We start from the raw sequence: 46,909 nt of genomic DNA, 5'->3' as shown, positions 1-46,909 counted from the left end.
GGAGCGGCGGCGGCGCTCAGAGGCCGAAATAGGCCTCGTGCACGGCGTCGCTCGCCTCCAGCTCGGCGCGCGTGCCGGAAAGCCGCACCCGCCCGCCATCGATCAGGTAGCCCCGATCGGCCAGCGGCAGGAAAGCGACGTTCTGTTCGGCGATCAGCAGCGTCATCCCGCCGGTGATCGCGGTCTTCAGAACATCGACCACCTGCTTGACGAAGACCGGCGCAAGGCCGGACGAGGGCTCGTCCATCAGCAGCAGTTTCGGCTCGGAGACCAGCACCTTGGCGATGCCGAGCATCTTGCGCTGCCCGCCCGACAAGCTGGAGGCGAGATCGCGCCGCTTGCCGGCGAGCGCGGGAAACAGTTCGTAGAGCCGGCCGCTGCGCCGCCGCACCTCGGCGGCCGAGAGGAAATAGCCGCCGAGGCGGATATTCTCCTCGATGGTCAGGCCGGGAAACACGCCGAGTTCGGACATGAAGGCGATGCCGCGGCGGATGCGCTGGTCCGGCGGCAGCGCGCCGACCGGCTCGCCATCGAACGTGATCGTCCCGCCGGTGCAGGGCAGCAGCCCGATGATCGTGCGCAGCAGCGTGGTCTTGCCGGCGCTGTTGGCGCCAAGCAGGATCACCGTCTCGCCCGCGTCCACCGCGAGGTCGATGCCCCAGAGAACCTGCATCGGGCCATATCCGGACTCGACGCCCTTGAGTGCGAGAAGGGTCATGCCGTCAGCCTCCGATGAACGCGGCAACCACGTCCGGGTCCTGCGATGCCGCCTTGAGCGAGCCCTCGAACAGCATCCGCCCCGCGCCCAGCACGATCACCCGGTCGGTGATGCGGTTGAGGAAATCGAGCAGATGCTCGACGACGATGAGCGCGATGCCCTGCGCGGCGAGCGATTTCAGCAGCTCGGCGATGCCCCCGAGTTCCGCCGGATTGAGCCCGGCGCCGATCTCGTCGATCAGCAGCAGCCGCGGATTGGTCGCCAGCGCGCGGCCGAGATCGAGCATCTTCTGCTGGTTGACGGTCAGCGCCCCGGCGATCGCGTCGGCCTGGTCGGCGAGCCCGATGCCGGCGAGAATCTCGTCGATATCAACCGCGCCGCGCCCGGCGAAGGTCGCGGCAACCTCGATATTCTCGCGCACCCGCATCGCCCGAAAACATTTCGGCACCTGGAAGCTGCGGTTGATGCCGAGCCGGGCGATGCGAAACAGCTTCAGGCGCTGGATTTCCCGCCCCTCGAACAGGATGCGCCCGGCATCGGCCTGGTGCACGCCGGAGATGACGTTGATCGTCGTCGTCTTGCCCGAGCCGTTGGGCCCGACGAGCCCGACAATCTCGCCCGCGGACACCGAGAAACTCTGCCGGTCGAGCACGGTGAGCCCGCCGAAGCGCTTGCTCACCCCTTCCAGCCGCAGCAGCGGTTCAGAGGACATCGACATTTCTCCGGATCAGCAGCGACATCAGGCCATTGGGCAGGAACAGCACCAGCAGCACGATCAGCAGCCCGTAGAGCAGCTCGAAATATTGCGGCGCCGAAACGCCGATCACCGCGTAGAACGCATAGAGCAAGGCAGCGCCGAGCAGCGGCCCGATCACCGTACCAACCCCGCCGAACAGGGCGAAGACGATGGCGAAGACCGAAATCTGCAACGTGAACACCGCATCGGGATAGAAGACCGAAAGGTTCCACGCATAGGCGCCGCCGGCCAGCCCGGCGATGCCGGCAGAAGCCAGCCACACGATGAGGCGCTCGCGCACGATATCCACACCCGCGAGCCCCGCGCTGATCGGGTCCTGATGCATCGCCCGCAGCCCGAGCCCGAAGCGCGAACGCCGGAAATACGCGGCAAGCCCGGTGGCGAGCAGCAGCACCGCCAACATCGTCGCATAGCTCGCCGTCGGCGCGTAGACCTGCTCGATCTTCACGCCATAAGGCCCGCCGGTCACATGCTTCAGCGCCTCGTTCGCCACCACGTAATAGATGATCTGCGAGGCGGCGAGATTGGCGATCGAGAAATATGCGCCCGAGAGCCGCAGCAGCGGCCCGAGAATGAGCCCGACCACGACCGCCGCCAGCCCGCCACCGAGCACACAGACCAGCACCGGCATTCCGGTGAACGTCACCAGCAGCGAGGTGGCGTAGGCGCCGGTGCCGAAGAAGCCGACATAGCCGAACGGCAGATACCCGGTGAACCCGTAAAGCAGGTTCAGCCCCTGGGCGAGCGCCATGAAGGTCATCATGGTGAACAGCACGGACTGGTTGCCATAGACATGCGGCAGCACCAGAAACATGGCGGCGAGAATGGCCAGCACCGCGGCCGGATAACGCACAGTATTGTCCTGCTTACGCACTGCGCACCGCCTTGCCGAGCAGGCCGGAGGGCCGGATCAGCACGATGACGAGCAGCAGCGCATAGGGCACGAGATTCGACCACGAGGCGTAATAGGTCTGCATCAGCATCGTTCCCACGCCGAACACGAGGCCGCCGACCACTGTGCCGAGCGGATTGCCGAGCGAGCCGATGATGATGATGGCGAACGACGTCGTGGTCAGGCTGTCGCCGATCGAGGGCGACACCGAGCCGACCATGTAGGGCACGAACACGCCGGCGATCCCGGCCAGCGACAGGCCGATCATGAAGGCGATCGCCGAAACCCGGTCGACATCGATGCCGGTGGCGCGCGCCTCGTCGCGGTCGGCCATGATCGCGCGCGTCGCGAAGCCGAGCCGCGTGCGGGTGAAATAGAGCCAGAGCCCGCCGATGCAGAGAATGCTCACCGCCGCCGCGACCCACCAGCTATCCGGAAATTCCTGGCCGAACACGCCGATATTCCCCGACCCCAGCGCCTCGCCGGGCAACGAGCGCTGGTCCGCGCCGAAAATGAAGAGCATCACCGCCTCGATCATCTGGGCGATGCCGAAGAACAAGATGAACGACAGCATCTCCGGGTCCTGGCTGCGCTGCAACCGCGGCACCACGCCGTAATACAGCGGATACCCGATCAGAATTCCGCCCAGAACCGCCAGCGGAATGCCGAAGATCGGGTTGAGGTGAAGCTCGTGCACCAGCAGCCACGCGCCGAACCCGCCCAGCATGATGAACTGGCCATGGGCGAGGTTGATCATCCGCATCACGCCGAAGACGAGATTGAGACCGATGCCGACGAGGCTGAAGAAGATGCCGTAGAGAATGCCGCCGATCAGCGCGTATTCGAGAAGTGCCAACGGCGCGCCCTTTCTTGCAGGGAAGGTGGAAACCAGTGGTCCGGATAGACGAAAGATCCCGGCCCGTCACGGGCCGGGATCCGGCGTTTCATACCGGGCCGCTCAGTGGCGCGGCGCGGGGTAGACCATCGTGCCGGTCGCCTTGTCCTGCGGATAGACCACGACGATCTTGTTGCTCTTGCCGGAGGGAACGAGCTGCGCGACCGGCAGCAGCTCGCCGAGCTGGGCGCCGTTCGCGTTGATCTTGAACTTGCCGAGCACCGTCGTCGTCTTGCCGGACATGTCCATCAGCGCCTGATGGAACGCGAGCTGCGAGAATTTCGGCGCGGTGCCGAGCATGTCCTGCATGATCAGGCCGGTGTTGTAGCCGGCGGCGTCGAGGAAATTCGGCGCGTTATGCGTCGCCGCGGTGAAATCCTTCACGAAGGTCGCGGTGTTCGGGCCATAGGTGGTCTTGGCGAAGCTCACCAGCGGCGGCGTCGGATAGGTGTAGGTGTAGGCGAGGGTTTTCGCGCCGACATTCTTCGTCATCAGGGCGAGAAGCTGGCCGGGGAAAATGGTGAACGTCATCTTGAAATGCAGGCCGCTGCCGGCCAGCGTGTGCAGGAAGGCGATGTCGTTCGGCGGATAGCCGAACTCGATCACCGCGTCCGGCCGGTGCGCCGCGATCGTGTGCAGCAGCACGGTGTAGTTGGACTCGCTGGTCGGCACGCCGTGATAATAAACCGGCGTGACGCCGCCCTGCTTCAGCGTCGCCTTCAGGGTTTCGGCCTGCGACGCGTCGAAATCGTTCGAATCGTAGATGACGGCGATGCGCTTGATCTTGTGATCGAGCAGGAAATGGCCGAGCGGCAGCGGCCACACCGTGGAGGCGGGAATGCTGACATCGGCGAGATAATCGGTCTTCTTGGTGAAGAAGTTCGCCCCCGAGCCGGTCGGGTCGATCAGCAGCATGTGGTGCTCGGCGGCCAGCGGAATCGCGACCGAGGTCAGCACCGAGCCGAAATCGGCGACCAGCAGGTTCACATGGTCCTGGGTGATGAGCTGGTTGTAGAGCGTCGTCGCGGTCGAGGTCGAGCTCTGGTCGTCATAGGCGACGATCTTGACCGGAATCTTCTTGTTGAACGCCTTGACGAAGACGCCGCCGGACTTGTTCACGGTATCCGCCCAGTATTCGAGCCCGTGATACTGCCCCTCGGACGCCACCGCGAAAGACCCGCTGCTCGCATAGAGGGTGCCGATCTTCAGAACCGACGGCGCCGTCGCCGCGGCGGCCTGGCCGATGCCGGCCAGCGCCAGGCCCGAGGCGAGAATTCCCGCCGCGCAAGCACCCAAGGCGCGTTTGAATTGTGCCCGCATGATTACTTTCCTTAATGAAAAAGCCAGTCAAGGCCAGTTGTAAAAAACGAGGCGTCGTTATTACCATAGCGGCGGCGCGGTCAATACTCATGATTCGTAAATATGCCGTGAGCGCGAACGCCCCGCGCGCGGCAATGCGGATCGCCACCCGCTCGGCAATTGCAACGATCTCCGCGCGCGGCCGCCTGAGCGGCCCGTATTATTTATTGTCCTCGAAATGTATCCCGATCTTCAACGCGCCCGTGTCGATCCGGCCTGCAGACGGCCGGCCGATGCGCGCGCCGCCCTCGTTACGCAGGCGGGAGATGAGCCCTACCCGGTCAATTAGTCTATATTTTAATCATATGATGATTTTATACTCTATTACTGACCAAAAACAACCCTGACCCAGTCTTATTCTGCATATTTTTTGTTATTTGCCCGTTGTTGCACCAGATCGAATGGCCTATTTTTTCTCCATTCAGGCCGGATCTGGCAATTCCGTCATCCGGCCCGCCCTTTTCAAATGGAGACCGCGCATGATCCGAATGAAAACGCTGCTTCGTGCCGTTGGGGCGCTTGCGGGTGTCGGGCTCGCAGGCCTGGCCACTGCACATGCGGCCTCCCCCGCCTTGCCGCCGAACATCGCGAAATCGGGCACCCTGCGCATCTGCAGCGCCGTCAACCTGCCGCCCATGGAGTTCATGAACGCCGCGACGCGGCCGACCGGCCTCGACATCGATCTCGGCGATGCCATCGCGAAGCGTCTCGGCGTCAAGACCGACTGGATCAACATGCCCTTCGCCGGGTTGATCCCCGCCCTGCTCGCCTCGCATTGCGACATCATCATGTCGCAGCTCTTCATCAAGCCGGGCCGGCTGAAGGTGATCGACGAAATCCCCTACATGGTCTCGCACGAAGCCGTTCTGGTGAAACCGGGCGCGAAGCCGGTTCCCTCGCTCGAAAACCTCTCCGGCAAGAAGGTCGCCACCGTCACCGGCACCACCGCAACGGTGCTGCTGAACGCCGCGAACGCCAAACTGCACGCGGCCGGCAAGCCGCCGATCGACATCGTGATGTTCCCCGAAAACACCCAGGCATTGCAGCAGCTCCAGTTCGGCCAGGTCGCGGCCTATGGCGTCGCCTATGAAACCGCGCGCTACTACATCCACAAGGCGCCCGGGCAATTCGCGATGGGTGGCCCGCCCTACTACACGATCGCCACCGGCATCGGCATCCGCAAGAACGAGGCAGTCCTCAACAAGGCGATCGGCTCAACCCTCGCCGGCATGATGAAGGATGGCAGCTACGCGGCGCTCTTTCGCAAATGGTCTCTCGGCATCGACATGCTGAAGCCCGGTTGAGCACGGAGCATCGAGGTGCATTTCGACTGGGCCTATTTCTGGCATCAGCTGCTGGAGCCGAACGGCGCGTTCCTGCAGGGGCTCTGGCTGACGATCATGATCAGCATCGGCGGGCAGGCGATCGGGCTTGCGATCGGCCTGCCCGCCGCCCTCGCCCGGCGCTCCACCACCCGCGCCCTGCAATGGCCGGCGCGCGCCTACATTTTCCTGATGCGCGGCACGCCCTTGCTGGTGCAGATCGTCTTCATCTACACGGGCCTCGCCGCCGCCGGCATTCTCCGCTTCCACGACCTCCATCTCGGCGGAATGATCCTCGCCGGCAACGTGCAGGCCGGCATCCTCGCGCTCGGCCTGAACGAGGGCGCCTACATGGCCGAGATCTTCCGCGCCGGCATCGACGCGATCGATCGCGGCCAGACCGAAGCCGCGAAATCCCTCGGCATGGTGCCCCGGCAAATCCTGCGTCATGTGGTGCTGCCCCAGGCCCTGCGCGTGGTTCTGCTGCCGATCGGCAACCAGTTCAACATCATGCTGAAGAACTCGACGCTCGTCAGCGTGATCGGCGTCTCCGAAATGCTGCTCGTCACCGAGACGATCAATTCGGCCACGTTCCGCACCTTCGAGCTTTATTCGGTGCTCGCCCTCTACTTCCTCGCGCTGACGACGATCTGGGGCCTGGTGATGGCCGCGATCGAGCGCCGGATGGACCATGCGCCCGGCGACGACGCGGTGGAAACCATCCCTCACCCCCTGCCGGAGTCCGCCTGATGCAGCCCCTCCTGATCGAAGCCGAAGACGTCGAAAAGCGGTTCGGCAATACGAAAGTGCTCGATCGCGTCAGCTTCGGCGTCCGCCGCGGCGAGACCGTGGTGCTGATCGGCTCCTCCGGCTCGGGCAAGACCACCCTGCTCCGCTGCATCAACCATCTGGAAACGATCGACAACGGCCGCATCGTGGTCAATGGCGGGCTCATCGGCTTTCGCGAGCAGAATGGAAAACTGGTCGAAGACCGCGAGATCAACATCGCGCGCCAGCGGCGGGATGTCGGCATGGTGTTCCAGCGCTTCAACCTGTTCGCGAACCTCAACGTGATCGACAACATCACCCTCGCACCGGTGAAGGTGCGCGGCCGGCCCCGCGCCGAGGCGGTGGCGCAGGCCGAGGCGCTGCTCGCGCGCGTCGGCCTCGCGCACAAGGCAAGGGCGATGCCCGCCTCGCTCTCCGGCGGCCAGCAGCAGCGCGTCGCCATCGCCCGCGCGCTGGCGATGCAGCCGGCGGTCATGCTCTTCGACGAACCCACCTCCGCGCTCGACCCCGAAATGGTGGGCGAGGTGCTCGCGGTGATGCGCGACCTCGCGCAGGACGGCATGACGATGATGATCGTCACGCACGAAATGGGCTTTGCCCGCAACGTGGCCGACCGGATCATCGTGATGGATCGCGGCCGCATCGTCGAGGACGGCCCGCCTGCCGCCCTGTTCGAACAGCCCGCGCACCCGAAGACGCGCGCGCTGCTCGTGGGGCGGCCCGCATGACCCCGGGCGGCGTCAGTCCGTCCAGTTGGGTTTTGCCGGCAGATTCTCGGGCCGATACGCCGGCACGCACGCCATGCGCTCGGCCACCGAGCGGTGGATCAGCCCGTCCGCGGGGATCAGCCGGGGTTCGCCCAGCGGCAGGTAGACGCCGAGAAACGCCGGCCGTCCCGGCCACTCCCGCCATTTCACGCGTTTCGGAATGATTTCCAGCACCCACCAGAAACCCTTGAGCGAGCTGTGCAGCTTCGCCTCCGGCGACGGCGCGGCGTAGACAAGCCGCCCGCCCGCCCGCCCCTCGCCACGCGCGAGTTCGTCGATCAGGGCGGCATCCATCCTCAACCCGGCCGCCCGCGCCTGCCCGATCATCCACAATAGCGGGTATTTCGACAGCCCGCTCTGCGGCTCCGGATAGCCGCCGCCGATATCCCCATGCACGCCGGCGAACCATACCTGCCGGATGTCCTGCGCCGTCCAGCCGCCATCGCCGCAACGTCCCGGCTTGAAACGCTGCGGCTCGCACCAGGGCAGCAGCCGGAACATCCGCCTGCGCTCATCGATCGAGATCGCCTGGCGGAACATCTCGACACCCGGGTCCGTCCGCGTGAAGCGCAGCGTCTGAAAATCCGGCAGCAGCCGGTCGCGGCGCGGCACGATCACCGACGACACCGTATCCCAGACCCCGATGAACCTGATCGTGACCCGCCGGCCGCCGGCAACGCGCCCGAACGCCCATGCCGCCGGCAGACCGGTCGCGACCTCCGCCTCCGGCGCGGCCGCGCGCAGCGCCGCCCGATCGGCAACCCGCCGGCTCCTGTGGCTGTCGCGACTCGCCTTCTTGTAGGCGGTGAAGGCGTAGCCGGCGAGGTTGAGCTGCGCTGCCGGCAGCAGCCCGATCACGTAGATGAACGCGGCAAGCACCCGCACCTCGTAGGCGCCACGGCTGAAGCCGAAGAGCCAGATCGCGTCGCCCTCCTCATATTGCGTGCACAGAAACCGGTACGCGGCGAGCACCTTCTCGTCGAGGCCATAGCCCGCAACCACGCCGAGGAATTCCGTCACGTCGGATTTCAGCCGCTGCCACGTGTCGAAATCGCCGACGGTGCCGACACCGGGGCTGTAGCGGACGAGTTGGCCCCGATCCTTCTCAAGAACCCGGAAGAGCTTCAGTACATTCGTCTGCGTCGATTCGATGCGGTCGCCGGTCCCATCGCAGCAAATGACGATATTTTTCGACATGACATGTTCCCCGCGCGTCCAGCGCCCGCATTTCAAAGGGCAGCGCCCGCAGCAGCCGGTCTGCGCTCATTTCCCGGCCCTGTGTTTTCGCCACGCGCCGTCGCCCGAACTCAGAAATCATTAAGACTCCTTGGCTAGACTTTCGTCCATGATGCTCTCCCGGCGTTCCCTGCTGCTTGCCGCGACCGCGCTCAGCCTGACCGCCTGTTCCGGCGGCGGCGGCGGTTCCGCGCCCGTCTCGGCCCAAACGGCTCCACCCGCGAGCAACACGACCGGCGGCGGGGCCGCCGGCGTTGCGCCAACGGCGACGAATATCGGCGGGATCTCGGTCTATCTCGGCCCCCAGAGCACCAATGTCTATCCAACCTTCAACCAGTATACGCCGACCAACGTGCTGCCCGTCCTGCAAGCGGGCATTACCGGTGCGGGCGTGAAAATCGGCGTGCTGGACAGCGGGGTGAACACCGCCGTGCCCTCGCTGGGCGGTCGCATCGCCTGGTTCAATTCCTACATCGCGCAGGGGAACGCCACGGTCTCGGCCAACAACCTCGCCTCCGCCAACGATCCCTTCGGCCACGGCACCGTCGTCACCGCTCTTCTCGCCGGCGACCAGCAGGGGACCTACGGCAACAATTCCGGCCCGACGAATTTCTTCCCCGGCGGCGTCGCCCCCGGCGCGACCGTCTATGCCGCCCAGATCTGCGACTCCACCGGCGCCTGCCAGCTTTTCACGAAGCCGTATCAGGATCTTCAGGCCCAGGGCGTCCACCTCTTCAACAACTCCGTCGGCGAGAACATCAGCACCTACAGCAGCGCGGCGGCGGCACAATCCACCGCCCAGGCGGTCGGCTCCCTGTTCGCGTCCCTGCCCGCGAACAACCTCTATGTCTGGGCGGCGGGAAACAACCCGGCAAACCCCGGCGATATCAGCGTCGAGGCCGAGGTCCCGGTCTATACCCAAGCGCTCCAGCCGCAATGGCTCGTCGCCGTGAATGTCGATATCGGCACCGATGGCAAGGTCTCGGGCCTCGATCCCTCGTCGGATGCCTGCGGCGTCGCCGCGCAATGGTGCGTGGCGGCACCCGGTAACGTCCAGATCCCGATCGTCGCCGGCACCGCCTTCGTCACCGGCTACGGAATCGGCACCTCCTTCGCCACCCCGATCGTGACCGGCACGGCCGCGCTGGTCTGGCAGAAATACCCCTGGTTCACGCCCGCCAACATCACCGACACCATCCTGACCACGGCCACCCATCTCGGCAGCGGCACCGGGCCGAACAGCACCTATGGCTGGGGGCTGATCAACGCCGCCGCCGCGGTCAACGGGCCGGCCGCCTTCGCCTTCGGCACCTTCGCCGCCAATATCGGCGCCGACCAGTCGACCTTCGCCAACCCGATTTCCGGATCGGGCGGCCTTGCGCTCTCGGGCACGACCGGAACCCTCACGCTCACCGCCGCCAACACCTATACCGGCGGCACCACGGTCAGCAGCGGCAACCTGAACCTCACCGGCAGCCTCGCATCGGGCGTCACCGTCACCGGCGGCACCTTCGGCGGGTCGGGAACCGTCACCGGCAATGTCGTGGCTAGCGGCGGCACCGTCATCAGCCAGGGCAATGTCGGCGGCGCGCCCGGCCTGACCATCAACGGTAACTACACCGCGCAATCCGGCGCCAATACCGCGATCGCCATCGGCACGCCGCTCACGGTGAGCGGCAAGGCGACACTCGCCGGCAACGCGCAGGTGCTGGCCCCGCCCACCACCTACACCCCCAAAGCCACCGAAATCTTCATCGCTGCCGGCTCAATCGCGGGAACATTTGGCAGCCAGACCTACGGCGCCGGCGTCTTCTACACCGTCGGCCAGTTCACCTATGGCCCGACGACGGTCTCCGCCACCGTCGCGGCCTCCAATGTCGCCCAGGTCGCCAGCGTGATGCCGGGCGCGACCACCGCCTCGGTCGCCGGCGGCGCCGCCATCCAGAGCGGCCTCCAATACGCCACCTCGACCGCCGCCGCCGGCACGCCGGGCGCGGCCCAGTTCATCAGAACCGCCGGCCAGATCCTCGCCGCGACAACGACCCAACAGGCCCAGACCTCCCTGACCAGCGTGTCCGGCGAAGCCTACCCAACCATGAGAACGGTCTCCGCCACGGCCGAAATGTCGCTGCTCGATACCACCGCCCGGCACATCGCCCTGTCCGGCACACCCGGCAAAACGACCACCTGGCTGCAATATGACGGCGATTTCGGCCGCCTCGCCGCGAAAGGCGCCGACAGCGCGCGGTTCGGCAGCAACGGCTTCACCGCCGGCTTCGACACGCCTGTCGGCGGCGCCCTCTCGCTGGGCGGCGCGATCAGCCACATCTCCTCGTCCGGCACCCTTTCCGGCGTCGGCGGCAGCGGCAACGACGATCTGAACACGGCCGATCTCTACGCCCGCTATGGCGGCAACACCGGCCCCTACGCCACGGCACAGCTCGCCTGGTCCCGGGTCAACGGCCGCATCCGCCGCTCGATCTACACCGCCAGTTCAACCCTCGGCGTCGCCGGCACGATCGCCGACACCATGATCGCCGGGGCGGGCGAGCTTGGCTACGACGCGGGCGGGCTCAACCCGTTCCTCTCGATCGCCGATATCAGATACGACAGCGGCGCCACCAGCGAAACCGGCGGCAACGGGTTCGGCCTCCGCCTCGGCGGGCAGTCGGCAAGCTACGCCCTCACCACCGTCGGGCTGCGGGTCAGCGACGATGTCATCGCCCTGGGGCGGGTCATCGCGCTGCACGCGACACTCGCCTGGCGCCATGCCATCGCCAATGCCCGGTTCATGACCGCCAGCTTCAACGCCACGCCCGGCGCCGCCTTCCGCAGCTATGGCCAGAGCATGCCGGCGAACGAGGGGATCGCGGGCCTCGCGCTCGCCGGCGACCTCGCCGGCGGCTGGCGCTGGCAGGCCGGCTGGACCGCGACGATCGACGGCCAGGGCCTCGCCTCGAACGCGCTCGACGCCGGCGTCAAGCTCCGGTTCTGACGGCCCCGCACCGGCCCGCGCCCAGCCGGCCCACCCTCATGCCCCGCGCGTGGCGATGGCCGCGCGCTGCCACCGATGCCGCACGCAGACATACAAAATCGCGATCCCCACGCCGGCGGTGAGCACGAGCGCGACAGCCGGCGTGCCATAGCCAAGCCCGCTGCTCTGCACCGGCTTGTCGAACCAGTCGGCGAAGGAGGCCCCATCGGCCGGGTCATGATATAAGCGGTCCAGAACGCGGCGACCTCGTTCAGGCCGAACGCGACATAGGCAAGCCCCGGCAGCGCGAACAGGATGGAAAACAGGATGGCCGAATTCAGGTAACCCATGCCGAACGTCGCCGCGGTCAGGTCGCCGGCCGCGGTGCCGAGCGCGAAGGTGGCGCTCACGGTCGCCCAGTAGAACGCCTCGCGCCGCGGCGTCACCACGGTGTGGATCGAAAGGCTCCGCTCGCTCGCCCTCCACCCCCACAGGATCAGGAGCAGGCCCGCCGCGAACAGGACAGTCGATATCGCATAGGGAACGCCCAGAACGACATGGATCACATCCGCCACCATGGTGCCGAAAATCGCGACCATCACCACCAGCAGCCAATAGGCCGCCGGCACATGCCTGCGCGTGGCGAACTGCAACGCGAGCGCCAGCGCAAACCCGAGCCCTCCCGCCGCGACCGCCAGATACGGGTTGGTGTGGAACACCAGAAAATCCGACGTCGCCTCACCCATCGCGGTCGAGATGATCTTCGCGACCCAGAACGACACGGTGATCTCGGGCACCTTGGCCCCGTAATAGCGGTCTTCGTCCAGTCGCATGAAGGTTCTTGCAAGTCCCAACGCACCCGTCCCCTGCTGTGTTCGCATCAGGCTCGAATGGGCAGCCGCGCCCGCGATCGCAAGGGCCGCAATCCGTCGCGCGAATAAACGTCTCGTGATCGGAGCCGCCGCCGGCGCCAATGCCGCGCCGCCCCTGAAAGACCGCCCCGCCCCCGCGCTCAGCGCCCGCCCGCGGCCGGCGTTGCGATCCGCACCGTCGCGGTCATGCCGGCGGCGAGGAACAGGCCCGGCGGCACATGGTCGAGCGTGACATGCACCGGAATCCGCTGCGACAGCCGCACCCATGAATACACCGGATCAACCCGCGGCAGCCCGCTGCGCGCCTCCTGCGCGTTCGCATCGGCAATGCCGCGCCCGATCCCCTGCACATGGCCATCCAGCACCCTGCCGGGGTCGGACATCAGCTCGATCCGGGCCGGCGCGCCCGGCCTGATCCGGTCAAGCTCGGTCTCCTCGAAATACGCGGTCACCCAGAGCTCGCCGGTATCGACCATCGTGATCGCGCCGCTGCCGGCATGGGCGTAATCGCCCTCATGGGCGGTCAGGTTGGTGATCGTGCCGCTCACCGGCGCGCGGACCACCGTGCGCGCGAGGTCGAGTGCTGCCTGCGCAACCCGCGCCTCGTCCGCCTGCACGCGGGCCGCGGCGGCGCGCGCGGCGGCGGCGGCATTGCCCCGGGTTTCCGCCGAAACCGCGATCGCGGGCAGCCGCGCGCGGCGCGCCGCATCCGCCGCCTTCATCCCCGCAATCGCCCGATCGGCGGCGAGCGTCGCCCGTGCGACCGCGAGCCGGTTGGCGAAATCCGCCGGATCGATCCTGAACAGGACCTGACCCTTGCGCACGCGCTCATTGTCGTGAACCGCGACCGCGACGATCCGGCCCGAAATCTCCGGCGCCACCGTCACGGCAAAGGCGCGAACGCGCGCATCCCGCGTCCAGGGCGTCGCGTCGTAGCGATGCCAGGCGGCAAAGCCGAGCCAGAGCGCCGCGGCCACGACGATGAGCGTCGCCAGCCCGGAAAAAACCGGCCGGTAGAGCCGCGCCGGCGATGCCGCGGGCGGGGCCGGGCGGGGCGAGGTCCGCCCCGCGATGGAATCGAGCATGTCGTCTCCGGAGATCACAGCTGCCGCATCCCCAGAACAAGACCGGCAGCAATACAGACGTAAATGGACAGCATGAACAGCGGCCAGTTCCACACCGCCCGGTCGATCCGCAAACGGGTCAGCCCCCGGCGGAGGATGTCGGTCAGCACCACCGCGAGCAGCAGCATCGGCACCGCCGGCTCGATGCCGATCCCGAACATCGACATTTCGGCGAGTACAGGCATCATCTCAGGCGCCGTCCCGGTGCAGCAGGGCGCGGATCGGCACCAGGCCGAGAAACGCGCCGATCGAGACGAGCACGCCGAAAATCATCGCCATCGCCTCGTTGAGCGCGGCGCCGAGATCGAATGACAGCGTATTGGCCGGATCGGCCGCGAGCATGAAGGCGAGGTTGTAGCCGGTCGCCGGGCCCTGGGTCCGGGAATCGGCAAGCCCGATCCCGCCGAGCATCAGGAAGGGCAGCAGCACGAGGGCCTCTTCGCCGAACTCCGCGCTGCGCGTGAACAGCGCAAACCGGACGAACAGGCCCAGCAGCGTCCCCAGCAGAAACCCGCGCAGCATGCCGAGCGTCGCGGCGACCTTCGATGGATGCGCCGCGAACAGCAGCGCCGCGGCCCCGGACATCAGCACGAAGAACGGCCCGTCCCGCCATTGCGAGACATACCAGAACGCGCTGGCCAGCATCACCGCGAGCCCCGCCCGCACGCCATTGCGCCGGGCCTGGCCCGGCACCGGCGAGGCTGCATGAACAAGCGTCGCCGCCCGGTGCCCCTCGAACAAAATCGCCGCGCCGCCGGCGCAGACAATGCCAAGCGCCACCTCGGCGGTGCGGCTCGCCGCGACGATGAAGGCCCCGTTCGGGTCCGCCACGCTGCCATATGAAACGATCCCCGTGGTCAGCCAGGTCAGCGCGAGCGCGTAGGTCTGGTACTGCCGGACCCGGGTGCCGATGAAGGCGCAGCCTCCCGCCCACAGCGCCATCGCGAGGTCGAATTCCAGCGGCCTCTGCGCGAACAGCGCGACGATGACGATGCCGGCCGCCGCCCCGACGATCGTGCCGATCATCCGATAGGCCGATTTGACGAAGGCATGGTCGAGCGAGGGAACGCTGACGGTCAGCACCGTCCACGCCGCCCATCGCGGCGTGTCGAGATGCAGCGCCATCGCGAGATAGAGCGCGAGCAGCGCCGCCGCCGACGTGCGCAGCGCGAAAGCCGCATCCGCGGGCAGGTCGCGCAGCAGGGCGGACGCGGTGCCGCGCAAGCGCGCGCCGGCGGGTGAAAAACGAAGGGCGCTCATGACCAGTGACACGTATTCGCCCCCGCAACCGCGAGTTAGTCCCGCCACCGACTTAGACTTATGCGAAATCGATGCTGAATGCGCGGCCCCGCGCGGCATCCGCCATGCCGGCGTCCACCTCGCCCCTGCAATCGGCCCTGCCCGTGGAAGGGCACCTCGCGGTATTATAACGATCACCGTCGGCGGCCAGACCAACCCCGACGCCGCCTCGTTCTATCCCGGGCCTGAAAGCGCTGCGCGCCGCATCGCCGGCAGGGTGGCGTTCTGGAAGGGCGGCGGGCTCAGCACTCCGGCAGGTTGACCGCGAGGCCGCCGGTCGAGGTCTCCTTGTATTTGGTGTTCATGTCGATGCCGGTCTGCCGCATGGTCTCGATGCAGTTGTCGAGCGGCATGAAGTGCCGGCCATCGCCGCGCAGCGCCATGCTCGCCGCCGCGACCGCCTTGATCGCGCCCAACCCGTTGCGCTCGATGCAGGGCACCTGCACGAGCCCTCTGGCCGGATCGCAGGTAATCCCGAGATGATGCTCCAGCGCGATCTCGGCGGCGTTCTCGACCTGCGCGTTGGTGCCGCCGAGTGCCGCGCAAAGCCCCGCCGCCGCCATCGCCGCCGCCGAGCCGACCTCGCCCTGGCAGCCCACCTCCGCCCCCGAGATCGAGGCGTTGTGCTTGATCAGCCCGCCGATCGCCGCCGCCGTCAGCAGGAAATTCCTGATGCCCTCCGCCGTCGCGCCGTGGCAATGGTCGCGATAATAGCGGATCACCGCCGGCACGACGCCGGCCGCGCCGTTGGTCGGCGAGGTCACGACGCGCCCGCCCGCCGCGTTCTCCTCGTTCACCGCCATCGCGTAAACCGAGATCCAGTCGTTCACCACATGCGGCTGCAAGGCGTTGCGCCCCGCCTCGGCGAGCAGCTGCTGATGAATGCCGCGCGCCCGGCGCCGCACCGAAAGGCCGCCGGGCAACACGCCCTCCTGGCGCAGCCCGCGCGCGATGCACTCATCCATCGCCGACCAGATCGCATCGAGCCGCGCATCGAGCGCATCGCCCGCGTCAACGCGCTCATTGGCGCGTTTCATCGCCGCGATGCTCAGGCCCGAGGCCGCCCCCATCGCCAGCATGTCGGCGGCGCTGCCGAACGGATAGGGATACCCCCTCGCCGCCGTCCGCTCCGCGAGCCGCCCCTCGCCCTCCCGCGCGGCGGCAAGCTCCTCCTCGGTCTGCACGAACCCGCCGCCGATGGAATAATACGTGCGCGAGAGCAAAAGCGTTCCATCCGGCGCGCGGGCGTCCAGCACCAGCCCGTTGGCGTGGCCGGGCAGCGGCGGGCCATAATCGAAGATCAGGTCCGCCTCCGGCGCGAAGATCAACGGCGGCAGCCCGGCGGCGTCGATCACCCCGGCGCGCTTCAGCCGCGCCTCCTCGGCATCGGCGCTGTCCGGGTCGATCGTGGCGGGCTGGAAGCCGAGCAGCCCGAGACAGACCGCGCGGTCGGTGGCGTGCCCGCGGCCGGTGAAGGCCAGCGATCCATGCAGCCGCGCCGTCAGATGCAGGCTCTCGCATTGCGTCCGCCCGCAGGCGCCGCGCAGCTCTTCCAGAAACCGCGCGGCGGCGACCATCGGCCCGATCGTGTGCGACGATGAAGGGCCAATGCCGATCTTGAAGATATCGAATACCGACAGGAACATACCGGCTCCGGTTCGCAAGGGGGGGGCGGCAAGCCGCCCGAAGGGTCGCCTCTCTACTCGGCCGCGCTGGCATAGGCCTCCGGCGGCGGGCAGGAGCAGATCAGGTTTCTGTCGCCATACACATTATCGACGCGGTTGACCGGCGACCAGTATTTGTCGACCCGGAACGCCCCCGGCGGGAAACAGGCCGCCTCGCGGCTATAGGGCCGGTCCCAGTCCCCCACCAGGTCCTCGACCGTGTGCGGCGCCCGCTTCAGCGGATTGTTCTCCCGGTCGAGCCCGCCCGCGGCGATCGCCTCCGCCTCGGCGGCGATCCCGAGCATCGCGGCGATGAACCGGTCCAGCTCCGCCTTCGGCTCGCTCTCGGTCGGCTCCACCATCAGCGTGCCGGCAACCGGCCAGCTCATCGTCGGCGCATGGAAGCCGCTGTCGATCAGCCGCTTGGCGACGTCATCGACCGTCACCCCGGCGCGCTCCTTCATCGGCCGCGTGTCGAGGATGCATTCATGCGCCACCCGGCCCCGCGCGGATGCGTAGAGAATGGGATAGGAAGCCGACAGCCGGCTGGCGATGTAGTTGGCGTTGAGAATGGCGACCTTGGTCGCCTGTGTCAGCCCCTCGCCGCCCATCAGCAGGCAATAGGCCCAGGAGATCAGCAGGATCGAGCCCGAGCCATAGGGCGCGGACGACACCGCGCCGCCCTCCGCCACCAGCGGATCTCCCGGCAGGAACGGCGCCAGATGCGCCTTCACCCCGATCGGCCCCATGCCCGGCCCGCCGCCGCCATGCGGAATGGCGAAGGTCTTGTGCAGGTTCAGATGGCTCACATCGGCGCCGATATCGCCGGGGCGGGACAGGCCGACCATCGCGTTCATGTTCGCGCCGTCGAGATAGACCTGCCCGCCATGCTCATGCGTGATCGCGCAGATCTCGCGCACGGTTTCCTCGAACACGCCATGCGTCGAGGGATAGGTGATCATGCAGGCGGCCAGCCGGTCCGCATGCAGCGCCGCCTTGGCGCGGAAATCCGCGATGTCGATATCGCCATCCGGCGCGACGCCGACAATGACAACCCGCATCCCCGCCATCTGCGCCGAGGCCGGATTGGTGCCATGCGCCGAGGTCGGAATCAAGCAGACATCCCGCCGCGCATCGCCGCGGGCGCGATGATAGGCCTTGATCGTCAGCAGCCCGGCATATTCGCCCTGCGCGCCCGAATTCGGCTGCATCGAGAAGGCGTCATAGCCGGTGATCAGGCACAGCTTCGCCTCCAGATCCGCGATCATCTCGGCATATCCCGCGGTCTGCGACGCCGGTGCGAAAGGATGGACATCCGCGAAGGCCGGCCAGCTCAGCGCCATCATCTCGGCCGCGCCGTTGAGCTTCATGGTGCACGAGCCGAGCGGGATCATCGCCCGGTCGAGCGCGAGGTCGCGATCGGCGAGGCGGCGCATGTAGCGCGTCATCTCCGCCTCGGCGCGGTTCATGTGAAAGATCGGGTGCGTCAGATAGGGCGATGTCCGCAGCAGCCCCTCCGGCAGGCGATAGTCGTGGGCAAGGTCGTCATCCCGCCGCTCGATGCCGAAGGCGCGCCAGATCGCCTCGATATGCCCGCTCGTGGTCCGCTCGTCGAAGGCGATGCCGATCTGCCCCGTCCCCACCCTGCGCAGGTTGATCCCCTCGGCCTCGGCCGATTTGAGGATCGCGCCCTGCACGGCGCCCACCTCGATGGTGATGGTGTCGAAGAACCGCGCCGGCGCCACCCGGTAGCCCTGCGCCTCCAGCCCCTTCACCAGCCGCACGAGCTTGCGATGGATGCGCTCGGCGATCGCCCGCAGCCCCTCGGGGCCGTGAAACACCGCATACATCGACGCCATGACCGCGAGCAGCGCCTGCGCCGTGCAGACATTCGAGGTCGCGTGCTCGCGGCGGATATGCTGCTCGCGGGTCTGCAACGACAGCCGATAGGCCCGGTTGCCGCGCGCATCGATGCTGACGCCGACGATGCGGCCAGGCATGCCGCGCTTCAGCGCGTCGCGCACCGCCATGTAGGCGGCGTGCGGCCCGCCGAACCCCATCGGCACGCCGAAGCGCTGGGCGGAGCCGATGGCGATATCCGCCCCCATCTCGCCCGGCGGCTTCAGCACGGTGAGCGCGAGCAGATCCGCCGCGACGCAGGCCAGCGCCCCCGCGCCATGCAGCGCCGCGATCGCCGGGGTGAAGTCGCGCACATCGCCATGGGTGCCGGGATACTGGAACAGCGCGCCGAACACCTGCCCCGGATCGAGATCGGCGAGCGGATCGCCGACGATCACCCGCCAGCCGAGCGCTGCCGCCCGCGTTTCGATCACGGCGATGGTCTGCGGGTGGCAATGGTGATCGACGAAAAACGCAGCCCCCTTCGCCCTGGTCGCGCGCTGGCACACCGCCATCGCCTCGGCCGCCGCCGTCCCCTCGTCGAGCAGCGACGCGTTGGCGATGTCGAGCGCCGTCAGATCGCAAACCATCGTCTGGAAGTTGAGCAGCGCCTCCAGCCGCCCTTGCGAAATCTCCGGCTGGTATGGCGTGTAGGCGGTATACCAGGCCGGGTTTTCGAAAATGTTGCGCTGGATCGCCGGCGGCGTGACGGTGCCGTGATAGCCTTGGCCGATCAGCGACGTCATCACCCGGTTCTTCGCCGCGACCTCGCGCAGCCGGTTGAGCACGCCCTGCTCGGAGAGCGGCTTGCCCCAATCAAGCGCCGTGCGTAGCCGGATCGCCTCGGGCACGATGCCATCGATCAGCTCATCGAGGCTCGCCGCCCCGACCGTCTCCAGCATCGCCGCCATCTCGCCCGGCGAGGGGCCGATATGGCGGCGATTGGCAAAGTCATAGGGCTCGTAGGGCGTTTCCTGATAGGTCATGGCAGGTCCATCCACCGATATGTGCGCGACAGGCGGCCTCTTTGCGCCGGCGCGCGGCATCCGCCCGCACCCGGCGGACCTGATCGTAGCAACGCCACCGCCAAAGTGAAGCCATTCCCGATCCCCGGCATCCCCGCCCGTTCAGATGGCACGGCGCGCCATCTCCGGAATCGCCCGCAGCCCCGCCAGCGTCGCGACGCTGCACGCCATCACATACCAAGCCGGCGATGCGGCATCGTGCGTCGCGGCGATCAACCCCGTCACGATGAACTGCCCGAACCCGCCAAAAATCGCGACCCCGAGCGCGTAGACGAGCGACATCCCGGTCGCCCGCACCTCGATGGGAAAAATCTCCGCCGTGGTGATGATGATCGTCGCCCCGCCCACCGCGTTCAGCGCCCCGAGCCCGATCACCGCCGAGAGCAGCACGCCCAGCGTCGGCGCCGCGTTCAGCCAGAGAAAGGCGGGATAGATCGTCAGCGCGATCAGGACATAGGCGCTCCCGGCCACCGGCCTGCGCCCGTACCGGTCCGACAGCCAGCCGCCGATCGGTGCTGCAACCAGCGTCACCGCGCCGGCCGCCACCCCCGCGAGCAGCCCCGTCGTCGGCGACATGCCGAGCTGGCGCACCGCATAGGTCGACATGTAGAGCACCACGATGGCGTTGGTCGCGGTCCCGCCGATGATCAGGGCGACACCGGCGACGATCGTGCCGAAATGCCGGCTGAACACCAGCGAAAGCGCGCTCACCTCGCGGGTTCTGGGGTCGCTGTCGTTCGCGTGCGTCTCCCTCAGCGCGCGCAGCAGCCACAGCCCGATCGGCACGATGAGGATTCCGAGCAGGAAGGGAATCCGCCAGCCCCAGCCCAGCACCGCCGCCGCCGGCAGCGCCGCGTGAATCCCGAAGGCCAGCATGGCGGCGAACAGCACGGCAACGCCCTGGCTCGCAAGCTGCCAGCTGCCGAAAAACCCTCTCTCTTCCGCCGGCGCGTATTCGGCGAGCAGCGTCGTCGACGCGCCGACCTCCCCGCCAGCCGAAAATCCCTGGAGCAGCCGCGCCAGCACGATGATGACCGGGCCCGCGAGCCCGACCTGACCATATGTCGGCGCGAGGCCGATCGCCGCCGTGCCCAGCGCCATCGAGAACAGTGCGACGATCGTCGCGATCTTGCGGCCCCGGCGGTCGGCGAAGGCGCCGAACACCACGCCGCCGAGCGGGCGGAGAAAAAACCCGACGCCATAGGTCGCGAAGGACAGCAGCAGCTGCACCGTGCGGTCATGGGTGGGAAAGAACAGCGCGCCGATCGTGCCGGCGAAGAAACTGAAAACGACGAAATCATAGAATTCGAGCGCGTTGCCGATCGTGCAAGCCGCGATCAGCCGGGTCCTGCCCGGATGCGTCAGCGCACTGTCTCCCGCGGTGATTGCGGACATGGTTTCCTCCTGGCGAGGCCCCGGAGATGTGCCGGAGACCTGGATTATCGTTAGTGGAAACCTATCACATATACAGTTGCTATCTGCAACTATTTTTTCGTCCCCCTTTGATTTTCTGCTGCATGCCGCCAACATTCCATGCAGTTGAAAACTGCAATCATATTTTCTATGCATCGAACAGGCGCCGGCCGAACGGAGACCTCCACCGTCCCGGCGCCCTGCACCGGAGGCGACGAATGCCCACCCTTCTCGACGAACTGACGGCGACGGCGGAGGATATCCGCGGCTGGCGCCATCACATCCACCGCCACCCCGAACTCGCCTTCCAGGAGGCCGGCACCGCCGCCTTCATCGCCGGCCTGCTGCGCGACTGGGGATACGACGTCGCCGATTGCGTGGGCGGAACCGGCATCGTCGCCTCGCTCTCCAGCGGCAGCTCCGGCCGGGCGATCGGCCTGCGCGCCGACATGGACGCACTCCCGATGGATGAGGATACCGACGCCGCTCATCGCAGCCTTGTCCCCGGCGTGTCGCACATGTGCGGCCATGACGGGCATTCGGCGATGCTGCTCGGTGCGGCGCGCCACCTCGCCCGCACGAGGCGGTTCGACGGCACCGTGCGCCTCGTCTTCCAGCCGGCCGAGGAAGTCATGGGCGGCGCGCGGGCCATGATGCGCGATGGATTGTTCGAACGCTTTCCGATGCAGGCGATGTTCGGCCTGCACAACATGCCCGGCCTGAAACAGGGCACGCTGTTCTTCACCGCCGGCCCGGTGATGGCGGCGGTGGACAACTGGGAGATCGTCATCACCGGCAAGGGCGGCCACGGCTCGATGCCCGAAGCCACCCGCGATGCCGTGGTGGCGGGCGCGTCGCTGGTAATGGCGCTGCAAACCATCGTCTCGCGCAACATCGCGGCGAAGGAGCAGGCGGTCGTCACCATCGGCGCCTTCCGCGCCGGCGAGGCCGGCAACGTCATCGCGCATTCCGCGACACTGCGCCTCAGCGTCCGCACCACCACGCCGGAAGCCCGCGTCTTCGTGCTCGATCGCATCCGCGCCATCGCCCGCGCACAATGCGAAAGCTACGAGGTCGCCTGCGCGATCAACGAGGGCGAGCCCGGCGCCGTGCTGGTCAACCACGAGGCCGAAACCGCCTTCTGCGCCGAGGTGGCCCGGCGGGTGGCGGGCGCGGACAACGTCGTCACCCCCGGCCCCACCTTCATGGGCAGCGAGGATTTCGCCTTCTTCGCCGGGGCCGTGCCCTGCTGCTACGGCTTCATCGGCAATGGCGACACGCCGATGGTCCACCACCCCGGCTACCGGTTCGACGACCGCAACCTCGCCATCGGCGCCGCCTACTGGGCAGCACTGGCCGAATCCCGCCTCCGCCGGGATGCGGGCGCGGCAGACATTCCCGCCTGACCGGACGATCGCCGCCCCCGCACCCGCCCGCTTTCGCTACGCGCCCGGTCGCGGTATGCACCGCTGCCGCCGGCCATGCGCACGGCGCATGGCGGAGGGAGGAGCAAAAACGTGGCGCGCCAGAGTTTGACCTACCAACTCGCGTCGATCTCCGAAGACGCCGTCGGCCTGGCGGACCGGATGTTCAAGCAGCGCTTCGGCCTGCATGTCCACGACCTCCGCGTGCTGCGCCTGATCGACGACCAGCCCGGCGTGACCTTCACCGCGCTCGCGACGCAAACGAAAATCGAGCGCAGCGCCACCTCGCGGATCGTCACCCGCCTGATCAAGGCAGGCTATGTCCGGCGGAAGAACGACGCGCGGGATGCGCGCCAGTTCCAGCTCACCGCAACGGCGAAGGCGCGCGCCCTGCGCGAGCGCGCCGACCCGCTGACCGCCGACATCGAAGCGCTGGTCCTCTCGGTGCTTCCCGCCGCCAAACGCCGGCAATTCCTCGAAATGCTGGACGCGCTGGCGGGCTGGCTGCAAGCCGATTTCGCCCGCATCCTGGCCGAACGCTATCCCGAGCTCGCATCCCCCGCCAGCAGGGCGCGCCGCGCCAGCAAGGGCGACTGACGCGGCGCCGCAATCAGCCGATCGCCGAAGGATGCCGCGCCAGCGGCGTCACCTCGATCGTCATGAACGGAAACAGCGGCAGGGTGCTGAGAATGTCGTGCAGCGTGTCGTGATCCGGCACGTCGAAGACCGAAAAATTGGCGTACGCCCCGGCGATGCGCCAGAGATGCCGCCACACGCCATCGCGCTGAAGCTCGATCGCGCGCGCCTTCTCGGCGGCCTTCAGGCGGTCGAACTCCGCCTGCGGCAGGTCGCGCGGCGGGTGGACGTCCATGCGGACATGATAGAGCATTGGTCTGTCTCCTGATCAGGTGCGGGCAAAGCGGGCGAACGCCGCCTCGTCGAGCCGGACGCCGAGGCCGGGTCCGGGCGGCAGCAGAACGTTGAAATCCTCGTAAACCAACGGGGTTTCGGCAAGATCGGTGGTCAGGATGCGGGGTCCGAAATGCTCGCAGCCCCATTCCAGCGCCGGAAGTGCTGCGAAAGCGTGCAGATGCGCCGCCGCCCCCACCGAGCTTTCGAGCAGGCAGCCACCATACAGCCCGATCCCCGCCGCCCCGGCCACGGAGGCGACGCGATGCAGGCCGAGCAGCCCGCCATGCTTGACCAGCTTGAGCGAGACCGCATCCGCCGCGCCCGCCTGCGCCACCGCCAGCATGTCGTGCGGGTCGAACACGCTCTCATCGGCCAGCAGCGGCGGCATGCCCGCCTGCCCGCGCAGCCGCGCCATGCCGGCAATGTTCCAGGCCGGCAGCGGCTGTTCGGCAAGACGCAGGCCGAGCGCGTGCAGCGCCGGCAGCCAGCGCCGCGCCGTCGTCTCGTCCCAGGCCTGGTTGATGTCGGCGATCAGCTCGGCCCGCTCGCCAAGCGCCGCGGCAATCCGCTGCATCCGCGCGAGATCCGCCTCCGGCGCCTGCGCGCCCAGCTTCACCTTGAAAACCCGATGCTCGCGGGCTTCGAGCTTCTGCTCCGCCTCCTCGATCTCCTGGCCCGCATCGCCGGAGGCGAGCGTCCACAATACCGGGAAACGGTCGCGCACGATGCCGCCGAGCAGCACCGCGACGGGAACGCCAAGCGTCTGTCCCAGCGCATCGAACAGCGCGGCTTCGATGGCCGCCTTGGCGGCGTTGTTGCGCTTCGCCGCCGCGTCGAGCCGGCTCCGCGCCTGCGCGATCCGGTCGGCCGGATGGCCGAGCAGCGCGGGGGCGAGATAGGCGTCGATATTCGCCTTCATCGCCTCCACGCTCTCCTCGCTCCAGCGCGGCCCGCCAAGGGTCGCGGCCTCGCCGATCCCCTCCGCGCCATTCTCCAGCCGCACGCGGACGATCACGTAGCTCTGCGCCGAAACCGCGGTCTGCGCCAGCTTGTGCCGGCGACGGGTCGGAACGTCGACGATCGTGGCGCCGATGGCGCGGATCGCCACATCGCGCGCGGCGAGGTCGAAGGGAAGTGAATCGGGCATGGAAACTCCGCAAAGGGGGCGGGCGCCGCCGCGAGCGTGCGGCGCCCTTGTGAGTCAGGCCGCTTCGGCGTGGGCGCGGACAACCTCGACGCCGGGCAGATCCGCCGCCTCGCGGTTCAGCACGAAGTCGAAGGCGATGGTCGCGAACGGCTCGTTGAGGCCGCGCGCGTTGATCTCGGCCGGATCGTCGTGGCGGATCACCGGCGGGATCAGCCCGTCGCGGGTGGCGAAGGCAAAATCATCATGCAGGTATTCGTCGCCCTCGATGTTGATCTGCGTGGTCAGCTTGCGGAAGCCCGGCGCGGTGACGAAGAAATGGATATGCGCCGGCCGCCGACCGTGGCGGCCCATCCGGTCGAGCAGCTGTTGCGTCGGCCCCTCCGGCGGGCAGCCATAGCCGGCCGGCAGGATCGAGCGGAAGCGATAGCGGCCCTCGGCGTCGGTCTCGATCCGCCGGCGCAGGTTGTAGCGGCTCTGCGAGGGGTCGAAATGCGAGTAGCCGCCCTTGGTGTTGGCGTGCCAGACATCAACGATGGCGCCGGCAACCGGCCGCCCCTCGATATCCCTCACCTGGCCTTCCATGAACAGCGCCTCGCCGGCTTCCGGGTCCTGGTCGAGCCGCGCCTCGCCCTTGCAGAGCGGCGCGCCGGGAACCCAGAGCGGCCCCTCGATCGTGCGCGGCGTCCCGCCGGCAAGCCCCGCCGCCTGCTCGCGCGCGTCCAGCACGAGGTCGAGAAAATGCTCGATGCCGAGGCCGGCCACCAGCAGCCCGCCCTCGTTCGCCTGGCCGAGCCGGGTGAGATACCCCACCGCGGTCCAGAACTCGCTGGGGCTCACGTCGAACTCTTCGACCGTGCGGCAGATGTCGGCGACGATCCGCCCGACGATGCGCTTCAGCCGCGCATCGCCGCCCGGCTGGTCAAGGCCGGAAGCGCGGGCCAGCAACTCGGTCACATGGGGGGTTTGCATAAGGGAAGTGGTCATCGTTTCCTCCTGTGCCGGATCGCTCCGGCGTTGCGACGGTCCCGGCACCTGCCGGCCGCCTTCGGTTCAGCCTGGATCGCCACCGGCGACGGGAAGCGTGACGCCGGTGATGTAGGACGCCTCGTCGGAGGCGAGGAACAGGATCGCCGCGGCCTGCTCGTCGGCCGTGCCGTAGCGGTGCATCAGGCTCGTCGCGCGGGTCTGCTCGACCACCTGCTCCCACCAGAAGCGGCTCTCGGCGCTGGAGGGCGCGGGCTCGGCCGGGTTGCGCGGCACGAGGCGCGGCGGCGCCTCGGTCCCGCCCGGCGCGACCGCGTTGACCCGCACCCCGCGCTCGGCGCATTCGAAGGCGAGCGACGTGGTGATGGCGTTCACCCCGCCCTTCGCCGCGGCATAAGGCACCCGGTTGATGCCCCGCGTCGCCACCGACGACACGTTGACGATCGCCCCCTGCCGTGCGGCGAGCATCGCCGGCAGCGCCGCGCGGCAGCACCAGAGCGTGGGAAACAGCGAGCGGCGGATTTCCGCCTCGATGCGCGGCGCGTCGTAGCGCTCATAGGGCATCGCCCAGATCGTGCCGCCGACATTGTTGACCAGCACGTCGATCCGCCCGAATCGCGCGAGCGCGCCGGCCATCGCCGCCTCGGCCCCTTCCCAGGTTTCGAGATCCTCATGCAGCGCGATGGCCCCGGCGCCGCCCTCCACCTCGTCGCGCACCTGATCGACCAACGCCGCGCGATCGATCAGCGCGAGCGCCGCCCCCTCGGCGGCCAGCCGCAGCGCCACCGCGCGGCCAATCCCCTGCGCCGCCCCGGTCACCACCGCGACCTTGCCGGCAAAGCGGCCCGGATGCACCAAGCCGTCCATCTCAGGCCGCCACCCGCGGCGCGATTGCTGGCGCGAATTTCTCGTAATGGAAGGCGGCGGGTGCCACCCTGGCATCGCCGAGCCAGCCGCGCACGGCATCGACCATCGGCGGCGGCCCGCAGAGATAGACATCGACATCGCCGCCATTGAGCCAGTCGGGCTCGATATGTCCGGTGACATAGCCGCGCCGCGGATGCGCGCTTGCCTCGGCGGCGACCACGGTGCGGTAGCAAAAGCCCGGCAGGCGGGCGGCAAGCGCATCGAGCCGGTCGCAGCCGACCAGATCCTCGTCGCGGGTCACCCCATAGACGAGGCGGACCGGCTGCGCGCATCCCTCGCCGGCGAGCTGCTCCAGCATGGCGAGAAACGGCGCCAGGCCGGTGCCGCCGGCGAGGAACAGCAGTGGCCGGGACACATCGCGGAGGTAGAAACTGCCGGACGGCCCGGTGAGCGACAGAAGCACCCCCGGTGTTGCTCCGCGCAGGAACAAGCTCATCCGCCCCTCCTCGATGTTGCGGACGAGAAACGTCGCCCGCGTGCGCCCCGGCGCCGAGGCAAAGGAATAGGCGCGGGTTTCCGCGGTGCCGGGAATCCCGACATTGACATATTGTCCCGGCAGGAAGCCGAGCGGTGCCGCAGTCTCGACGCTGAAGCCGATCGCACTCGGCGACAGCATCTCGACGGCGGAAAGCGTCGCCTCGATCGTCTGCGGCGCCGTGCGGCAGGCCGCGCTGGTGGCGAGAATGTCGATCGCAAGATCCGAGCGCGGCCGCATCTGGCAGGCGAGCGCGAAACCCGCCGCCGCCTCGTCCGCATCGAGCGCCTCCTCGATATACGATCCGGCGTCGAACGCGCCGGACTGCACGCGGCACTTGCAGGTGCCGCAGGCCCCGTCGCGGCAGTCGAGCGGAATGTTGATCCCGGCGCGATAGGCGGCATCGGCGACGGTCTCCTCCTCCCGGCACTCGATGAACCGGGTGACGCCGTCCTCGAAATTCAGCGCGATTCTCGCGGTCATGGCCTGGCCTCCGGCTCAGATGTGATAGATGTCGACGACCTGATGAATGCAGTCGTTCTTGAGCACGACCCGCTTGCGCCGGATCAGCGGCGCCGTCCCGGCGAGATCGAGCGTGTAGAACGAGGTGCCGAAATAAAGGTCGGTCGTCCGGTAGCGATAACTCAGTGTCAGCCAGTTGAACCGGATCTCGACGGCGTCGCCCTCGCGCGCGACGATCTCGATATTGCTGATATTGTGCGAGGTGCGCGGCTCGGGCAGGCTGGTCGCGCTCGATCGGTCGGTGCGGATGCGGAACACCCGGTCCTCCAGCCCGCCGCGATCGCCGTACCAGATCAGCGAGATCTCGGTCTGCGGGTCCTCGGTGAGCCGGTCGTCATCGTCCCAGGCGGGCATCCAGAATTCGGCATCCGGCGCATAGCAGGCGAGCCAGGCGTCCCACTCCCGGTCATCGAGGCAGCGCGCCTCGTGATGCAGGAAATCGGCGATCCGCCGATGCAGCGCGGCGGCGCTGTCGAGAGCGGCGCTCATGACGCGTCTCCGGTTGCGGCCTCGCGCCCGAGCGCGCGGCGCATGGCGTCCCGCCAGAACGCGTGCTGGATCACGAACAGCCCCTCATCCTCGGTGCGCCGGCCGCTGAGCCGCGGCGCGATGCCGATCGCGCGCGCCGCCTCGTCCGGCCCCTCGACCCAGTGCGCCGCCCCGCGGGACATGTCGTTCCAGCGCGCGGCCCGGCCCTGATAGGCCATCTGGCACGAGCGGAATTCCTCAAGGTCGTCGGGTGTCGCCATCCCGCTCGCGTTGAAGAAATCCTCATATTGACGAATGCGCCGCGCCCGCGCCTCCGGCGCCTCGCCCACCGGGGCGATGCAGTAGATCGTCACCTCGGTGCGATCGACCGAGAGCGGGCGGAACTGGCGGATCTGCGAGCCGAACTGGTCCATCAGGTAAACATTCGGATACAGGCAGAGATTGCGCGAGCGCTGCACCATCCAGTCGGCCCGCGCAGCACCCATTGTCGCGGCGAGTTCCTCGCGCCGGTCCCAGTTCGGCCGGTCCTCGGGGTTTTCCCATTGCGACCACAGCAGCAGATGGCCGTTCTCGAACGAGTAGAACCCGCCGCCCTGCCGCGCCCAGCCGCCCGCGCTCATGGCGCGCACATTGTCCACCCGCGCCTCGGTCTTCCGCCGGCTGGTGGTGGCGGCGTAATTCCAGTGCACGGCGCTGACATGATAGCCATCCGCGCCGTTCTCGGTCTGGAGCTTCCAGTTGCCGTCATAGACATAGGTCGAGCTGCCGCGCAGCACCTCCAGCCCCTGCGGCGACTGGTCGACGATCAGGTCGATCATCCGCGCCGCGTCGCCGAGATGCACGGCCAGCGGCTGCACGTCCGGGTTCAGGCTGCCGAACAGGAAGCCGCGATACGACTCGAACCGCGCGACCGGGGTGAGATCGTGCGAGCCCTCGGTGTTGAACCCTTCGGGATAGCCGGCGTTCTCGGGGTCCTTCACCTTGAGCAGGCGGCCGGTATTGCTGAAGGTCCAGCCATGGAACGGGCAGGTGAAGGTCGCCTTGCTGGCCCGCTTGTGCCGGCAGAGCATGGCGCCGCGATGGCTGCACGCATTGATGAAGGCGCGCAGCTCGCCCTTGCGGTCCCGCGCGATCACCACCGGCGTGCGGCCCATATGCAGCGTCAGATAGTCGTTCGGCTGCGGGATCTGGCTTTCATGGGCAAGATAGATCCAGTTGCCCTCGAAGATGTGCTTCATCTCCAGCTCGAAGATCTCGGGATCGGTGAAGATGTCGCGGCTGACCCTGAACACCCCGTCCGCCGGCCGGTCATCGAGCGCCGTCTCGATCGCGCGCATCACTCTGTCGTGCATTTCCAGTCCCTCGCTGCAGCCGGCGCCCGGATCGATCTGGGCAATACCCGGCGGGTCGGTTTTCTCTTGAGCAAAGGCGTAAACCCGCCATAACTAGCGCGTCCAAGACTGAATTGGTCGCTTCAATACCCTGGAGGTATCGATGGAGATGCGGCAGCTGCGCTATTTCGTCGAAGTCGCGCGCGAGCGGAACTTCACCCGCGCCGCCGCGCGGCTGAACATCGCCCAACCGCCGCTGAGCCGGCAGATCCAGCAGCTCGAGGACGAGCTCGGCATCGCGCTGATCGAGCGTGGCAGCCGGCCGATCCGCCTCACCGAGGCCGGCAGGCTGGTGTTCGACCAGGCGGTGGACGTGCTCGAACGGATCGACGGCATCCGCACCATGGCGCAGCGCCTCGCCGAGACCGAGCGGCGCCACCTGCGCGTCGGCTTCGTCGCCTCGACGCTCTATGGCTACCTGCCCGAGGTCATCCGCCGCTTTCGCGAGGCGCGGCCCGGCGTGGTGCTGACGCTGCAGGAACTTACCTCGCTCGAACAGATGGAGGCGCTGCGCGAAGGCCGGATCGATGTCGGCTTCGGCCGCATCCCGTTCGAAGACCCCGCCCTCGAACGCCGGCTGCTGCGCAACGAAAATCTCATCGTCGCGGTGCCGCGCTCCGGCCCGCTCGGCCGCGGGTCAACCGCGCTCACCCTCGCGCAGTTGCAGGCCGAGCCGCTGATCGTCTACCCCAAGGCGCCGCGGCCGAGCTATGCCGACCAGGTTCTCGCCCTGTTCCGCGATGCCGCGCTGCGCCCCGCCGCCCTGCACGAGGTCCGCGAACTGCAGACGGCGCTCGGCCTCGTCGCGGCGGAAAGCGGCGTGTGCATCGTCCCCGCCTGCGTCCAGCATCTGCGGCGCGACAACGTCGCCTATCGCCCGCTGGATGCCCCGGCCGCCGTCTCGCCGATCATCATGAGCACCCGCCGGCACGATCCCTCGTCCGAGGTCGACCTGATCCTCCGCCTGCTTCGGCAGCTCTACCAGCTCAAGGGCATCACCTTCGGCGCCTGAAGCGCCACCCGATCCATCCGGATCGGATGTAGTGCTCAATGATATTGATAATCAGCCGCGATGCAGCCGGAACAAGGCGAACAGCAGCAGACCGATCACGCTGGTGCATCCCATGAGCATCACCATGACCAGTTCGGACCGCTTCGCGGATTTCGCATGTTGCGGATGGGCTTGAGGCATCGAATGTCTCCTGTCCAGGCGCTGTCCCGTTCCGCCACGATATGGGAGGCGTCGGCCGCAAATCCAGTCCGCGGTGCCGATCCCCGCGCGGCGCACCCAGCAGATACGACCCGCCCGGGAAAATAAGGAATATTTTTTAGACATATCTTATTAGTATTACAGAGTGAAACAAATCTTCGCTGTTAAACAATCCTTCAGAAACCTCACGTAAAAAAATGCCTGCTTTTCAAGCCATAACCTTCAGGCAGGATGAACGCAGGTGCATTTCGGTCTCCATCGCATTGTCGAAAAAAACAATATATTACTCACCAGTCGGTAATTAAGACGACATTTTGCTAGTCGTATGTTTGCGGGGATGATATAATTCTGGCATGAAACGGGACGGTCGCAGATTTGATCATCGCACCCTGGAAACCATCCGGCTGATGGCTGTAGAGCGGGTGCGCGAGGGCGAAGCGGCCTCTTTGGTGATTGCCTCATACGGGTTCAGCCGCACAACAATCTATAAATGGCTCAGCGCGGCATCGAAGCCTGGGGTCGGGGTGAAAGCCTTGCGGTCACGGCCGGCAACCGGCCGGCCGCGGCGTCTGACGCCGCGCCAGGAGCAGCAGGTGTTGCGTTGGATCAATGGCCGCGATCCGCGCCAATACGGCCTGGATTTCGGGCTGTGGACCCGGCACGTTGTGGCCGAACTGATCGAGCGCAAGTTTGGTATCAAACTCGGTGTGACGGCTGTGGGCGAACTGCTGTCGAAACTGGGCCTGACGCCGCAAAAGCCGTTGCAGCGTGCCTATCAGCGCGATCCGGAGGCGATCGAGGCATGGCGACGTGAGCGGTTTCCTGAAATCGCCAGGCAGGCCAAGTCCTGTGGCGGCGAGGTCTTTTTCTGGGACGAGTCCGGCTTTCGGGCCGACGCCGTGCATGGCAAGACCTGGGGCGTGAAGGGACAGACGCCGATCGTCGAGCGTCCGGGCCAACGGCAATCGATCAGCGCCGCCTCGGCGGTGACAGCCCGCGGCGGGTTCTGGTATTGCACTTATGAAGGCGGCCTGAATGCTGAGTTGTTCGTAGCGCTGCTACGCCGGATGATGCGGCACCGCACGAGGCCGGTGCACCTGGTCCTCGACGGGCTGCCTGCCCACAAAACAGCGCTGGTGAAAGCCTACGTGGCGTCGACCAATGGAATGCTGACGTTGCATTTTCTGCCAGGCTACGCCCCTGACCTGAACCCAGATGAACTGGTCTGGAGCCACATGAAGCGGACGGGCGTCGCCCGGACTCCGCTACGCCAAGGCGAAAAGCTTCAGGACAAAATCGAAGCCCAACTCGCCGCCATCAAGCGCAAACCACGTCTCGTGCAATCATTCTTCAAAGCACCAACTGTCGCCTATATTACCGACTGCTGAGTAAATTCAATTTTAGATGCATTCTGCTTCATCAGCTTTACTCCCGACGGCACGATCCTCGATGCCAACGAACGCTTCCTCGATCTCACCGGCTACAGCCTCGCCGAGCTCTCCGGCAGCCATCACCGCCTGCTCGTCGCCCCGGCCGAGCGTGACAGCGCCGACTATTGCGAATTCTGGCAAGACCTGCGCGCCGGCCGCTTCCGCAGCGGCGAATTCCGCCGCACTGGCAAGGGCGGCACCGATGTCTGGCTCCGCGCCTCCTATGTCCCCGTGCACGACCGCAGGGGCACCGTCACGCAAATCGTCAAGCTCGCGCTCGATGTCACCGCCGAGAAGCAGGCTGCCGCCGCGAATGAAAGCCTGCTCGCCGCCATCGGCCGCGCGCAGTCGGTCATCGCCTTCGCGCCCGATGGCACGATTCTCGACGCCAACGAGAATTTCCTCCGCGTGATGGGCTATGCGCGGGACGAAGTGATCGGCCGCAAACACGCGATGTTCGCCACCCCGGCCTATGCCGCGACCCCGGCCTACGCCACGTTCTGGGACCGGCTGCGCCAGGGTGAATTCGTCACCGGCGATTTCGAGCGCATCGGCAAGGGCGGCCGTCCCGTCTGGTTCCAGGCCACCTACAACCCCGTGCTCGACGCCGCCGGCAGGGTGGTGAAAGTGGTCAAGGTCGCCGTCGATCTCACCGCGAAAATGGCGGATGTCGGCCGCGTCGGCGCGGCCCTCGCGCGCATCGCCCAGGGCGATCTCACCGCCTCGGTCGATCGCGAGCTGATCCCCTCGCTCGACAAGCTGCGCGTCGATGTCAACACTGCCACCATCCGCCTGTCGGAAAGCATCGCCGGCGTGCGCCAGAGCACCGACGAGATCAATCTCGGCGTCAGCGAAATCGCCACCGCCGCCGACGATCTCGCCCGCCGCACCGAGCAGCAGGCGTCGACGCTCGAGGAAACCGCCGCCGTGCTCGACAGTGTGACCACCGGCATCCGCCGCACCGCGGACACCGCCGCCCGCGCCGCCAGGGCGGTCGATGCCACCAGCGAAGCCGCCCGCAAATCCCACGCCGTCGTCGGCGAGGCGGTGGCGGCGATGAACCGGATCGAGGCCTCCTCGCGCGAGATCGACCAGATCATCGGCCTGATCGACGAAGTGGCGTTCCAGACCAACCTGCTGGCGCTGAACGCCGGGGTCGAGGCCGCGCGCGCCGGCGAGGCCGGGCGCGGCTTCGCCGTCGTCGCCACCGAGGTCCGCGCGCTTGCCCACCGTTCGGCGGATGCGGCGAAATCGATCAAGCAGCTCATCGCCCGCTCCTCCGAACAGGTCAACGCCGGTGTCCACCTCGTCGGCGAAACCGGCACCGCGCTCGATACCATCCTGAGCCATGTCACCGACCTGCACGGCCTGGTCGGCGAAATGGCCAGCGCCGCCGCCGAGCAGTCCGGCAGCCTCGCCGAAATCAACACCGCCACCAGCCAGATGAACCAGGCGGTGCAGCAGAACGCCGCGATGGTCGAGCAAACCTCCGCCGCCACCCATTCCCTGCGCGAGGAAATCGGCCGCCTCGCCGGCCGTGTCGCCGACTTCCGCACGGCAGGCCCCGCGCCGCACGCCACGCCCACCGGTCTCGCAGCCCCCTTTGCCTCCAGCCGTCCGGTTCCCAACCCGGCCTACGCCGTGGCGAGATAGAGCACTTTCCGATCCATCCGGATCGGATGTAGTGCTCTATGATAATGATATTCAGAGCATCTTTATCCGATCAGATGACTCTATCTGATCGGATGACGCTCTAACGCCAACCACCAACCCCGGTAACCTCCGGCGGCATCGCGGCCCGCACCGCCGGGCCGCCATCGGCGTGGGGGAAATCCACCACATCCCCCGGCCGCTTGGCGCGCGTCATGAAGGCGGGAGGAATGCAGCCCCGCCTCGCCGCCATCCGCCCCTGCCCAGCGCGGCCGCGGCTGCTACCTCCGCCGACGCGCCCAAATGAAACCGACAAGGCTTCATGTGGGCCGATCTTCACGTTTGAATACAATATGTTGTTTGACGACTCATTTTGTCCAACTGAACAAACGCCATCTGTGAAATCAAAAACAACGGCGCCAGGCTAATGTTTAAAATATTTATTTGAAGTTGTTTTTGAATTATTTTATTTAAATATAGTTAAAAACAATATATTGTATCTCATAAGAGAAATATATATTGATTCACGATGGCGTTACAAATAAATAATGATATGAAATGAAATAGATTATTTCGTTCTGATAATGGGACAATAAGATGCCTTTACAATATTCAATGAGTAAACAGCCTGTCGGTTCCGAAGAGCGATTATTCATATTCATATATTCTGAAAATATTGATATTGAATCTATTAAAAATAACCTTTCCGGATTGAACATAATTTTTAAAATATATTCAAATTCATTTTTTGAAAATGGCGAATTTATGAAGCAAACCGTGGATATGTATATATTATACATGGAATATATAGATATAGATTTACTTTCACGTATTGTTGAAATCAAGAAAATTAACAGCACACCTGTGATTGTCATTTCGAATCATCACGATAGTACGCTTGAAATTTCAGTCCTCAGACTCGGCGCTGATGACTATTGGAGTTCGGTCAATTCAAGGGAAATATTTCAGATAAGAACCGAGAAATTTTTCAGAAATTCCAGTAAAACGCCGCGCAAGACTCAGCTTTCAATGCCGGATATTATTCAAAATAATTCTGGAATTCAGGAAAAGGCATGGAGCAATTACTTTACACCCCATGAATTTATGGCATTGACAACCCTCATCGAGAATCCCGGCGAAATCGTCACGCGTGAGGATCTCTCGCTCCTGGTCAGAGGCCGGGCCCCAAACCACAACAGCACGTCACGCGACAGGTCGGCCGACAACCTGCTGTCCCGGATCCGCGCCAAGCTGAAGCGGCTCGGCGTCTACAGGAACGACATCAAATGCTTCAACGGCATCGGCTATGCATTCATCGGCGACAGGGACGAACTCGTGAACGCGCTCGATGCCCGGTTCGCGGAAAGCAACCCCCGGACACCGGGCAACAACGCCGCGCGCACATGACGGCACACCCCGAAGGGCCGGGCCCGACGCGCCTTTTCATCAATCCTTCCCGCGAGGTCCACAAAGCTGTCATGCACTTCGTCTAGACGAGTCCCGAACTTCAACGGGAGAACATGACCATGGCGACCAGTTTTTCCTCGCTCGACGAGGAGCGCTTCAAGTCGTTCCACTGGCGAGCGATCGTGACAACGGGCCTCGGGGTCTTCTGCGACGGGTACGACCTCTCCTCGATCGGCATCGTCCTGCCGCTGGTGCTCGGCTCCTTCGGCATCGCGAAAATGGGCGGCCTCGAAGCCGCCATGCTCGCCGCCTCCGCCCTGGTGGGGGCCGCGGTCGGTGCGCTGATCTTCGGCCTGCTCGGCCAGAACGGCCGCAAACGCTTCTACGGGCTCGACGTGCTGCTGATGGGCGTCATGGCCGTGGCCCAGGCCTTCGCCCCCGACCTCACCTGGCTGATCGCCATCCGCTTCGTGCTCGGCATCGGCATCGGCGCCGACTACGTTCTCTCGCCCACCATCATGGCCGAACACGCCAACCGCGCCGATCGCGGCCGCTCCATCGGCGTCGGCTTCGCGGTGATGTGGCCGCTCGGCGCCTTCGTCGCCGGCCTGCTCAACCTGCTGCTCGCCGGGCTCGGCGTCTCGCACGACCTGCAATGGCGCCTCGTTCTCGCCGCCGGCGCAATCCCCGCCTTCTCGGTGCTCTATCTCCGCCGCGCGATGCCCGAAACCGCCCGCTACCTCGCCCGCCTCGCCGCCGACCCCGGGGCTGCGGTCGATGTCATCCGCCAGATCAGCGGGCAGACCGTCCGCGCCCCGCGGCCGACAGCCGCCCCTTCGGCCAGGTCTTCGCCGCCCATGCGCGGGTAATCCTCTCCGCCGCCCTGCTCTGGCTGGTGTTCGACATCGTGATCTATTCCGGCATCCTGTTCGGCCCCTCGCTGATCGCCAAGAGTCTCGGCATGGGACCGATCGAGTTCAGCCTGGTGATGCAGGCGGCCTTCGGCATCCCGAGCGCGCTGTTCTACGCCTTCCGCGTGCTCGACCGGGTGGGCCGCAAGCCCTTGCAGGTCTGGGGCTTCGTCGGCGCCGCGGCGATGCTGGTGCTCTTCGCCGTGCTCAAGCAGAACCTCGCCTCGCTGCCACTGCTCGGCCTGATCGTCTACGGGCTCTACACGGTCGCGATCAACGGTCCGGCAACGGTGAGCGGCGCCGGCATTCTCGGCGTCGAACTCAGCCCCACCAGGGTGCGCACCTTCGGCCAGGCGATCACCGTCATCGGCGGGCGCACCGGCGCGTCGATCAGCGCCTTCCTGTTCCCGCTGCTGTTCACCCGCCTCGGCGAAGTCGGCGTGATCGCCCTGCTCGCGATCGTCGCCCTCCTCGGCGCGGTGCTCACCCGGCTGCTGGTGCCGGAAACCGCCGGCGTCTCCCTCGAAGAGATCAACAACGACGATCTCGACGCGGTCGCCCACCCGCAAACCGCCTGACCCATCGGGGCGCGCCGGACATCCCCCGGCGCGCCTTTTCCAAAGCCTCAAATTCGTATAGACATCTATATCATGAACGCGCCCTCGCCAGCTCGCCCCGCCTGGCTCGGCCTCCTCGCCCGCGCCCCGCGCGGCGCGATCGAGCCGCTGCTCGCCGAAGCTCCCGCCCTGCCCGGCTTCATCCGGCTGCGTGGCCCGGAAATCGGCATGTCGATGGTGCGCGGCCGCGCCGGCGGCGGTGGCGCCGCCTTCAATCTCGGCGAAATGACGATCGCCCGCTGCTCGATCCGCGATGAGGACGGGTTCGTCGGCCACGGCTACGTCGCCGGGCGCGACGGCGCGCTGGCCGAGCTGATCGCCCGGCTCGACGCCGCGCTGCAAAATGCGGCGCGCCACGCATCGCTGCACGCGGCGGTGCTCGCGCCGCTCGCCGCGGCCGAGGCGACGCGCCGCGCGGCGGACGAAGCCAGGGCCGCCGGTACCGAAGTCCGCTTCTTCACCCTCGCGACGATGCGATGAGGCCCCGATGACCTCCCTCACCCCCGGCTTCGCCTCGCCGCTCGACGCCCAGGCCTGTTTCCGCGCCCTGCTCACCGCGTTCGGCGATCCCGGCCGCGCCGTCACCCTGGCCGATGGCCTCGCCCCGCCCGCCGGCCTGTCGAGCGCGGCGGCGGCGGTGCTGCTGACACTGGCCGACGCAACCACGCCGCTCGCCGCCGACCTGCCGGCGCCCGCACTGCACTGGCTCGGCTTTCACACCGGCGCCCCCTTCACCACGCCGGAGACGGCCGAATTCTGCCTCGCCGGCAGCGCGCCGCCGCTCTCCAGCCTCCGCCAGGGCAGCGAAACCGCGCCGGAACACGGAGCGACTCTCATTCTCGACCTGCCGGATCTCGTCTCCGGGCGGCGCTGCCGCCTCAGCGGCCCGGGACTCGCCGCCCCGCGCGAGACGACCCTGCCGCTGCCCGCATCCTTCCTCGCCGACTGGGCCGAACAGCGCCGGCAGGTGCCGCGCGGCGTCGATGTGCTGCTCTGCGCCGGGCGCCGGCTGCTCGCCCTGCCGCGCAGCCTCGCCATCGAGCCCGCCTGAGATGTATGTCGCGGTCAAGGGCGGCGAACAGGCGATCGACGCCGCCCATCGCTGGATGGCGGAAGAGCGGCGCGGCGATCCGGCGCTGCCGGAAATCACCCCGGCGCAAATTTCTGAACAGCTCGGCCGCGCGGTCGACCGGGTGATGGCGGAGGGCGCGCTCTACGACCGAGCGCTCGCCGCGCGGGCGATCCGCCAGGCCCAGGGCGACCTGATCGAGGCCGCGTTCCTGCTGCGGGCCTACCGCGCGACACTGCCGCGCCTCGTCGATTCCGAGCCGGTCGATACCGGGGCGATGCGGGCGAAGCGGCGGATTTCGGCGGTCTTCAAGGATCTCCCCGGCGGCCAGCGGCTCGGCCCGACAATGGACTACACCCACCGCCTGCTCGACCCCGATGCCACCGGCCCCGCAGCACCCGAACCCGCGCCACCCGAACCCCCGCCAGGCGAACCCGCGCCAGCCGAACCGCCCTCGCCCGCCGCCCTGCCACGGGTCATGGCGATGCTCGGCGCCGATGCGCTGATCGAGCCGGATGGCGATCCCGCGCCGGCGGCGGCCGATCTGACCACCGCGCCACTCGGCTTTCCCGCCCCGCGCCCCTTGCGGCTCCAGGCGCTGGCGCGCGGCGACGAAGGCTTCCTGCTCGCGCTCGGCTATTCCACCCAGCGCGGCTACGGCAACAACCACCCTTCGTCGGCGAGCTGCGGGTGGGCGAAGTCGCGGTCAGCCTCGTCCCGCCCGAACTCGGCTTCGCGATCGAGATCGGCGAGATCACGCTCACCGAATGCGAAATGGTCAACCAGTTCGCCGGCAGCCGCAACGTGCCGGCGCAGTTCACCCGCGGCTACGGGCTCTGTTTCGGCCATGCCGACCGCAAGGCGATCGCGATGGCGCTGGTCGACCGGGCGATGCGCGCCGGCGAGCTGGGCGAGGACGTCACCGCCCCGGCGCAGCAGGTCGAATTCGTGCTGTCGCATTGCGACAATATCGAGGCGACCGGCTTCGTCGAGCATCTCAAGCTGCCGCACCACGTCGATTTCCAGAGCGAGCTGGAAACCATCCGCGCCCTGCGCGCCGCCGCGGGAGACGACGATGCAACTTTATAACTTCGCCTATCTCGACGAACACACCAAGCGGATGATCCGCCGCGCCATCCTCAAGGCGGTGGCGATTCCGGGCCACCAGATCCCCTTCGCCAGCCGCGAGATGCCGCTGCCCTATGGCTGGGGCACCGGCGGCATCCAGGTCACCGCCGCGATCCTCGGCCCCGACGACGTGCTGAAGGTGATCGACCAGGGGGCGGACGACACCACCAACGCCGTCTCGATCCGCCGCTTCTTCGCCCGCACCAGCTCCATCCGCACGACCACGCGCACGCCGGAGGCCTCGGTGATCCAGACCCGCCACCGGATTCCCGAAACCGCGCTGCGCGCCGGGCAGATCATCGTCTATCAGGTGCCGATCCCCGAGCCGCTCTACCGCCTCACCCCCTCGCGCGCCGACGCGGCGCGGATGCACGCGCTGGCCGATTACGGCGCCATGCATGTGCGGCTCTACGAGGATATCGCGCGGCACGGCCGGGTTGCGCTGGCCTACGACTATCCGGTGATGGTCAATGGCCGCTACCTGATGTCGCCCTCGCCGATCCCCGCCTACGACAATCCGAAACTGCACATGAACCCCGCCCTGCAACTCTTCGGCGCCGGGCGCGAGAAGCGGCTCTACGCCCTGCCGCCCTACACCGAAGTCCGCCCGCTCGATTTCGAGGACCATCCGTTCGACCCGCATCGCGCCGATGCTGCCTGCGCTCTCTGCGGCGCGGCGGACACCTATCTCGACGAGCTGATCGCCGATGACACCGGCCGGCGCCGCTTCATCTGCTCGGATACCGACAGCTGCGACTCCCGCCGCGAGGAGACCGGCGCATGACGCTGATGGCGGCGGAGCGCGTCACAAGGCGCTTCGGCGCGGTGGCGGCGCTGGAGGATGTCTCCCTCGCGATCGGCCGGCGCGAGATCGTCGCCATCGTCGGCGAGAGCGGCTCGGGCAAGTCCACCCTGCTCAACGTCATGAGCGGGCGGCTCGCGCCGGATGCGGGCCGCGTCATGTACGACAGCGGCGCCGGCCTCGCGCCGATCGCCGCCGGCGGCGAGGCCGCGCTGCTCGACCTGCAACGCCGCCGCTGGGGCTTCGTGGCGCAGGAGCCGCGCCTTGCCCTGCGCATGAACGTCTCGGCAGGCGGGAATATCGGCGAGCGGCTGATGGTCGCCGGGGCGCGCAACTACGGCGCCATCCGCGCCGCCGCCGCGCGCTGGCTCGAAACCGTCGAGATCGATCCCGCCCGGATCGACGAACTGCCGCGCGGCTTCTCCGGCGGCATGCTCCAGCGCCTGCAGATCGCCGCCACCCTCGTCACCGAACCCGAGCTGGTGTTCATGGACGAGCCGACCGGCGGGCTCGACGTCTCGGTGCAGGCCCGCATTCTCGATCTCGTGCGCGGGCTGGTGCGCCGGCTCGGCGTCGCCGTGCTGCTCGTCACCCACGATATCGGCGTCGCCCGGCTGCTGGCCGACCGCATCGTGGTGATGCGCCAGGGCCGCATCGTCGAAACCGGCCTCGCCGACCAGGTGCTGGACGATCCGCAGCACGAATACACCCAGCTCCTCGTCGCCTCGGTGCTGCCGGCATGATCGCGCTCGAGGCCAGCGGCATCGCCAAGAGCTTCGTGCTGCACCTCCAGCGCGGCGTCCGCCTCGGCGTGCTGCGCGATGCCGGGCTCACCCTGCGCGCCGGCGAATGCGTCGCCCTCACCGGCCCCTCCGGCGCGGGAAAATCGACGCTGCTGCGCGCCCTCTACGGCAATTACCGGGCCGATGCCGGCTCGATCCGGGTGCGCCATCGCGGCGCCATGGTCGAGCTGGCCGGCGCCGCCGCCGAACGGGTGATCGAGATCCGCCGCGAGACGATCGGCCATGTCTCGCAGTTCCTCCGCGCCATGCCCCGGGTTCCCGCGCGCGACATCGTCGCCGCCCCCCTGCTCGAACGCGGAATGGACGAGGCGGCGGCGCGGGCGCGGGCCGAGGCGATGCTCGATGCCCTCGGCATTCCAAAGGCCCTGCACACCCTGCCGCCGGTCACCTTCTCCGGCGGCGAGCAGCAGCGGGTCAATCTCGCCCGCGGCTTCGCCGGCGACTGGCCGATCCTGCTGCTCGACGAGCCGACCGCCTCGCTCGATGCCGCCAATCGTGACCGCGTGATCGCGCTGCTGCGCGCGGCCAGGTCTCGCGGCGCGGCGCTGCTCGGGATATTCCATGACCCGCTCGTGCGCGACGCGATCGCCGATGCCGAGCTGCGCCTCGAACCGCTGAAGGAACAAGCATGACCCGCCTCGGCAATGCCCGCCTCGTCCTCGACAACGAGATCCGCCCGGGCGGCGTCGTCTTCGCCGGCGGCCTGATCGGCGACATCGGCGAGATCGGCCCGGGCGGCGATGGCCTCGATCTGGAGGGCGATTACCTGATCCCCGGCATCATCGACCTGCACACCGACAATCTCGAACGCCAGACCCAGCCGCGCGCCAATGCCCGCTGGCCCTCCCGCTCCGCCCTCGTCGCGCACGACGCGCAATGCATCGCCGCCGGCATCACCACCGTGTTCGACGCGCTCTGCCTCGGCGATATCGGCTTCGGCAAGGCGCGCAACCAGACCTTCGAGGACGCGGTGATCGACATCGCGGCGCTGCGCCGGCAGGGCGCGCTGCGCGCCGAGCATTTCCTGCACCTGCGCTGCGAGCTGCCGGCCGAGGAAATGCCCGAGATGCTCGCCCGCGCGATCGAGGACACCCATGTCCGCCTGGTCTCGCTGATGGACCACACGCCCGGGCTCAGCGGCCAGTATGGCGATCTCGTCCGCTACCGCGAGATGCGCCGCGCCGAGGGGCTGGCGCCGGCCGAGGTCGAAACCGTGATCGCCGAGTTGCAGGGCAACCACCACGCCTTCCACGCCGCCAACCGCGCGCTGGTGATCGCCGCGGCGCGGGCCCGCTTCATTCCCCTCGCCTCGCATGACGACGCGACCGAGACGGAAATCGCCCGCAACGCGGCCGAAGGCATCGGCATCACCGAATTCCCGGTCTCGCTGCAAGCGGCACGGGCGGCGCGGGCGCGGGGCATGCGCAGCATCGCCGGGGCGCCGAACCTCGTGCGCGGCGGGTCGCATTCGGGCAATGTCGCGGTGATCGACCTGGTGCGCGAGAACCTGCTCGACGCGCTCGCCTCGGACTATGTGCCGGGCGCGATGCTGGAAGCCGCCTTCATCGCCGCCGCCGAGGGCGCGATCGCGCTGCCGGCGGCGATCGGCCTGATCACCTCCGGCCCCGCGGCGATCGCGGGTCTGGCCGATCGCGGCCGCATCGCCCCCGGCCTCAGGGCCGATCTCGTGCAGGTGCGGCTGCATGAGGGCCTGCCGGTGGTGCGCGCGGTCTGGCGCGGCGGGGTGCGCGTTGGCTGAACCGCACCGCGCCGCGATCTACTACGCCCCGGCGGCGGACGATCCGCTCTGGGCGCTCGGCTGCGCCTGGCTCGGCCGCGACCCGGAGCGGGAGACCGCGCTCGATCAGCCCGCGGTGCCGCGCCTCGCCGCCGTCACCGGCGCGCCCCGGCGCTACGGCTTCCACGCGACGCTGAAACCGCCAATGGCGCTCGCCGCCGGGCTCGATGCCTTCCTCGCCGATGCCGCGTCCCTCGCGGCATCGCTGCGCAGCTTCGACCTGCCGCCGCTCGCCATCGCCGATCTCGACGGGTTTCTCGCCCTCACCCTCGCCGCCCCCTGCCCGCCACTGCACGACCTCGCCGATCGCTGCGTCGCGGCGCTCGACCATCACCGCCGCCCCGAGAGTGCCGAGGCGCAGGCCCGCCGCGCCGCCGGGCGCAGCGCGGAAGAGCGCGAGAACATCGCCCGCTGGGGCTACCCGCTGGTGTTCGGCGCGTTCCGCTTCCACATGACGCTGAGCGAACGGCCGCACGCCGCCGCGCTCGCCGCGGTGGCGGGCGCGCATTTCGCCGGCAGCCTCGCCGTCCCGCGGCGCGTCGCCTCGATCGCGGTGTTCACCGAGGCCGCGCCGGGCGCGCCGATGCGCCTGCTCCGCCGCCTGCCCTTCGGCGGATGACCGCGATGCCCGGCTGCCTCGTGCTGATCGTCGGCCCCTCTGGCGCCGGCAAGGACACGGTGATGCGCGCCGCGCGCGACGCCCTGGCCGGCAGCCCCGGCTTCCTGTTCCCCCGTCGGATCATCACCCGCCCGGCGGACGCCACCGAGGATCACCTGCCGGCCACACCGGCCGAATTCGCCGCGCACGCCTTCGCGCTCAGATGGCAGGCGCACGGGCTGAGCTACGGCATTCCCGCCACGATCGTGCCGGCCCTCGGCGAAGGCGGCGTGGTGGTGGCGAACGTCTCCCGCGCCGTGGTGGCCGAGGCGCGGCGGCGCTTCCGTTGCCATGTCGTCGAGATCACCGCATCGGCTCCGGTGCTGGCGGCCCGCCTCGCCGGGCGCGGCCGCGAGGCGCCCGCCGCCATCGCCGCCCGCCTCGCCCGCGCCGCCGCCGCATCCGGCGCCGATGAAACCATCGTCAACGAAACCACGCCCGAAGCCGCCGGCGCCCGCCTCGCCGCGATCCTGCGCCGCTGCGCGTCCCGCGGCGCCTGACGCCGGTCGCTCAGCTGTCGAACACGAGTTGCACGCGCGCGGCCGGATAGCGCGCGATCCCGTATTCCACCGGCCGCCCCGCTGCGATATTGAGCGATTCGGTGGCCAGCAGCGGCGCGGTCCGCGCCATCCGCAGCAGCCCGGCCTCGCGCGCATCGGGCAGGCGGGCGCTCACCCGCGTCCATGTCCGCGTATAGTCGGCGACGCCGATGGAGGCGAGCGAAGCGGTGACCGACCCATGCGCCCGCAGCGCCGCCAGCAGCCCGGCGACGCGGTCCGCCGGGAAGATGTGGCGCGAGAGCGAAACCGCCAGCGCATCGGCGGTGCCGACGCGCTCGAATACGATCACGCGCGCCCCGGCCTCGATCTCCAGCGCCGCGGCCACGGCGGCGGCCTCGCCCTCCAGCGCCGCAAGCTCGACATCCTCAAGCCGCAGGATACGCCCGAGCGGCGTGCGGCGATGGCCGCGCACCCATTCGGAAAAGCGCGGCCGCTGGCCGATCCGGTAGTCCAGCACCGCATCGGCGGCGAAGGAGCCGCGGCCGTGCTCGGTGCGGATCAGCCCGGCATTGGCCAGTTCCAGCAGGGCGCGGCGGATGGTGTGGCGGTTCACCCCGAAGCGCGCGGCGAGCAGGGTTTCGGTGGGCAGGCGCGGATCGTCCCGATAGGTGCCGGCCGCGATCTCGCCGGCCAGCGCCTCGGCGATCTGGCTCCACAGCGCCTTGCCGGGCTTGCGTTCGATTGTCATGCCCCGTCAATGCCGCAAAATCCCGCGCCTGTCGCCGCCGCCGCCGCCGCGCAGGCCGCGAAATTCATCGGCCTGACACGCCGCGGGGTTTGCGCGGCGGCGTCTTTCCGGCGCATCGTGATGCACGTCATCGCGGAAAGCCTCATCGTCATGGACCCATCGCGCCCGAAACTCGCCGAAACCGTGATCGACCCCGGGGCGCGCCTGCGCGAGGCGACGGTGGGGCGGCGCTGCGAGGTGCTGCACGGCGCGCGCATCGAATATGCGACGATCGGCGACTATTCCTATCTCGGCGAATATTGCGAGGTGGCGGACGCGACGATCGGCCGCTTCGCCGCCATCGCCAACGCGGTGCGGATCGGCGCGCCGAACCACCCGATGGGCCGGCCGAGCCAGCACCGCTTCACCTATGTCCCCGAATATTACGAGCCGGGGCAACGGCGGGATGCGGATTTCTTCGCCGCCCGGCGCGGCGCGCGCGTGACGATCGGCCACGATGTCTGGATCGGCCATGGCGCCATCGTGCTGCCGGGGGTGAATGTCGGCGATGGCGCGGTGATCGCCGCCGGTGCTGTGGTCAGCCGCGACGTCGAGCCCTATGTCGTCGTCGGCGGCGTGCCGGCGCGGCCGATCCGCGAGCGTTTCCCGCGCGACATCGCCGCCCGGCTGCGCGCCATCGCCTGGTGGAACTGGCCGGACGAGGTGCTGTTCGCCCGCATCGAGGCGTTCCGCGACGAGAATATCGCGGCGTTCTGCGACCGCTTCGGCTGAGCCGCCCCCTCGGCGCGCATGGTGCCTTACACGGGGCCGGTCACGTAGAGATATGCCGAGATGCTGAGCAGCGAGAGCACGGTCGAGGCGAGGATCACGCTGGAGGTCATCGTCGCCTCGCGCCGGTAATACTCGGCCAGCATGAACGGGCCGGTGCCCGTCGGCAGCGCCGCCAGCAAGGTCGCGGTATGCGCGAGCGGCAGCGGCAACTCGAACACGAAGCTCGCCAGCGCCCAGGTCAGCGCCGGCTGCACCACCAGCTTGCAGCCGACCAGCGCGCAGGCGGGGCCGATCTCCAGCATCCCCTCGCGGGTTTCGGCGAGGAACAGGCCGAGTGCGACCAGCGCGCAGGGCGAGGCCGCCGCGCCCAGCAGCTTCAGGAACGACTCCATCGCCGCCGGAATCCCGACCCCGCTCAGCGGCACCAGCGCGCCGAGCAGCGGGGCGACCAGCAGCGGGTTGCGCGCCAGCGACCGGGCGATGGTCCGGGCCACCCGCCCCGCCCCGCGCTCGGTCTGCAACCCGATCTCGATCAGCACGATCGCGGCACCGAACAGCACGCACACGGTCACGATCGTCGCAACCAGTGTGGGCCCCAGCGCCCCGCGCCCGATGGCGACCACCACCAGCGGAAACCCGATGAAGCCGACATTCGCATAGCCGGCGTTCAGCCCGTCGATCGCCGCATCGGCGAGATGCGGCGCGCGGCGCAGCCGCACCAGCACGGTCAGCCCGAACACCGCGATGCAGCCGATGGCGAACACGGCGATGAAGCCGGGCTGCCAGATCTGCGACCATTTTGCATGGGCGATGATGTCGAACAGCAGCGCCGGCAGCGCGAGATAGACCACGAAGCGATTCAGCTCCGAGGTCGCGCCCGGGCCGAGCACGCCAAGGCGCCGCGCCAGCCAGCCGGCAAGGATCAGCGCGAAAACCGGAGTCACGATGGTGAGGATCGACAGCATGGCCGCGCGTGTAGACAGGCGGATCGATGCTGTCTAATGCCTTTTGATACCCCGATTGATGCAAAAAAGGTATCATGCCGGATCTCCGCCAGCTTCGCGCCTTCGTCACCCTCGCCGAAACGCTGCATTTCGGCCGCGCCGCCGCACGGCTGCACCTCTCGCAGCCGCCGCTGAGCCGGCAGATCATGGCGCTGGAGGCGGCGCTCGGCGTGCGGCTGGTGGAGCGGCATTCCCGCCAGGTCAGCCTCACCCCTGCCGGCCAGCGCTTCCTCGCCGATGCGCGCGAGGTGCTCGCCCGCTTCGAGCGGGCCTGCCGCGACGCCCGCCGCGCCGGCGCCGGCGAGATCGGCGAACTCGCGCTCGGCTTCATGATGCACGCGGCGCAAACCATCGTCCCGAGCCTCGCCCGCCGGTTCATGGATGCGTTTCCCGCCGCCAGCCTGCGCCTGCGCGAGGTGATGCCGAACGCGTTGGTCGATGAATTGTCGGACGGGCGGCTCGATCTCGGCATCATGTTTCCACCGCCGCCGGTGCGCGGCCTCGTCTTCCGCCAAGTCTACCGCGAGCATCTCTGTATCGTGCTGTCCAACGCCCATCCGCTCGCGCTGGACAGCGCGCAACCGCCCGCCCGCGATCCGGTGGTGCGCCGCGCCGACCTCGCCGGCCAGCCGCTGATCCTCGCCCCGGCGGAAACCGCGCCGGCGCTGCGCGGCGCGATCGAGACCTATTGCCGCGAGGGCGGCTTCGCGCCCACGATCCGCGTCGAGACGCAGCTGCAAATGACCATCGTCAGCCTCGCCGCCGAGGGACTCGGCATCGGCATCGTCCCGGCCTCGATGCGAAGGCTCAACCCCGCCGGCGTCTGCTTTCGCGCGCTGGAAGACGCGCCGGCGGTCGACCACGTCCTCGCCTGGCGGCAGGACAACGACAACCCGGTGCTGCGCCGCTTCCTCGGCATGATCGAGACCGGGGCGGCGGCATAGGGCGGCGTCCGATCAGATGGACTCATCCGATCGGACCAAGATGCTCTGTTTATCAATATCGTAGAGCACGATATCCGATCCGGATGGATCGGAAAGTGCTCTAAGCCGGTCAGCCGGCGGCGAAATGCGCGGCGAGCTGCTCGTTGACCAGCGCCGCCGCCTCCATGTGCGGCATGTGGCCAA

General features: G+C 67.9%; 45 protein-coding genes and 2 pseudogenes. 24 read left to right on the top strand and 23 right to left on the bottom strand.

Annotation, left to right across the window (positions count from 1 at the left end; genetic code table 11):
* Nucleotides 1–16: 16 nt before the first annotated feature.
* The 5 genes from ACIDOCELLA78_RS93765 to ACIDOCELLA78_RS93745 form a co-directional block, all read right to left on the bottom strand.
* Nucleotides 17–718, bottom strand: coding sequence for an ABC transporter ATP-binding protein (locus tag ACIDOCELLA78_RS93765; RefSeq protein WP_201729461.1), 702 nt, complete (start codon nt 716–718; stop codon nt 17–19).
* Between the two features lie 4 nt (nt 719–722).
* A complete protein-coding gene (locus tag ACIDOCELLA78_RS93760) occupies nt 723–1,430 on the bottom strand; it encodes an ABC transporter ATP-binding protein (protein WP_201729460.1) in 708 nt (235 codons plus the stop codon).
* The gene (locus ACIDOCELLA78_RS93755; protein ID WP_201729459.1) at nt 1,420–2,328 is read right to left on the bottom strand and encodes a branched-chain amino acid ABC transporter permease; all 909 of its coding nucleotides are present in this window, start codon (nt 2,326–2,328) and stop codon (nt 1,420–1,422) included. The genes ACIDOCELLA78_RS93760 and ACIDOCELLA78_RS93755 overlap by 11 nt, the downstream gene beginning before the upstream one ends.
* A 13-nt stretch (nt 2,329–2,341) precedes the next feature.
* Complete coding sequence (locus ACIDOCELLA78_RS93750) at nt 2,342–3,223, bottom strand: branched-chain amino acid ABC transporter permease (RefSeq protein WP_201729458.1); 882 nt, start codon at nt 3,221–3,223, stop codon at nt 2,342–2,344.
* Nucleotides 3,224–3,325: 102 nt separating this feature from the next.
* Nucleotides 3,326–4,582, bottom strand: a complete 1,257-nt coding sequence (locus ACIDOCELLA78_RS93745; RefSeq protein ID WP_201729457.1) for an ABC transporter substrate-binding protein — start codon at nt 4,580–4,582, stop codon at nt 3,326–3,328.
* A gap of 518 nt (nt 4,583–5,100) precedes the next feature.
* Here ACIDOCELLA78_RS93745 and ACIDOCELLA78_RS93740 point away from each other — a divergent pair.
* From ACIDOCELLA78_RS93740 to ACIDOCELLA78_RS93730, 3 genes are read left to right on the top strand one after another with little or no spacing between them, the layout of a single operon-like run.
* Nucleotides 5,101–5,925 (top strand): ABC transporter substrate-binding protein, encoded by an 825-nt coding sequence (locus tag ACIDOCELLA78_RS93740; RefSeq protein WP_201729456.1) that lies wholly within the window; start codon nt 5,101–5,103, stop codon nt 5,923–5,925.
* 15 nt (nt 5,926–5,940) lie between these two features.
* Complete coding sequence (locus ACIDOCELLA78_RS93735; RefSeq protein WP_201729455.1) at nt 5,941–6,693, top strand: amino acid ABC transporter permease; 753 nt, start codon at nt 5,941–5,943, stop codon at nt 6,691–6,693.
* Nucleotides 6,693–7,460 carry an amino acid ABC transporter ATP-binding protein gene (locus ACIDOCELLA78_RS93730; RefSeq protein WP_249676441.1) on the top strand — a complete coding sequence of 256 codons (768 nt, stop codon included), beginning with the start codon at nt 6,693–6,695 and terminating at the stop codon, nt 7,458–7,460. The genes ACIDOCELLA78_RS93735 and ACIDOCELLA78_RS93730 overlap by 1 nt, the downstream gene beginning before the upstream one ends.
* 12 nt (nt 7,461–7,472) lie before the next feature.
* Here ACIDOCELLA78_RS93730 and ACIDOCELLA78_RS93725 read toward each other — a convergent pair whose 3' ends face one another.
* Nucleotides 7,473–8,696 carry a DUF2235 domain-containing protein gene (locus ACIDOCELLA78_RS93725; RefSeq protein WP_201729454.1) on the bottom strand — a complete coding sequence of 408 codons (1,224 nt, stop codon included), beginning with the start codon at nt 8,694–8,696 and terminating at the stop codon, nt 7,473–7,475.
* Between the two features lie 151 nt (nt 8,697–8,847).
* On the opposite strand from ACIDOCELLA78_RS93725, the gene ACIDOCELLA78_RS93720 reads away from it, so the two are divergent.
* On the top strand, nt 8,848–11,730 hold the full coding sequence (locus ACIDOCELLA78_RS93720; protein ID WP_249676440.1) for a S8 family serine peptidase: 2,883 nt from the start codon (nt 8,848–8,850) through the stop codon (nt 11,728–11,730).
* A gap of 323 nt (nt 11,731–12,053) precedes the next feature.
* On the opposite strand, the pseudogene ACIDOCELLA78_RS93715 reads toward ACIDOCELLA78_RS93720, so the two are convergent.
* The 4 genes and pseudogenes from ACIDOCELLA78_RS93715 to ACIDOCELLA78_RS93700 form a co-directional block, all read right to left on the bottom strand.
* A pseudogene (locus ACIDOCELLA78_RS93715) lies at nt 12,054–12,455 on the bottom strand (hypothetical protein); the annotation flags it as partial.
* A 266-nt stretch (nt 12,456–12,721) separates the two neighbouring features.
* On the bottom strand, nt 12,722–13,666 hold the full coding sequence (locus ACIDOCELLA78_RS93710; RefSeq protein WP_249676438.1) for an HlyD family secretion protein: 945 nt from the start codon (nt 13,664–13,666) through the stop codon (nt 12,722–12,724).
* 14 nt (nt 13,667–13,680) lie between these two features.
* On the bottom strand, nt 13,681–13,893 hold the full coding sequence (locus tag ACIDOCELLA78_RS93705; protein WP_201729452.1) for a DUF1656 domain-containing protein: 213 nt from the start codon (nt 13,891–13,893) through the stop codon (nt 13,681–13,683).
* Between the two features lies 1 nt (nt 13,894).
* Nucleotides 13,895–14,965, bottom strand: a complete 1,071-nt coding sequence (locus tag ACIDOCELLA78_RS93700) for an FUSC family protein (protein ID WP_201729451.1) — start codon at nt 14,963–14,965, stop codon at nt 13,895–13,897.
* Here ACIDOCELLA78_RS93700 and ACIDOCELLA78_RS93695 point away from each other — a divergent pair.
* Nucleotides 14,964–15,266 carry a DUF427 domain-containing protein gene (locus tag ACIDOCELLA78_RS93695; RefSeq protein WP_201729450.1) on the top strand — a complete coding sequence of 101 codons (303 nt, stop codon included), beginning with the start codon at nt 14,964–14,966 and terminating at the stop codon, nt 15,264–15,266. The genes ACIDOCELLA78_RS93700 and ACIDOCELLA78_RS93695 overlap by 2 nt on opposite strands.
* Here the strand turns inward: ACIDOCELLA78_RS93695 and ACIDOCELLA78_RS93690 are convergent.
* The 3 genes from ACIDOCELLA78_RS93690 to ACIDOCELLA78_RS93680 all read right to left on the bottom strand — a co-directional run bounded on the left by ACIDOCELLA78_RS93690 (nt 15,247) and on the right by ACIDOCELLA78_RS93680 (nt 20,987).
* Entirely contained in the window at nt 15,247–16,650 is a 1,404-nt protein-coding gene (locus ACIDOCELLA78_RS93690) for an L-serine ammonia-lyase (protein ID WP_201729449.1), read from the bottom strand. The two genes, ACIDOCELLA78_RS93695 and ACIDOCELLA78_RS93690, sit on opposite strands and share 20 nt — an antisense overlap.
* A gap of 53 nt (nt 16,651–16,703) precedes the next feature.
* Entirely contained in the window at nt 16,704–19,553 is a 2,850-nt protein-coding gene (gcvP, locus tag ACIDOCELLA78_RS93685; protein ID WP_201729448.1) for an aminomethyl-transferring glycine dehydrogenase, read from the bottom strand.
* Nucleotides 19,554–19,694: 141 nt separating this feature from the next.
* Entirely contained in the window at nt 19,695–20,987 is a 1,293-nt protein-coding gene (locus ACIDOCELLA78_RS93680; RefSeq protein ID WP_201729447.1) for an MFS transporter, read from the bottom strand.
* A gap of 236 nt (nt 20,988–21,223) precedes the next feature.
* On the opposite strand from ACIDOCELLA78_RS93680, the gene ACIDOCELLA78_RS93675 reads away from it, so the two are divergent.
* Both ACIDOCELLA78_RS93675 and ACIDOCELLA78_RS93670 read left to right on the top strand, forming a co-directional pair.
* Nucleotides 21,224–22,411 (top strand): M20 aminoacylase family protein, encoded by a 1,188-nt coding sequence (locus ACIDOCELLA78_RS93675; protein ID WP_201729446.1) that lies wholly within the window; start codon nt 21,224–21,226, stop codon nt 22,409–22,411.
* Between the two features lie 111 nt (nt 22,412–22,522).
* Complete coding sequence (locus tag ACIDOCELLA78_RS93670) at nt 22,523–23,026, top strand: MarR family winged helix-turn-helix transcriptional regulator (protein WP_201729445.1); 504 nt, start codon at nt 22,523–22,525, stop codon at nt 23,024–23,026.
* Nucleotides 23,027–23,039: 13 nt separating this feature from the next.
* Here ACIDOCELLA78_RS93670 and catC read toward each other — a convergent pair whose 3' ends face one another.
* The 7 genes from catC to benA form a co-directional block, all read right to left on the bottom strand.
* The gene (gene catC, locus ACIDOCELLA78_RS93665; RefSeq protein WP_174503360.1) at nt 23,040–23,318 is read right to left on the bottom strand and encodes a muconolactone Delta-isomerase; all 279 of its coding nucleotides are present in this window, start codon (nt 23,316–23,318) and stop codon (nt 23,040–23,042) included.
* 15 nt (nt 23,319–23,333) lie between these two features.
* Nucleotides 23,334–24,488, bottom strand: a complete 1,155-nt coding sequence (locus tag ACIDOCELLA78_RS93660; RefSeq protein WP_201729444.1) for a muconate/chloromuconate family cycloisomerase — start codon at nt 24,486–24,488, stop codon at nt 23,334–23,336.
* 54 nt (nt 24,489–24,542) lie between these two features.
* Complete coding sequence (gene catA / locus ACIDOCELLA78_RS93655; protein ID WP_249676434.1) at nt 24,543–25,472, bottom strand: catechol 1,2-dioxygenase; 930 nt, start codon at nt 25,470–25,472, stop codon at nt 24,543–24,545.
* A 66-nt stretch (nt 25,473–25,538) separates the two neighbouring features.
* Entirely contained in the window at nt 25,539–26,339 is an 801-nt protein-coding gene (locus tag ACIDOCELLA78_RS93650) for a 1,6-dihydroxycyclohexa-2,4-diene-1-carboxylate dehydrogenase (protein WP_201729443.1), read from the bottom strand.
* Nucleotide 26,340: 1 nt separating this feature from the next.
* Complete coding sequence (benC, locus tag ACIDOCELLA78_RS93645) at nt 26,341–27,357, bottom strand: benzoate 1,2-dioxygenase electron transfer component BenC (RefSeq protein WP_201729442.1); 1,017 nt, start codon at nt 27,355–27,357, stop codon at nt 26,341–26,343.
* Between the two features lie 15 nt (nt 27,358–27,372).
* Complete coding sequence (benB, locus tag ACIDOCELLA78_RS93640) at nt 27,373–27,885, bottom strand: benzoate 1,2-dioxygenase small subunit (protein ID WP_201729441.1); 513 nt, start codon at nt 27,883–27,885, stop codon at nt 27,373–27,375.
* A complete protein-coding gene (gene benA, locus ACIDOCELLA78_RS93635; RefSeq protein WP_201729440.1) occupies nt 27,882–29,237 on the bottom strand; it encodes a benzoate 1,2-dioxygenase large subunit in 1,356 nt (451 codons plus the stop codon). Before benA ends, benB begins: the two co-directional genes overlap by 4 nt.
* Before the next feature lie 142 nt (nt 29,238–29,379).
* Between benA and ACIDOCELLA78_RS93630 the strand changes: the two genes are divergently transcribed.
* Nucleotides 29,380–30,288, top strand: a complete 909-nt coding sequence (locus ACIDOCELLA78_RS93630; RefSeq protein WP_201729439.1) for a LysR family transcriptional regulator — start codon at nt 29,380–29,382, stop codon at nt 30,286–30,288.
* 51 nt (nt 30,289–30,339) lie between these two features.
* On the opposite strand, the gene ACIDOCELLA78_RS93625 is transcribed toward ACIDOCELLA78_RS93630, so the two are convergent.
* Nucleotides 30,340–30,468: a hypothetical protein gene (locus tag ACIDOCELLA78_RS93625; RefSeq protein ID WP_283770861.1), complete on the bottom strand. Its 129-nt coding sequence runs from the start codon at nt 30,466–30,468 to the stop codon at nt 30,340–30,342.
* A 371-nt stretch (nt 30,469–30,839) separates the two neighbouring features.
* On the opposite strand from ACIDOCELLA78_RS93625, the gene ACIDOCELLA78_RS93620 reads away from it, so the two are divergent.
* The 14 genes and pseudogenes from ACIDOCELLA78_RS93620 to phnN all read left to right on the top strand — a co-directional run bounded on the left by ACIDOCELLA78_RS93620 (nt 30,840) and on the right by phnN (nt 43,259).
* Nucleotides 30,840–31,874: an IS630 family transposase gene (locus ACIDOCELLA78_RS93620; protein ID WP_201727480.1), complete on the top strand. Its 1,035-nt coding sequence runs from the start codon at nt 30,840–30,842 to the stop codon at nt 31,872–31,874.
* A gap of 9 nt (nt 31,875–31,883) precedes the next feature.
* Entirely contained in the window at nt 31,884–33,569 is a 1,686-nt protein-coding gene (locus tag ACIDOCELLA78_RS93615; RefSeq protein WP_249676443.1) for a methyl-accepting chemotaxis protein, read from the top strand.
* A gap of 762 nt (nt 33,570–34,331) precedes the next feature.
* Nucleotides 34,332–34,973: a winged helix-turn-helix domain-containing protein gene (locus tag ACIDOCELLA78_RS93610; RefSeq protein ID WP_201729438.1), complete on the top strand. Its 642-nt coding sequence runs from the start codon at nt 34,332–34,334 to the stop codon at nt 34,971–34,973.
* 113 nt (nt 34,974–35,086) lie between these two features.
* A complete protein-coding gene (locus tag ACIDOCELLA78_RS93605; protein ID WP_283770860.1) occupies nt 35,087–35,842 on the top strand; it encodes an MFS transporter in 756 nt (251 codons plus the stop codon).
* 26 nt (nt 35,843–35,868) lie between these two features.
* Nucleotides 35,869–36,462 carry an MFS transporter gene (locus ACIDOCELLA78_RS93600; RefSeq protein ID WP_283770859.1) on the top strand — a complete coding sequence of 198 codons (594 nt, stop codon included), beginning with the start codon at nt 35,869–35,871 and terminating at the stop codon, nt 36,460–36,462.
* 72 nt (nt 36,463–36,534) lie between these two features.
* Entirely contained in the window at nt 36,535–36,981 is a 447-nt protein-coding gene (gene phnG, locus ACIDOCELLA78_RS93595; RefSeq protein ID WP_201729437.1) for a phosphonate C-P lyase system protein PhnG, read from the top strand.
* A 7-nt stretch (nt 36,982–36,988) separates the two neighbouring features.
* Nucleotides 36,989–37,552, top strand: a complete 564-nt coding sequence (gene phnH / locus ACIDOCELLA78_RS93590; protein ID WP_201729436.1) for a phosphonate C-P lyase system protein PhnH — start codon at nt 36,989–36,991, stop codon at nt 37,550–37,552.
* Nucleotide 37,553: 1 nt separating this feature from the next.
* Nucleotides 37,554–38,659, top strand: a pseudogene (locus tag ACIDOCELLA78_RS93585) (carbon-phosphorus lyase complex subunit PhnI).
* Nucleotides 38,646–39,482: an alpha-D-ribose 1-methylphosphonate 5-phosphate C-P-lyase PhnJ gene (locus tag ACIDOCELLA78_RS93580; protein ID WP_201729435.1), complete on the top strand. Its 837-nt coding sequence runs from the start codon at nt 38,646–38,648 to the stop codon at nt 39,480–39,482. Before ACIDOCELLA78_RS93585 ends, ACIDOCELLA78_RS93580 begins: the two are co-directional and overlap by 14 nt.
* On the top strand, nt 39,479–40,243 hold the full coding sequence (locus tag ACIDOCELLA78_RS93575; RefSeq protein ID WP_201729434.1) for an ATP-binding cassette domain-containing protein: 765 nt from the start codon (nt 39,479–39,481) through the stop codon (nt 40,241–40,243). Before ACIDOCELLA78_RS93580 ends, ACIDOCELLA78_RS93575 begins: the two co-directional genes overlap by 4 nt.
* On the top strand, nt 40,240–40,935 hold the full coding sequence (gene phnL / locus ACIDOCELLA78_RS93570; RefSeq protein ID WP_201729433.1) for a phosphonate C-P lyase system protein PhnL: 696 nt from the start codon (nt 40,240–40,242) through the stop codon (nt 40,933–40,935). The genes ACIDOCELLA78_RS93575 and phnL overlap by 4 nt, the downstream gene beginning before the upstream one ends.
* Complete coding sequence (locus ACIDOCELLA78_RS93565; RefSeq protein WP_201729432.1) at nt 40,932–42,062, top strand: alpha-D-ribose 1-methylphosphonate 5-triphosphate diphosphatase; 1,131 nt, start codon at nt 40,932–40,934, stop codon at nt 42,060–42,062. Before phnL ends, ACIDOCELLA78_RS93565 begins: the two co-directional genes overlap by 4 nt.
* Complete coding sequence (locus ACIDOCELLA78_RS93560; RefSeq protein WP_201729431.1) at nt 42,055–42,720, top strand: DUF1045 domain-containing protein; 666 nt, start codon at nt 42,055–42,057, stop codon at nt 42,718–42,720. Before ACIDOCELLA78_RS93565 ends, ACIDOCELLA78_RS93560 begins: the two co-directional genes overlap by 8 nt.
* Nucleotides 42,717–43,259 carry a phosphonate metabolism protein/1,5-bisphosphokinase (PRPP-forming) PhnN gene (gene phnN, locus ACIDOCELLA78_RS93555; protein ID WP_307850940.1) on the top strand — a complete coding sequence of 181 codons (543 nt, stop codon included), beginning with the start codon at nt 42,717–42,719 and terminating at the stop codon, nt 43,257–43,259. The genes ACIDOCELLA78_RS93560 and phnN overlap by 4 nt, the downstream gene beginning before the upstream one ends.
* 10 nt (nt 43,260–43,269) lie before the next feature.
* Here the strand turns inward: phnN and phnF are convergent, their stop codons facing one another.
* Nucleotides 43,270–44,007, bottom strand: coding sequence for a phosphonate metabolism transcriptional regulator PhnF (gene phnF, locus ACIDOCELLA78_RS93550; RefSeq protein ID WP_201729430.1), 738 nt, complete (start codon nt 44,005–44,007; stop codon nt 43,270–43,272).
* A gap of 9 nt (nt 44,008–44,016) precedes the next feature.
* Here phnF and ACIDOCELLA78_RS93545 point away from each other — a divergent pair, with 9 nt between their 5' ends.
* Nucleotides 44,017–44,778 (top strand): DapH/DapD/GlmU-related protein, encoded by a 762-nt coding sequence (locus ACIDOCELLA78_RS93545; protein ID WP_283770858.1) that lies wholly within the window; start codon nt 44,017–44,019, stop codon nt 44,776–44,778.
* A 26-nt stretch (nt 44,779–44,804) separates the two neighbouring features.
* Here the strand turns inward: ACIDOCELLA78_RS93545 and ACIDOCELLA78_RS93540 are convergent, their stop codons facing one another.
* On the bottom strand, nt 44,805–45,743 hold the full coding sequence (locus ACIDOCELLA78_RS93540) for an AEC family transporter (protein ID WP_201729429.1): 939 nt from the start codon (nt 45,741–45,743) through the stop codon (nt 44,805–44,807).
* A 74-nt stretch (nt 45,744–45,817) separates the two neighbouring features.
* On the opposite strand from ACIDOCELLA78_RS93540, the gene ACIDOCELLA78_RS93535 reads away from it, so the two are divergent.
* Nucleotides 45,818–46,726, top strand: a complete 909-nt coding sequence (locus tag ACIDOCELLA78_RS93535; RefSeq protein WP_201729428.1) for a LysR family transcriptional regulator — start codon at nt 45,818–45,820, stop codon at nt 46,724–46,726.
* The last annotated feature ends 183 nt before the right edge of the window (nt 46,727–46,909 follow it).

The organism is Acidocella sp. C78 (genome assembly GCF_907164655.1).
Note: the sequence above shows the minus strand (reverse complement) of the source record. Positions and strands in the feature narration are given on the sequence as shown.

What these genes read in the sequence shown, in the direction of transcription:
- ACIDOCELLA78_RS93765 (WP_201729461.1), bottom strand. Translation starts at nt 718, where the DNA reads ATGACCCTTCTCGCACTCAAGGGCGTCGAGTCCGGATATGGCCCGATG.
- ACIDOCELLA78_RS93760 (WP_201729460.1), bottom strand. Translation starts at nt 1,430, where the DNA reads ATGTCCTCTGAACCGCTGCTGCGGCTGGAAGGGGTGAGCAAGCGCTTC.
- ACIDOCELLA78_RS93745 (WP_201729457.1), bottom strand. Translation starts at nt 4,582, where the DNA reads ATGCGGGCACAATTCAAACGCGCCTTGGGTGCTTGCGCGGCGGGAATT.
- ACIDOCELLA78_RS93740 (WP_201729456.1), top strand. Translation starts at nt 5,101, where the DNA reads ATGATCCGAATGAAAACGCTGCTTCGTGCCGTTGGGGCGCTTGCGGGT.
- ACIDOCELLA78_RS93730 (WP_249676441.1), top strand. Translation starts at nt 6,693, where the DNA reads ATGCAGCCCCTCCTGATCGAAGCCGAAGACGTCGAAAAGCGGTTCGGC.
- ACIDOCELLA78_RS93725 (WP_201729454.1), bottom strand. Translation starts at nt 8,696, where the DNA reads ATGTCGAAAAATATCGTCATTTGCTGCGATGGGACCGGCGACCGCATC.
- ACIDOCELLA78_RS93720 (WP_249676440.1), top strand. Translation starts at nt 8,848, where the DNA reads ATGCTCTCCCGGCGTTCCCTGCTGCTTGCCGCGACCGCGCTCAGCCTG.
- ACIDOCELLA78_RS93710 (WP_249676438.1), bottom strand. Translation starts at nt 13,666, where the DNA reads ATGCTCGATTCCATCGCGGGGCGGACCTCGCCCCGCCCGGCCCCGCCC.
- ACIDOCELLA78_RS93705 (WP_201729452.1), bottom strand. Translation starts at nt 13,893, where the DNA reads ATGATGCCTGTACTCGCCGAAATGTCGATGTTCGGGATCGGCATCGAG.
- ACIDOCELLA78_RS93695 (WP_201729450.1), top strand. Translation starts at nt 14,964, where the DNA reads ATGACCAGTGACACGTATTCGCCCCCGCAACCGCGAGTTAGTCCCGCC.
- ACIDOCELLA78_RS93700 (WP_201729451.1), bottom strand. Translation starts at nt 14,965, where the DNA reads ATGAGCGCCCTTCGTTTTTCACCCGCCGGCGCGCGCTTGCGCGGCACC.
- ACIDOCELLA78_RS93690 (WP_201729449.1), bottom strand. Translation starts at nt 16,650, where the DNA reads ATGTTCCTGTCGGTATTCGATATCTTCAAGATCGGCATTGGCCCTTCA.
- gcvP (WP_201729448.1), bottom strand. Translation starts at nt 19,553, where the DNA reads ATGACCTATCAGGAAACGCCCTACGAGCCCTATGACTTTGCCAATCGC.
- ACIDOCELLA78_RS93680 (WP_201729447.1), bottom strand. Translation starts at nt 20,987, where the DNA reads ATGTCCGCAATCACCGCGGGAGACAGTGCGCTGACGCATCCGGGCAGG.
- ACIDOCELLA78_RS93675 (WP_201729446.1), top strand. Translation starts at nt 21,224, where the DNA reads ATGCCCACCCTTCTCGACGAACTGACGGCGACGGCGGAGGATATCCGC.
- catC (WP_174503360.1), bottom strand. Translation starts at nt 23,318, where the DNA reads ATGCTCTATCATGTCCGCATGGACGTCCACCCGCCGCGCGACCTGCCG.
- ACIDOCELLA78_RS93660 (WP_201729444.1), bottom strand. Translation starts at nt 24,488, where the DNA reads ATGCCCGATTCACTTCCCTTCGACCTCGCCGCGCGCGATGTGGCGATC.
- catA (WP_249676434.1), bottom strand. Translation starts at nt 25,472, where the DNA reads ATGACCACTTCCCTTATGCAAACCCCCCATGTGACCGAGTTGCTGGCC.
- ACIDOCELLA78_RS93650 (WP_201729443.1), bottom strand. Translation starts at nt 26,339, where the DNA reads ATGGACGGCTTGGTGCATCCGGGCCGCTTTGCCGGCAAGGTCGCGGTG.
- benC (WP_201729442.1), bottom strand. Translation starts at nt 27,357, where the DNA reads ATGACCGCGAGAATCGCGCTGAATTTCGAGGACGGCGTCACCCGGTTC.
- benB (WP_201729441.1), bottom strand. Translation starts at nt 27,885, where the DNA reads ATGAGCGCCGCTCTCGACAGCGCCGCCGCGCTGCATCGGCGGATCGCC.
- benA (WP_201729440.1), bottom strand. Translation starts at nt 29,237, where the DNA reads ATGCACGACAGAGTGATGCGCGCGATCGAGACGGCGCTCGATGACCGG.
- ACIDOCELLA78_RS93630 (WP_201729439.1), top strand. Translation starts at nt 29,380, where the DNA reads ATGGAGATGCGGCAGCTGCGCTATTTCGTCGAAGTCGCGCGCGAGCGG.
- ACIDOCELLA78_RS93625 (WP_283770861.1), bottom strand. Translation starts at nt 30,468, where the DNA reads ATGCCTCAAGCCCATCCGCAACATGCGAAATCCGCGAAGCGGTCCGAA.
- ACIDOCELLA78_RS93620 (WP_201727480.1), top strand. Translation starts at nt 30,840, where the DNA reads ATGAAACGGGACGGTCGCAGATTTGATCATCGCACCCTGGAAACCATC.
- ACIDOCELLA78_RS93610 (WP_201729438.1), top strand. Translation starts at nt 34,332, where the DNA reads ATGAAGCAAACCGTGGATATGTATATATTATACATGGAATATATAGAT.
- ACIDOCELLA78_RS93605 (WP_283770860.1), top strand. Translation starts at nt 35,087, where the DNA reads ATGACCATGGCGACCAGTTTTTCCTCGCTCGACGAGGAGCGCTTCAAG.
- phnG (WP_201729437.1), top strand. Translation starts at nt 36,535, where the DNA reads ATGAACGCGCCCTCGCCAGCTCGCCCCGCCTGGCTCGGCCTCCTCGCC.
- phnH (WP_201729436.1), top strand. Translation starts at nt 36,989, where the DNA reads ATGACCTCCCTCACCCCCGGCTTCGCCTCGCCGCTCGACGCCCAGGCC.
- ACIDOCELLA78_RS93580 (WP_201729435.1), top strand. Translation starts at nt 38,646, where the DNA reads ATGCAACTTTATAACTTCGCCTATCTCGACGAACACACCAAGCGGATG.
- ACIDOCELLA78_RS93575 (WP_201729434.1), top strand. Translation starts at nt 39,479, where the DNA reads ATGACGCTGATGGCGGCGGAGCGCGTCACAAGGCGCTTCGGCGCGGTG.
- phnL (WP_201729433.1), top strand. Translation starts at nt 40,240, where the DNA reads ATGATCGCGCTCGAGGCCAGCGGCATCGCCAAGAGCTTCGTGCTGCAC.
- ACIDOCELLA78_RS93565 (WP_201729432.1), top strand. Translation starts at nt 40,932, where the DNA reads ATGACCCGCCTCGGCAATGCCCGCCTCGTCCTCGACAACGAGATCCGC.
- phnN (WP_307850940.1), top strand. Translation starts at nt 42,717, where the DNA reads ATGACCGCGATGCCCGGCTGCCTCGTGCTGATCGTCGGCCCCTCTGGC.
- phnF (WP_201729430.1), bottom strand. Translation starts at nt 44,007, where the DNA reads ATGACAATCGAACGCAAGCCCGGCAAGGCGCTGTGGAGCCAGATCGCC.
- ACIDOCELLA78_RS93545 (WP_283770858.1), top strand. Translation starts at nt 44,017, where the DNA reads ATGCCGCAAAATCCCGCGCCTGTCGCCGCCGCCGCCGCCGCGCAGGCC.
- ACIDOCELLA78_RS93540 (WP_201729429.1), bottom strand. Translation starts at nt 45,743, where the DNA reads ATGCTGTCGATCCTCACCATCGTGACTCCGGTTTTCGCGCTGATCCTT.
- ACIDOCELLA78_RS93535 (WP_201729428.1), top strand. Translation starts at nt 45,818, where the DNA reads ATGCCGGATCTCCGCCAGCTTCGCGCCTTCGTCACCCTCGCCGAAACG.